Origin of the sequence: Kitasatospora sp. MBT66, assembly GCF_000710405.2 — a bacterium.
GTDB classification, from domain to species: domain Bacteria; phylum Actinomycetota; class Actinomycetes; order Streptomycetales; family Streptomycetaceae; genus Kitasatospora; species Kitasatospora purpeofusca.
The window spans coordinates 771438-814171 of sequence record NZ_JAIY01000010.1 but is presented as its reverse complement, the minus strand read 5'-3'; the positions used below and the strand labels follow the sequence as shown (position 1 = coordinate 814171).

The following is a 42734-nucleotide window of genomic DNA, read 5'->3' as shown; positions in this document are numbered from 1 at the left end:
AGCCGCGTGCGCACGGTGCTACTTGCGGTAGATCGCCTCGACGTCGGCCGCGTAGTCCTTCAGCACGACGTTGCGCTTGAGCTTGAGCGAGGGCGTCAGATGGCCGCTCTCCTCGGAGAAGACGGTGTCGAGCAGCCGGAACTTCTTCACCGCCTCGGCCTGCGAGACCGCCGCGTTGCCGTCGTCCACCGCCTGCTGGAGCGCGGCCAGCAGGTCCGGGTCCTCGCGCAGGTCGGCCACCGTGGCGTCGGCGGGCTTGCCGTTGAGCTGCTTCCAGTTCGGGAAGAAGTCCTCGTCGACGGTGATCAGACAGGCCACGAAGGGCTTGCGGTCGCCGACCACCATGACCTCGCCGACCAGGGCGTGCGCCCGGATCCGGTCCTCGATCACGGCCGGGGCGACGTTCTTGCCACCCGCGGTGACGATGATCTCCTTCTTGCGGCCGGTGATGGTCAGATAGCCCTCGTCGTCCAGCGAGCCGATGTCCCCGGTGGCGATCCAGCCGTCCTTCAGGGTGTCTGCGGTGGCCTGCGGGTTGTTCCAGTAGCCGGTGAAGACGTGCGGCCCCTTGAAGAACACCTCGCCGTCCTCGGCGATCCGGACGGCGGCGCCGGGGACCGGCTGGCCGACCGTGCCGATCTTCGGCTTGTCCCACGGGTTGAAGGCGGTGGCCGCGCAGGTCTCGGTCAGGCCGTAGCCCTCCAGCACGGTGAAGCCGATGCCCCGGTAGAAGTGCCCGAGCCGCTCGCCCAGCGGCGCGCCGCCGGAGATCGCGTGGGTGGCCCGGCCGCCGAGCGCGGCCCGCAGCTTGCTGTAGACCAGCTTGTCGAAGACGGCGTGCTTGAGCTTGAGCAGCAGGCCCGCGCCGCCCGCGTCCAGCGCCCGGCTGTAGGCGATCGCGGTGTCGGCGGCCTTGTCGAAGATCTTGCCCTTGCCGTCCGCCTGCGCCTTGGCCCGGGCGGTGTTGTACACCTTCTCGAAGACCCGGGGCACACCCAGGATCAGGGTCGGCCGGAAGGCGGCCAGTTCGGCGGTGACGTCCCGGATGTCGGAGACGTGGCCGAGCTTGATCGGGGCCATCGCCGGGGCGATCTCGGCGATCCGGGCGAGCACGTGGGCCAGCGGCAGGAACAGCAGGACGGAGCTCTCGCCGGTGCGGAACAGCGGGGCCAGGCGCTCCACCACGTTGCCGCACTCGGCCATGAAGTTGCCGTGGGTCAGCTGACAGCCCTTGGGGCGGCCGGTGGTGCCCGAGGTGTACACGATGGTGGCGATCGCGTCGGCGTCGGCCACCGAGCGGCGCTCGTCGACGGTGGCGTCGGTGACCTCGCGGCCCGACTCCGCCAGCGCGGCGAGCGCCGGGCCCTCGATCTGCCAGGTGTGCCGCAGCTCCGGCAGCCGCTCCCGGACCTCCGCGACCACCGCGGTGTGGGTGTCGGTCTCGGTGAACACCGCGACCGCCCCGGAGTCACCGAGGATCCACTCGACCTGCTCGGCGGAGGAGGTCTCGTACACCGGCACCGTGATCGCGCCGGCGGTCCAGATCGCGAAGTCCAGCAGCGTCCACTCGTACCGGGTGCGGGACATGACGCCCACCCGGTCGCCCGGCTCGACACCGGCGGCGATCAGGCCCTTCGCGGCCGCCCGCACCTCGACCTGGAACTGGGCGGCGGTCAACTCCTGCCACTGGCCGTCCACCTTGCGGCTGAGCACCGCGACATCGGGGTGCCGCTCGGCGTTCTGGTGCACGAGGTCGGAGAGGTTACCGCCGCTCGGTACCTGGTAGAGGGCCGGAAGGCTGAAGTCGAGCAAGACTGCTCCTCGTTCGCGACGCTGCGGGACGGCAGGACGTTACTGCCCGGTAGGCAGCTTCGACCAGGGGGGTCGGCTCCGGTGTTCGAAGTGTCACACCTTGACCCGTCCGACCAGGTCGGGACCGGGTCGTTCGAATGGCACCCTACGGCAGCCCGGAGGTGACCGGCCGGTAGCCGTCGGCCACGGACCGTACGCCCCTGCGGCGGGGCGCACCCGGGCGCTCCGGGGCGTACCGAGGGACCGCCCTGATCGCGGGGCGCGATAGCCTGCTCCGGGCGCACCCGGCCGAGCAGGCTCGGCCGGACCAGCACGGGACGACGCGGAGGGCCATTCCATGGCGGAGCACACCAGGTCGAGCATCACCATCGACGCGACCCCGGCGACGGTCATGGCCGTGATCGCCGACTTCGCCGCCTACCCGGCCTGGACCGGCGAGGTCAAGGAGATCGAGGTCCTGGAGACGGCGGAGGACGGCCGCGCCGCCCAGGTCCGGCTGGTCCTCGACGCCGGCGCGATCCGCGACGAGCACGTCCTCGCCTACACCTGGGACGGCGACCGCGAGTGCGCCTGGACCCTGGTGCGCAGCCAGATGCTCCGCTCGCTCGACGGCTCCTACACCCTGGCCCCGCTCGGCGCCGACCGCACCGAGGTCACCTACCAGCTCGCGGTGGACGTCAAGATCCCGATGCTGGGCATGATCAAGCGCAAGGCCGAGAAGGTCATCATCGACCGGGCCCTGGCCGGCCTGAAGAAGCGGGTCGAGGACACCGCCGCCGGCACGGCGCTCTGAGACCCGGCGGCGCGGAGGAACAGGGGCGGTACGGCATGACGGCGACACGCACCATCCTGGTCAGCGGCGACCCGGCGGCGCCCGAGGTGGCCGCCGCCACCGCCCTGCACGCCGCCCGGCAGGGCCGGCGCACCCTGCTCCTCGCGGCCGACGACCCGCACCGCACCCTGGACGCCGTGCTCGGCGTCCGGCTGGAGGCCGAGCCGGCCGGGTACGCGCCCGGCCTGGCCGTCGCCAGGACCGACGAGCAGGCCGCCTTCCGGCACGCGCTCGACGAGATCGGCGGTCGGCTCAAGCCCGCCCTCGACCTGCTCGGCGCCGACCCGCTCGACCCCGAGGAGCTCACCGCGCTCCCCGGCACCGCCCGGCTCGCCCTGCTCCGGGCGCTGCCCGCGGTAGAGGCCGAGGTCCTGGTGGTGCTCGCCCCGCCGCCCGCCGACCTCATCGCCACCCTCGCCCTGCCCGAGCAGCTGGAGCGCTACCTGGCCCGGCTCGTCCCCGAGCAGCGCCAGGCCGCCCGGGCCCTGCGGCCCCTGCTGGCCGGCCTCGCCGGGGTCCCGATGCCCGCCGACTGGCTGTACGAGACGCGCGCCAAGGCCGCCGGCGCGCTCGCCGAGGCCCGCGCCGCGATCACCGCGCCCGGAACCAGCGTCCGCCTGGTCACCGCCGCCGACACCCACCCCTTCGCCGAACTGCGGCGGATCCGGGCCGGCCTCGCCCTGCACGGCCACCGCCCGGACGCCGTGGTGGTGCACGGGGTGCTGCCCGACGCCGCCACCGACTCGCCCGACCCGTGGCTGGCCGCCCTCGCCGGGCGCCGCCGGGACGAGCTGACCGCGCTCGCCGCCACCCTGGACGGCATCCCGCTGCTCACCACCGGGCCCGCCGAGGCCACCCTGGAGGCCGTCGCCGACCGCCTCTACGGCACCGGGCCCGGCCCGGAGGCGCGGGCCGCCGGGCCGTGGACGGTCGAGGACCGGCGGGCCGCGGACGGCCTGCTGGTCTGGCGCCTGGAACTGCCGGGTGCCGCGCGGGAGGACCTGGACCTGGTCCGGCGCGGGGACGAGCTGGTGGTCGGCCTGGGCGCGCACCGCCGGGTGCTGGCCCTGCCGTCGGCGCTGCGGCGGTGCACGGTCGCCGGCGCGGGGCTGCAGGACGGGGTGCTGGCGATCCGCTTCGCCCCGGACCCGGCTCTCTGGCCCCGATAGTCGCCCGCTCGCCTCCGGGGCGCTTCTGTCCGGCGCCGACGGTCGTTGCTCCCTCGCTCTCCCCCAGCCTCCGGCCGGGGGTACCCCCATCGTCGCTCCCTCGCTCCCCCAGCCTTCGGCCGGGAGGTGCCCCCACCCTTTCGGCACCGGCGCGCCTCTTCGGCTCGGGGCGGGGGTCGCCCGCTCGCCCTCCTTCGTGGGCCTCGGGCGGGGGTCGCCCGCTCGCCTTCCGTGCAGGGGGCCCAACGGGGTCCGGTAGCGTCGGGGCGGGTGGCCGCGGGCGCGGGCACCGTTGTTGAGGAGGCGCGCGCGATGACCACCACCGACCGGAACGAGCCCACCGCCGAGCACCCGTTCGGGCCGGAACTGGGCCCGCTGGTGGACGAGGTGCGCCGGTTCGCCTCCGTCGTCGGCGAGAAGGCCCAGGAGGCGAGCGCCGAGACCCTGCTCTCGCTGGCCGGGCTGGCCGACCGGCTGCGCGAGAAGCAGCCCGAGGTGTACGACCACCTCGCCGCCGCCGGTACCGGCCTGGCCGCCGCCGGGGCCGAGCTGCTGGCCGCCTACCGGGCCGCCGTGGCGGGCCACGAGCACCGCTGGACCGCCGGGGAGCCGACCCGCACCGAACGGGTGGACCTCGACGACGCAGCTGAGGGACCGTCCGCCAAGCAGTGAACCCCTGATCCCCTCCGGGTCACGTCGTGGCTTCACCCTGTGATGCCACCGGTGAAAATGTACGACTTTTGAAGGGGCTCGGGCGGGTTGGGAGCGGATTGTCTTCGGTTAATGTATGCGACGGTGTGTACGGGGGCTTGGTTGGGCGGTACCGTTCCGTCCAGCGGGAACGAGTGAATAGCTGAGGGACACATGGCTCTGACCATCGGCGTCGACGTCGGCGGGACCAAGATCGCGGCAGGCGTGGTCGACGAGGCCGGCGAGATCCTGGCCCGGACCAGGGTGCCCACCCCGGCCGACCCGCAGTGGGCGGTCGACGCCATCGCGCAGGCCGTGCGCGAACTCAAGGAGCAGTACCCCGACGTGACCGCTGCGGGCATCGGAGCCCCCGGCTTCGTCGACCGCGAGCGCTCGACGGTGATCTTCGCCCCCAACATCGACTGGGAGGACGAGCCCCTGCGCGGCCGGGTCGAGGAGCTGACCGGCCTGCCCGCGGTGGTCGAGAACGACGCCAACTGCGCCGCCTGGGCCGAGTACCGCTTCGGCGCCGCGGCCGGTTACAGCGACATGGTGCTGATCACCGTCGGCACCGGCATCGGCGGCGGCCTCGTCCTGGACGGCCGGCTGCACCGCGGCCGGTTCGGCGTGGCCGGCGAGATCGGCCACCTCAACATGGTCCCGGACGGCCTGCCCTGCGGCTGCGGCGGCCGGGGCTGCTGGGAGCAGTACGGCTCCGGCCGCGCCCTGCGCCGGTACGGCCGGGAGCGCGCCGCCGAGGACTCCGTGCGCGGCAAGCGGATGCTGGAGCTCAACGACGGCGTCGCCGAGACCATCCGCGGCATCCACATCACCCAGGCCGCCGAGGAGGGCGACCCGCTCGCCCTGGAGTGCTACGCCGAGCTGGCCGACTGGCTGGGCCGGGGGATGGCCGACCTCGCGGCGCTCTTCGACCCGGCCGTCTTCGTGCTCGGCGGCGGCGTCTCCGACTCCGGCCGGCTGCTGCTCGACCCGGTCGCCAAGGCCTTCGAGCACTACCTGACCGGCGGGGTGCACCGCCCGCGCGCCGAGGTGGTGCTCGCCTCGACCGGTTCGGCCGCCGGCATCGCCGGCGCGGCCGACCTGGCCCGCACGGTCTGACCCGTCCCCCCGCACCGCCGACGGCGGCCCGGTCCCGCGCGGACCGGGCCGCCGTCGTTCCCGCTCCGTCGGGAAGTGTCGCTCCGCCGGGCGGTGTCGCGCCGTCGGCGGCCCCGGCGGTCCGGGCGGTAGCGTCGTCCGGGACGCCCAGGGGAGGACCGCCCATGACCGCCGCACCGGCCGAACTTCCGCCGCCCGCACCGGGCAGGATCCGGCTGCTCAGCTATAACGTCCGCTCCCTGCGGGACGACCGGCAGGCGCTCGCCCGGGTGATCCGGGCCTGCGAGCCGGACCTCGTCTGCGTACAGGAGTCGCCGCGCTACTGGCGCCCCGAGGGGCAGGCCGCCTGGCTCGCCCGGGCGACCGGCACCGTGGTGCTGAGCGGCGGCGGCCGGACCGCGGCCGGGCCGCTGCTGCTCGGCCGCCCCGGCGTCCGGCTGCTGGCCGTCCACGACCGGCTGCTGCCGAAGACCAGGGGGCTGCACGCGCGCGGCTTCGCGACCGCGCTGGTCGAGGTGGCCGACGCGGCGCCGTTCACCGTCACCAGCTGCCACCTCAGCCTGGACGCGGACGAGCGGCTGCGGCAGTTCGGACTGCTCGCCGGACAGCTGCGGTACGCCGGACCCGGCGTGATCGCCGGGGACTTCAACGAGCACCCGGACGGGCCCGGCTGGCGGTCGCTGGCCGAGCGGCTCCAGGACGGCTACACGGTGGCGCCCTGGGGCGGCGAGATGACCTCCGTGCCGGAGAACCCCTACCAGCGGCTCGACGCCGTCTTCGCCACCCCCGACATCGAGGTGCTGTCCTGCGGCGTCCCGCACGGACTGCCCGGCGTCACCGGGGCCGACCTGCTCGCCGCCACCGACCACCTGCCGGTCCTGGCCGTGCTCCGGCTGCCCGCACCGGGACCGGGCGCCGCCGGCCGGTGACACGGCCGCGCGGCGCGGCACACCCGCTCGGGTGCCGCGCCGCGCCGACGTACCGCCGGGGGAGTGCTAAGGGCAGCTGATGACGGTGTCACCCGCCGCCGCGGTGCAACTGTCGGTGCCGGAGCCACCGTTCAGGGTGTCGGTGCCGGGGCCGCCGTTGAGCGAGTCGTTGCCGATGCCACCGGTCAGACGGTCGTTGCCGAGGCCGCCGAGGAGCGTGTCGTTGCCGGACCCGCCGTCGACCGTGTCGTTGCCCGAGCCGGCGTAGACGGTGTCGTTGCCGCCGCCCGCGTTGACCGTGTCGTTGCCGCCGAGGGCGCAGATGACGTCGCTGCCGCCGGTGCCGAACAGGGTCTCGCCGTTGGCGGTACCGATGATCGTGCAGCCGTGGGCGTTGTTGACGCCGGTGTTCGTGGTGGCGGTGTTGTTGGCCGGGACGGGGTCGCTCTGGGTGGCGCCGACGGTGGCGGTGTCGGTGAGGGTGCCGGTGGCCCGGGGCTCGACGGTCACCGTGACGGTGGTGCTCGCGCCCGCCGCGAGGGTGCCGAGAGCGCAGTTGGCGCCGGTGGCGGTGGTGGTGCAGCTGCCCTGGCCCGGCGTGGCCGAGAGCACGGTGCCCGGGCCGGTGAGCGTGTCCGTGAGGGTGACGCCCGTGGCGCTCTGGCCGGTGCCGCGGTTGGTGACCGTCACGGTGTACGACGGGGTGTCGCCGATGCTGGTGGTGCTGGGAGCGCTCCGGGTGACGGCCAGGTCGACACCGGCCGGGGCGTTCACCGTGGTGGTGGCGGTGGCGGTGTTGTTGGCCGGGACGGGGTCGCTCTGGGTGGCGCCGACGGTGGCGGTGTCGGTGAGGCTGCCCGCGCCGCTGGTGCCGACCGTGACGGTGACGGTGGTGCTCGCGCCCGCCGCGAGGGTGCCGAGAGCGCAGTTGGCGCCGGTGGCGGTGGTGGTGCAGCTGCCCTGGCCCGGCGTGGCCGAGAGCACGGTGCCCGGGCCGGTGAGCGAGTCCGTGAGGGTCACCCCGGTGGCGGCCGCGGCGCTGTTGTTGGTGACCGTCACGGTGTACGGGGCCTGGCCGCCGGCGGTGACGGTGGCGGGGCCGGTCTTGGTGACCGAGAGGTCGACCCCGGCCGGCGTGCCGGCCGCGCCGTCGTAGCGGGCGAGGGCCGCGTCACCGTCGCTGAAGCCGGCCGCGAGGATCCGGCCGTCCGCCTGGACGGCGGTGCCCAGCGCCTGGTCGAAGCCCCCGCCGAAGTCGGTGGTGGTCCTGCCGTCGCCGCTGAAGCCGGTGTCGAGGGCGCCGCTCGGGGTGTAGCGGGCGAGCGCGAAGTCACTGGCGCCGCCCGACACCGTGGAGCCGACGGCGACGATCGAGCCGCCGGACTGCACCGCGACGCCGTAGGCGATCTCGCTGCCGCCGAAGTCGGTGGTGACCTTGCCGTCGGTGTCGAAACCGCCGTCGAGGTTGCCGGCGCTGTTGTAGCGGGCCAGCGCGAAATCGCTGCCGGTGTACCCGGCGGCGACGATCTTCCCATCGGGCTGCAGGGCCACCGCGTGGGCGAACTCGACGCCGCCGAACGTCGTGGCGACCTTGCCGTCGCTGCTGAAGCTCGTGTCGAGGGCGCCGCTCGCGGTGTACCGGGCGAGGGCGAAGTCGTAGTTGCCTCCGCCGCTGCCGGTGTACCCGGCGGCGACGATCCTCCCGTCGCTCTGCACCGCCACGGCGCGGGCCGCGTCGGCGCCGCCGTCGAAGTCGGTGGTGACCTTGCCGTCGGAGTCGAAGCCGCTGTCGAGGGTGCCGTCGGCATTGAGCCGGGCCAGCGCGAAGTCACCTCCCGTCAGACCCGCGACGACGATCCGCCCGTCACCCTGCACCGCCGCGCCGAACGCGTCGTCGGCGCCGCCGGTGCCGAAGTCGACGGTCACCTTGCCGCCGGTGCCGAAGCCGGTGTCCAGCGAGCCGTCGGTGTTGTACCGGGCCACCGAGAACCAGCCGACGCCGCCTTCGGGCACCTCGCTGCGCCCGACCGCCACGATCCTGCCGTCGGCCTGGAGGGCGAGGCCGCGGGCCTCGTCCGAGCCGCCGGCGAAGTCCGTCGTCACCTTGCCGCCGGTGCCGAAGCCGGTGTCCAGCGAGCCGTCGGTGTTGTACCGGGCGAGGGCGAAGTCGTCGCCGGCACCCGCGTAGCCGGCCACGACGATCCGGCCGTCCGCCTGGACGACGACACCGCGGGCTTCGTCGCCCCCGCCGCCGAAGTCGGTGGTCGTCCTCCCGCCGGTGCCGAAGGCCGGATCGAGGTCGCCGGGCGCGGCGAGCGCCGCCCCGGGGACCGCCAGTGCGAGCAGCAGGCCGGCGGCCACTGCCGCGCCCAGCCGACCGGATCCCGGCCAGGCGCCGGATCTCGGTCCGGACCCCCGCTCGGGCTTGGATTTGGACGTGGGCAAACGGTCCACTTCGAGTCTCCTCGTCGTCACGCCGACCAATGGTCCGGTGGTCCTCGTGCCGAGGTCCTCGCGGTGGCGGCGTCGCCTCACGGGTGCACCGCGCACCCGCCACCCCGGACCGGCCCCTTCGTGCACGACGGGCACCCGGTCCGGGGCGTCGGCACACAGCTTCGGGTCGCCCCCCGCGACGGCCCGGCAGGGCCGGGCGCCACTGCACCCACTGGCCGCCGAACTCCACCCCGAGGAGTGACCGCGGAACCGGTCCGGCACGCCGACGGCCTCCCGGGCGGTGCCCGGGAGGCCGTGCGACGGACGTCCGGGAGCGGCCCGGGCGAGGGAAGCGGAGGGGTCAGACGACGGCGCCGCCGTGCGGGTCCTCGGGCTCGTCCTCGTCGCGGTCCTTCATCCGGACCACCAGGGTGGCGAAACCGCCGAGGAAGGAGGCCACGCCGACCCAGGCCGGCCAGCCGGAGACCTCGCGCCAGACCACCGCGTCGAAGAGCAGCAGCGCCGGACCGCCGAGCACCGCCAGCCAGGCGAACTTGGCGGTGGTGTCGGCCTCGGGCAGCGGCGGCGGCTCCGGCGGGACGAAGTGGCCCTCGTCGGTCTCCTCGGACAGCTCGAAGTCGCGCGGCCCGGCGGAGCCGGCGGCCGGCATCACCGGACGGCCGGAGCGGGGGCGCGGCTGGGGCGCCAGGTCGGAGAGGTCGCCGGGATCGCCGGGGAGCCGGTCGGCGCCGGGGTCCTTGAAGCCCTTGAGCTCGTTGCGTGCCCGGAGGTTCTCGACCTCGGGCCAGTTGGGGTTGTTGAGGTCCACCGGGTCGTCGAACTGGGCGACCAGCGCGGCGAAGATCTCGTCCTGCTCGGCCTGGCTGCGCTCGGGCGCGCGCCGCGTCCGGGACGGCTCGGCCGCCCCGCCGCCGTCGCCCGCCACCGGGGCGTCACCGGAGCCGGAGCCCGAAGCCGTGCCCGAAGCCGTGCCCGAAGCGGAAACCGGACCCGAGCCGGAAACCGGACCCGAGGCCGTCCCCGAGCCGGACCCGGACGCGCCGGCCGTCGTGGCCTCGCCGCCCGTCGCCGGGGCCGCCGCGCCCCCGGCCGGGCCCCGGCCCGTCTGCTCGCCGTCGGCCCGCCCGGCGCCCGGCCGCGCGCCGCCCGTGGTCGCACCGTCCTCGCGGGGCGCGTCGTCCTCGCCGCCCGCCGTGCTGCTCTCGTGCACTTCCGGCCCTTCAGCCTTGGTGGTGGTCGGATTTCACCGGAGTGACGCCCGCCGCGTGCGCGGGAGCCAACCGTCGGATGAAGTCCTGGGCGGCCGCGAATATTTCCCCCGCGTCGTGGTCCAGCGTCGCGACGTGGTAGCTGCGCTGGCACAGCCGCTCCGTCACATCGGTCGAGGATATCCGGGCCAGCACCAGCTCGGAGTTGGCCGCGGAGACCACGTGGTCCTGCGGGCTGCGGAAGAGCAGCACCGGCTGGGTCACCCGGGGCAGCCGGGCCTGGACGTCCTTCCAGAGCCGGGCCAGCGACCAGGCGGCGTGCAGCGGGGTGCGGTCGTAGGCCAGCTCGTCCGCGCCGGGCCGGGCGATGTCGTTGGCGACGCCGGGCACGCTCGGCACCAGGTGCCGCAGCACCGGCAGAATGACACTCGCGGGGTTGTCCGACCGCACCGACGGGTTGACCAGCACCAGCCCGGCGATCCTCGGCCCGTGCACGGAGGCCAGTCGCAGCGCCAGCCCGCCGCCCATCGACAGCCCGAAGACGAAGACCCGCTCGCACTGCCCGGCCAGCGTGAGCAGTTCCCGCTCGACCTCGGCGTACCAGTCCTCCCAGCGGGTGAGCTGCATGTCCTGCCAGCGGGTGCCGTGGCCCGGCAGCACCGGCAGCCCGACCGTGTACCCGGCCCGGGCCAGGTCCTCGGCCCACGGCCGCAGCGACTGCGGGGAGCCGGTGAACCCGTGGCAGAGCAGGACGCCCACCGGCCCGCCCCGGTGGCGGTACGGTTCGGCGCCGGGCAGCAGCGACATGGCGGGCTCCTTCGCGGGCGAGGACGCTGGAGGGTGGCGCTGGAGGTGGCGCTGGTACGAGCGGTGCGCGCTGGACGTGCGGGAGCGCCCGGGGACCGGCCGGCACCGGAGGCTGCGGAATTCGCATCGTCCCACGTGCCCGCCCGCCCCGTACACCCCCGCCGGGCACCGGGCCGCCCCGCCCCCGGAACACCCCGCCGGGGCGGGGCGGGGCACGGGCGGACACCGAAGGGCATTAGGATCGACCGGTCCGCAATACAGGAGGCCCGGGTTGTTCTACCGACTGATGAAGATGATCGTCGCGCCACTGCTTCGGATCTTCTTCCGGCCGTGGATCGAGGGTGAGGAGAACATCCCCACCGAGGGTGCCGCGATCATCGCGAGCAACCACCTCTCGTTCTCGGACTCCTTCTTCTTCCCCGCGCTGATCAAGCGCCGGGTGACCTTCATCGCCAAGGCGGAGTACTTCACCACGCCGGGCATCAAGGGTCGCCTGACCGCCGCCTTCTTCAAGGGCGTCGGCCAGCTCCCGGTCGACCGCTCGGGCGTGCGCGGCGCCGGCGAGGCGGCGATCCGCTCGGCGATCGCCGTGCTGGACCGGGGCGAGCTGTTCGGCGTCTACCCGGAGGGCACCCGCTCGCCCGACGGCAAGCTCTACCGGGGCAAGGTCGGCGGCCTGGCCCGCGTCGCCCTGGCCACCGGCGCGCCGGTCATCCCGGTCGCGATGATCGACACCGAGAAGGTGCAGCCGCCCGGCCAGGTGATCCCGAACTTCGGCACCCGCCCGGGCATCCGGATCGGCCGCCCGCTGGACTTCTCCCGCTACCACGGCATGGAGAACGACCGCTTCATCCTCCGTTCGGTGACGGACGAGGTGATGTACGAGATCATGCGGCTGTCCGGCCAGGAGTACGTGGACATCTACGCGACCGCCGCCAAGCGGCAGCTGGCCGACGACAAGAAGAAGGCCGACGCCGAGCGCAAGGCCGTGCAGAAGGCCGAGCAGGCCGCCGCCAAGGCCGAGAAGGCCGAGGCGGAGAAGCTGGAGAAGGCCGAGCTGGAGAAGGCCGAGGCGGAGAAGGCCCAGCAGAAGAAGGCCGCGCAGGAGCAGCAGAAGGACACCGGGCCGGCCTGAGTCGGGGCGGACCCGGCGCCGGGGGAGGGCGACAGGGATGACGGACGGCGGCAGAGCCGGGGCGGCGCGCCCGGGCACGGTCGGCGCGGCGGTGGCGGCGGGCGGCATGTCCGTCGAACTGCCGCTCTGGCGGGCGATCTCCTCGTTCCGGGTGCTGGCCCTGGGCTACGCGCTGCTCCGCTACTTCGACTCCTACCTGGAGTTCCTGCACCCCGTCGCGGGCTGGATCTACCTCGGCGCGCTGACCCTCTGGACGCTCGCCTCCACCCGGGCCTTCTCCGGTCCGCAGCGCTGCACCTGGTACGTGCTCGCCACCGATCTCACGCTCGTCGTCACCGGCATCGTGATGAGCGGCATGGTCGACGAGCCCTCCCGGATCAGCCACGGCGCGCCGACCCTGCCCACCATCTGGGCGGCCGGCACCGTGCTCGGCTTCGCCGGCCGGGGCGGCTGGCGGTGGGCGGCGGCGGCCGGCTCGGTGATCGGGGTGGCCAACATCCTCGGCCACGGCGGCGCGACCGGCGACAACCTCCACAACATCGTGCTGCTCATGGTGGCCGGCTGCGCGATCGGCTATGTGATCGAACTGGCCCGGGCCAGTGAGGCGACGCTCACCCGGGCGCTCCAGGTCGAGGCGGCCACCCGGGAGCGGGAGCGGCTCTCCCGGGACATCCACGACGGGGTGCTGCAGGTGCTCGCGCTGGTCCAGCGCCGGGGTACCGAGCCCCCGGCCGGCGGGGCCGACCTCACCGAGCTGGGGCGGCTGGCCGGCGAGCAGGAACGCGCCCTGCGCGCGCTGATGAGCGGCGGACCGCTGCCCGAGCAGCGCGCGCCGGAGCAGCCGCAGGACCTCCGGGCCCTGCTCGCCCCGTACACCGACGAGCGGGTGACCGTCTCGGCCCCCGGCACCCCGGTGCTGCTGCCCGGGCGGACCGCCGGTGAGCTGGCCGCCGCCGTCGGCGCCGCGGTGGACAATGTGCGCCGGCACGCCGGGCCCGGGGCACGGGCCTGGATCCTGGTCGAGGACGAGCCGGAGGCCGTCACCGTCTCGGTCCGCGACGACGGTCCGGGCTTCGCGCCCGGGCGGCTCGGCGAGGCGGAGCGGGCCGGGCGGCTCGGCGTCTCCCAGTCGATCCGGGGCCGGCTGCTGGACCTCGGCGGCACCGCGGAGCTGTACTCGGCGCCCGGGGAGGGCGTCGAGGTGGAGCTCAGGGTCCCGCGCACCTCGTCCGGCGCCCCGGCCGGCCTCCTGTGACACCTCCCGCGAAAGGGTTCCGCGCATGACCACCGACCTGTCGACCGATCAGCAGGCGGCCGCCGCCCGTCCGGTGCGGGTGATGGTGGTGGACGACCACCCGATGTGGCGCGACGCCGTCTCCCGGGACCTCGCCGAGGCCGGGCTGGACGTGGTGGCCACCGCCGGGGACGGTGAGGAGGCCGTCCGCCGGGCCCGCGCCTGCTCCCCGCAGGTCGTGGTGCTCGACCTCAACCTGCCCGGCCTTTCCGGCGCCGAGGTCTGCCGCCAGGTGGTCGGGCACGACCCGTCGGTGCGGGTCCTGGTGCTGTCCGCGAGCGGCGAGCACGCGGACGTGCTGGAGGCGGTGAAGTCGGGTGCGACCGGCTACCTGGTCAAGTCGGCCGGGCGGGAGGAACTGCTCGACGCGGTGCGCCGCACCGCCGTCGGCGACGCGGTGTTCACCCCCGGCCTGGCCGGGCTGGTGCTCGGCGAGTTCCGCCGGCTGGCGGCCGAGCCGCCCGTCCCGGCCGCGCCGGTCGTCCCGCAGCTGACGGCCCGGGAGACCGAGGTGCTGCGGATGGTCGCCAAGGGGCTGTCGTACAAGCAGATCGCCGATCGGCTGGTGCTCTCCCACCGCACGGTGCAGAACCACGTCCAGAACACCCTGGGCAAGCTCCAGCTGCACAACCGGGTCGAGCTGGTCAGGTACGCGATCGAGCAGGGGCTGGACGACGCGGTGTGACGCCCGGGCGGGGTGTGCGGACAGACCACCCCGCCCGGGCGTCACCGGAATCGGCCCGGTGACGGCGGCTCAGCGCGGGACGCCGGCCACCGCTCCGCGCAGCAGCCCGGCGACGATCTCCACGCCGTCCCTGGTGAGCACCGACTCGGGGTGGAACTGCAGCCCGGCGAAGCCCGGCCCGCGCAGCGCGTGCACGTCCCCGGTCAGCGGGTCCCGGGCCACCTCGACGCCGGCGGCGGCCAGCCGGGCGGCGTCGGCGTCGGTGCAGCGCGCCGTGAAGGTGTTGTAGAAGCCGACGGTCCGCTGCTCGCCGAAGAGGTCCACGCTCTCCTGCGCGCCCTGGTACGGCACCGCCTTGCGGACCAGCGGCAGCCCGAGCGCGCCGGACAGCAGCTGGTGGCTGAGGCAGACGGCGAGCAGCGGGGCGGTGCGCCGGCCGGCCCGGACGGCGGCCAGCGCGTCGGTGACGATCGGGCGCAGTACGGCCATCTTGGGGTCGTCGGTGGCGGCCGGGTCGCCCGGGCCGGGGCCGAGCACCAGCGCGCCGGGGTGGGCGGCGACCCGCTCGCGCAGGCCCGGCTCGTCGAACCGGGCCACGGTGACCCGGTGGCCGAGCGAGGTCAGCAGGTGGCCGAGCATCGCGGTGAAGGTGTCCTCGCCGTCGACGACGAGGGTCTCCAGCTCCTCGGTGATCCGGGCCGGCTGCTGCATCCGCAGCCAGAACGGGGCGAGGCCGGCCCGGCGGGCGTCCAGCGCGGCCTGGACGCGGTGGTGGTCGGCGAGTCGCGGGCTGTTCCGGCCGGCCGTCCGGGCGGGCGCCGGGCGGGCGCCGATCGCGGTGAGCACCCCGGCGGCCTTGGCGTGGGTCTCGGCGACCTCGCCGTCCGGGTCGGAGTGGCGGACGAGGGTGGCGCCGACCCGGACGGCGAGCCGGCCGGTGGCCGGGTCGATGTCGGCGGTGCGGATGCAGATCGGGGAGTCCAGCAGCTGGCCGCCGCTGGCCGAGCGGCCGATCAGGGCGAGCGCGCCGGAGTAGTAGCCGCGGCCGCCGCGCTCGTACCGCTTGATCACCCGGGTGGCGTTCTGCACCGGGCTGCCGGTGACGGTGGCGGCGAACATGGTCTCCTTCAGCACCTCGCGGACGTCCAGCGAGGTGCGGCCGCGCAGCTCGTACTCGGTGTGCGCGAGGTGGGACATCTCCTTGAGCCGGGGGCCGAGCACCTGGCCGCCGAGGTCGCCGACGGTGCACATCATCTTGAGTTCCTCGTCGACCACCATGGTCAGCTCCTCCAACTCCTTGGGGTCGTGGAGGAAGGAGATCAGCGAGTCCAGGTCGGAGCCGGCCGCGGGATAGCGGTAGGTGCCGGAGATCGGGTTCATCACGACCGTCCCGCCGCTCTGCCGGACGTGCACCTCGGGGGAGGCGCCGACGAGCACCCGGTCGCCGGTGTGCACCAGGAAGGTCCAGTAGGCGCCGCGCTCCTGGTCCAGCAGCCGCCGGAACAGGGTGAGGGCGAGCGCGGGCGAGAAGTCCTCGAGCGTCGCGGTGAAGTCGCGGCGGATGACGAAGTTGGCGCCCTCGCCGCGGCCGATCTCGTCCTCGATCACCCGGCGGACGATCTCCGCGTACTCGGCGTCGTCGATGTCGAAGCCGCCGTCGGTCAGGGCGACCGGGAGCTGCGGCAGCGCGGCCGTGACCTCGGCCAGCGGCAGGGCGTACTGCTCGGTGACGGAGAGAGCCTGCAGCGGGGTGTCGTCGTCGTGCGCCTCGAAGCCGCGCTCGCGGATCTGCCGGTAGGGGACCAGTGCCAGCAGGTCGTGCACGGGGCCGTCGGCGGGGACGCCGTGGCGGACCGGCAGGTCGGCCAGCCGGTCGTGGCTGCCGACGGTGCCGAGCAGGATCTCGACGGTGTCCGGGGCGGTGCGGGGCGTGCGGCGGTGCAGCAGGGCGAAGGCCGGCGCGTCGGCGGCGGTGAGGCGGGCGAGCAGGTCGGCGGCACTGGTCACGGTGGCGGCGTTCCTTCCGGGATGGCTTCTGCGGCGGGGTGGGGTTTCCGCTCCGGGAGGCTGCCGACCGGCTGGTGGAACGCCGACGGCCGCCCCGGGGGGCGGCCGTCGTGTGCGTCTAGGAACGCGCTGACTGTGGGCCACCCGGAGGGTCGGCCCACCACCAGGATCGGGTGTGCGGCGTGTTCACGGGACCGAGCCTAGCGGATCCCCGGACGGCCGTGAGGCCCGTCACCCGATTGTCCGCAAGGTGTCTCATCCCTCGGGCGGTGGTCACAATTCGGTTGCCGCACCCCGTAGCCTTGACCGCGTGACCGTGACGAATCCCCACACCTGGCAAACCCTGCCCGCGGCGCAGCAGCCCGAATGGCCGGACCAAGAGGCTCTGCGCAAGACCCTTGCGGACCTCGCCTCGTATCCGCCGCTCGTCTTCGCCGGCGAGTGCGACCAGCTGCGCGCCCGACTCGGAGCCGTGGCCCGTGGAGAGGCGTTCCTGCTGCAGGGCGGCGACTGCGCCGAGGCCTTCGACGGCGTCTCGGCGGAGCACATCCGCAACAAGCTCAAGACCCTGCTGCAGATGGCGGCCGTGCTCACCTACGCGGCCTCCGTGCCGGTGGTGAAGGTCGGCCGGATCGCTGGCCAGTACTCCAAGCCGCGCTCGAAGTCGACCGAGACCCGCGACGGCGTGACCCTGCCGGTCTACCGGGGCGACTCGGTGAACGGCTTCGAGTTCACCCCCGAGTCCCGGATCCCGGACCCGGAGCGGCTGAAGCGGATGTACAACGCGTCCGCCGCGACGCTCAACCTGGTGCGCGCCTTCACCACCGGTGGCTACGCGGACCTGCGCCAGGTGCACGCCTGGAACCAGGACTTCGTGCGCAACTCGCCGGCCGGTCAGCGCTACGAGCAGCTGGCCCGCGAGATCGACAACGCGCTGGCGTTCATGAACGCCTGCGGTGTCGCGCCGGAGGAGTTCCGGACGGTCGAGTTCTTCTCGTCCCACGAGGCGCTGGTCCTGGACTACGAGACCGCGCTGACCCGCGTGGACTCGCGCACCGGCGAGCTGTACGACGTCTCCGGCCACATGGTGTGGATCGGCGAGCGCACCCGTCAGCTGGACCACGCGCACATCGAGTTCGCCTCGAAGATCCGCAACCCGATCGGTGTGAAGCTCGGCCCGACCACCACGGTCGACGAGGCGCTCACCCTGATCGAGAAGCTGGACCCGGAGCGCGAGCCCGGCCGGCTCACCTTCATCACCCGGATGGGCGCGGGCAAGGTCCGCGACGCCCTGCCGACCCTGGTGGAGAAGGTCACCGCCTCGGGCGCGCAGCCGGTCTGGATCTGCGACCCGATGCACGGCAACACCTTCGAGGCGTCCAGCGGTCACAAGACCCGCCGCTTCGACGACGTGCTCGACGAGGTCAAGGGCTTCTTCGAGGTGCACCGGGCGCTCGGCACCCACCCGGGCGGCATCCACGTGGAGCTGACCGGCGACGATGTCACCGAGTGCGTCGGCGGCGGCGACGAGGTGCTGGTCGACGACCTGCACCAGCGCTACGAGACGGCCTGCGACCCGCGGCTCAACCGCAGCCAGTCGCTGGACCTGGCCTTCCTGGTCGCCGAGATGTACCGCGGCACCGTCTGAGAACGGCCCGAATGTGAGCGAAGCCTCTCCGGCCTGGGGTTTTCCCCGGCCGGAGAGGCTTTTGCGTGCCCGGATCGACGGGTAAGGTGAGGCTTAGTGAACTAAGGCAAGCCTTAGTCAAGATCCACTCGCTCAGCCCCCGGGAGAGACCGCGATGTACGTGTGCATGTGCCATGCGGTCACCGAGGACCAGGTGAAGCGGGCGATAGACGCGGGGGCCGACACCCCGCGCCGGATCGCCAAGGGCTGCAAGGCCGGCACCGACTGCGGATCCTGCGTCCGGCGCATCCAGGCCCTGCTCGGCGAGCACGGCGCCCGGCCCTGCCCGACCGCTCGGCTGGCCGCCAAGCTGGGTCTGGCCGATCCGGGTGCCGACTCCGAGGACTCCGAGCCGGTCCCGGCACCGGTACCCGTGGCAGCACTGCGCGTCGCCTGAGCCCCGGCCCGCGGGCCACGGCGCCCGGCCCCGGTCAGGACTCCGGCTGCTCGATCAGCTGCGCGAGGTAGAGCGCCTCCCCGAGCTTCTCCAGCAGTTCGAGCTGGGTGTCGAGGTAGTCGATGTGGTGCTCCTCGTCCTCCAGGATCGATTCGAAGATGTTCGCCGAAGTGACGTCGTTCTTGGCGCGCATCACCACGATCCCGCGCTTGAGCCGGTCGATCGCCTCGACCTCGACCTGCCGGTCCGCCTCGAACATCTCCTTGACCGTCTGGCCGATCCGGACGTGGAACAGCCGCTGGTAGTTGGGCAGGCCGTCGAGGAAGAGGATCCGGTCGGTGAGCACCTCGGCGTGCTTCATCTCGTCGAAGGACTCGTGCCGGGTGTACTTGGCGAGCTTCGTCCAGCCGAAGTTCTCCTGCATCTTGGCGTGCAGGAAGTACTGATTGATCGCGGTCAGCTCGGCGGTGAGCTGTTCGTTCAGGAACTCGATGACTTCGGTGTCGCCCTTCATGGCGCTGCCTTCCTGCTGCTCTGCGTGCGGGCTGCTGTGGGAGCTGGACGGGGCCGTTACCCTCCGGCTGCACGCATCCTGGCACCGGGGCGGGAAGAAATTCCAGTAAGTTCACACTCACTAGGACATGTGTCGGAATATCCGATTTGCCGGGTCTTGAGCCGTACGAGCGGGGCGTGCGAGGCGGTCAAGGGGCGCGCGCGGCCCGCCGCCCGCCGTCTGTCACCATGGATCCATGGGTCAGTCCGAACAAGAACCGTCGTCGCCGTCTGACCCCCGGCTCCCGCCGGGCCAGCGGGTCCAACGCGGCTGGCCCGCCCTGCACTACGGACCGGTGCCCCGGTTCAAGCCCCTGACCTGGGACCTCCAGGTGTTCGGTGCGACCGCCTCGGCCGAGAAGCACAGCTGGGACTTCGAGGGCTTCAACGCCCTGCCCCGCACCACCGTCCGGGCCGATCTGCACTGCGTCACCCGCTTCTCGGTGCTCGACAGCGACTGGACCGGGGTGTCCGCCGCACTGCTGCTCGACCTGGTACCCCCGGACCGGGATGTCACTCACGTCATGGTCTGGGCCGAGTACGGCTACAGCGCCAATCTGCGGCTCGCCGACTTCGCCGCCCCCGACACCCTGCTCGCCACCCACCGCAACGGCGAGACGATCACCGCCGAGCACGGCTTCCCGGTCCGACTGGTCGTCCCCCGGCTGTACGCCTGGAAGGGGCCCAAATGGGTCCGGGCGGTCGAGTACATGCGGGCCGACCGGCGCGGCTTCTGGGAGGAGCGCGGCTACCACAACCGGGCCGACCCGTGGCGCGAGCAGCGCTACTCCCACCAGGAGGAGCCGGGCGACGGCCCGCTCCGGTAGGGCGCGGGGCGCGCGCTCCCGGGCCGGGGCGGCTCCCGGAGGGGGAGACCGGGGCGGCTCCTAGAAGAACGGGAAGGTGACCGTCACCACGGTGCGCTGCGGCTTGCGCTCGCCGGCCGCCGGGGACTGACCGGTCACCTTGCCGGTGCCGAACAGGTTGACCCCGTTGCTCTGCATCGCGAACCCGGCCGCCTGGAGCGCCTTCTCCGCGGCCTCCTTGCTCATCCCGGTCACGTCCGGGACCGCCACCATGCCCTTGCTCACCACCAGCGCCACCGGAGTGTTCTCCGCCACCTGCTCCCCGGCGGCGGGCGAGCTGCTGATCACCGAGCCCTCCGGCACGGTGTCGCTGAACGTCGAGGTCACCGTGCCGGCCGCCAGCTGCACCCCGGCCAGCGCCGGGGCCGCCTGCGCGGACGGCTTGCCGACCAGGTCCGGCACGGCGATCCGCTTCGGCCCGCGCGAGACGGTCAGCGTCACGGTGTCGCTCTTCCGGGACCGGGTGCCGACCCCGGGGTCGGCCGCGACCACCTGGCCGGCCGGGACGGACTCGCTGTACACCTCGGTGATCCGCCCGTGCATGCCGGCGGCGTCGAGGATCCGCTCCGCCTCGGCCCGGTCCTTGCCGAGCACGCCCGGCACCGTGCCGTACACCGCGCCCGAGATCGCGTACGTCGCCCCGCCGACCAGCAGCACCAGGGCGGTGAGCACGGCCGCCCAGACCAGCGGCTTGCGCGGCAGCCGCCGGCGGGAGGACCCGGACCGCCGGGCCGAGCCGGACCGGCGGCCGCGGGGCGTCCGGTCCGGCGGCGGCTCGTCGTACGGGCGGGGTTCGGTGAGCAGCTGCTCCATGACGTCCGGCGGCACGTCCAGCACGCTGGTGCGCTCGACCGGGGCCGCCGGGGCCACCGGGGTGAGCACCGAGGTCGCCTCGCCGGTCGGGTACCGGGGGCTGGGGCGGGTGGAGGCGGGCGGCTCGGCGTCCAGCTGGGCAGGCGTGAGCCCGCGGCGGACCCGCTGGAGCGCGGCGAGCAGTTCCACCGCGTCGTACGGGCGGAGGTCGCGGTCGCGGGCGCAGGCCCCGGCCACTATCGCGTCCAGTTCGGGCACCACGCCGGGCACGGTCGCGGACGGCGGCGGGACGTCCTCGTGCAGATGGCGGTACATCACCTGGACCGGGTTCTCGCCGGTGTGCGGCCGGGTGCCGGTGAGCATCTCGTACAGCAGGATGCCGGCCGCGTAGACGTCCACCCGCCGGTCGGTCTCGGCGCCGGGGTGGATCTGTTCGGGCGCCAGGTAGGAGACGGTGCCGAGCACGGTGTCGGTGGTCGAGGTGCTGGAGGAGGCCGCGCCGTCGGCGGCGTTCAGCACCCGGACCAGGCCGAAGTCGGCGACCTTGACCAGGCCGTCGTCGTTGATCAGGACGTTCTCGGGCTTGACGTCGCGGTGCACCAGCCCGGCCCGGTGGGCGGCGCCGAGCGCGGCGAGCACCGGCTCCAGGATGTCCAGCGCGGCCCGGACGGAGAGCGCGCCGCGGTCGTTCAGCAGGTCGCGCAGGGTGCGGCCGGGAACGTACTCCATGGCGAGGAAGACATGGCCGCCGTCCGCGCCCTGGTCGAAGACATTGACCACGTTGGGGTGGGCGAGCCGGGCGACGGCCTTGGCCTCACGGATGAAGCGGGCGGTGAACGCGGCGTCCCCGGCCAGCGAGGGGTGCATCACCTTGAGCGCGACGACCCGGTCGAGCCGGGTGTCGGTGCCCCGGTACACGGTGGACATCCCACCGGCGGCGATCCGCCGCTCGACCCGGTACCGGCCGTCGAGCAGGGTACCGATCAGGGGGTCGCGCAAAGCCATGTCCACCCGGCGAGTCTAGGCCGTCGGGATCGGAGGGCCCCCGGAGACACCGCTCCGGGGGCCGCTCTGTGCCCGCTTCGTGACACCGGACGGACGTCGGACTCTCCTCAGAACGCGGGACGCTCACGGGTGTCGAGGTCGGCGCGGCCGGCCATCGCGGAGGAGGCCTCGGCGTGGAAGCGGCGCGGGATCCGGCCGGCCCGGTACGCGAGCCGGCCGGCCTCGGCGGCGTGCCGCATCGCGTCGGCCATCAGCACCGGGTCCTGGGCCCGGGTGACCGCGGAGGCCAGCATCACCGCGGCGCAGCCCAGCTCCATCGCCAGCGCGACGTCCGAGGCGGTGCCGGCGCCGGCGTCCAGGACCACCGGGACCCCGGCGCCCTCCACGATCAACTGGAAGTTGTGCGGGTTGCGGATGCCGAGTCCGGAGCCGATCGGCGAGCCCAGCGGCATGATCGCCGCGCAGCCGACGTCCTCCAGCTTGCGGGCCAGCACCGGGTCGTCGTTGGTGTACGGCAGCACCGTGAAGCCGTCGTCGACCAGGGTCTCGGCGGCGTCCAGCAGCTCGATCGGGTCCGGCAGCAGGGTCCGCTCGTCGGCGATCACCTCGAGCTTCACCCAGTCGGTGCCGAGCGCCTCGCGGGCCAGCCGGGCGGTCAGCACGGCCTCGCCGGCGGTGAAGCAGCCCGCCGTGTTGGGCAGCACCCGGATGCCGTTGCGGGTCAGGACGTCGAGCACCGAGCCCTGGGTGGCGGCGTCGACCCGGCGCATCGCCACCGTGGTCAGCTGGGTGCCGGACGCCTGGAGGGCCTGCTCCAGGATCTCCAGGCTGGGGGCGCCGCCGGTGCCCATGATCAGCCGGGAGGAGAAGGACTCCCCGGCGATGGCGAGAAGGTCGTCGGCCATCGGTCAGCCTCCCTGGACGGCGGTGAGGATTTCGATCCGGTCACCCGCGGACAGCGCGGTGAGCGGCCACCGGGTGCGCGGCACCACGGTCTCGTTGAGGGCGGCGGCGACCCCGGAGTGGGCCTCGCTGAGGGTCGCGACGACCTCGGCCAGGGTGGTCGAGGCGGGCACCTCGCGCGGCTCGCCGTTGACGCTCAGCCGGACGTTCGGGGGGGTGTCGCTGGTGCGGGGGCTCATGCCGGGACCTTCGTGAATCGGTGGGGGGAGAACGGGCGGGCGAGCTCCGGCAGGTCGCCGGTGGCCAGGTACTCGGCGAGGAGGTCGCCGGTGACGGGCGTCAGCAGCACGCCGTTGCGGTAGTGGCCGGTGGCGGCGACCAGGCCGGGCAGGGCGGTCGGGCCGAGTAGCGGCGCGTTGTCCGGCGAGCCGGGCCGCAGTCCGGCGCCGGTCTCCACCAGCGGCAGCTCGGTGATGCCGGGCACCAGCTCGTGCGCGTCGCGCAGCAGCTCGTAGACGCCGCCGGCGGTGACCGTGGTGTCGTGGCCCTGCTCCTCGGTGGTCGCGCCGATCACCAGCTCGCCGTCGGCACGCGGCACCAGGTAGATGTGGCCGCCGCGGACGACGGCGCGGACGTTGCGGGACAGGAACGGCCGGTAGGCCTCCGGCACCCGCAGCCGCAGCACCTGGCCCTTGACCGGGCGGATCGCGGGCAGCACGCCGGGCGGCAGGCCGGCCAGCAGGTGGCTGCGCGAGCCGGCCGCGAGCACGACCTGCCCGGCGCCGAGGACCGTGCCGTCGGCGAGCCGGACGCCGGTGGCCCGGTCGCCCTCGACCAGCAGTTCGGCGGCCTCGGCGCGGCGCAGCACCGCGCCGGCCCGTTCGCAGGCCCGGACCAGGGCGGCGGCCAGCCGGCGGCCGTCCACCTGGTGGTCGTCGGTGACGTGCAGTCCGCCGCGCACGCCGGGGGCGAGCATCGGCTCCAGCCGGCGGGCCTCGCGGCCGGTGAGCCACTGCGAGTCCAGGCCGAGCCGCCGGTGGAAGGCGTGCAGTTCGCGCAGTTCCTCGCGGTCGTCGGAGTCCAGGGCGACGGCGAGGGTGCCGCACTGCCGGTAGCCGGTGTCCAGGCCGCCGCTCGCCTCGGTCAGGTCGGCGGCGAAGGCCGCCCAGCGCTCGTTGGAGGCCATGCCGAGGTGGAGCAGGGGCTCCTCGCCGTACTGGAGTTCGGTGACCGGGGCGAGCATGCCGGCCGCGACCTGGGCGGCGCCGCCGCCGGGGGCCGGGTCGAGCACGGTGACCCCGAGGCCCCGCCGGGCCGCCTGCCAGGCGACCACGAGCCCGATGATCCCGCCGCCGACCACCAGCACCTCGGCGCGGTCGCCCGATGCCAAGCGTGTCAAAGTCGCTGCTCTCCCTTCGCCGGTATGACCCGGATCAGGTTCGGACGGTCGCGGGCCGTGCCAGCCCGCCTCTCAGCCCGGTCCGCCGGGCTCCCGTGATGGTGCCCCCACCTTAACTCCGGGGGGTCCGGCCGCTGAAGGTGCCCGTGAGGGCCCCGGCCCGGAGGCGGTCCTAGGTCCGAGGGCCTGCGACCGGGCTCAGTACAGTGACGGGCGTGGCTGAGCTGAGCGGTACGGGACAGACGGATCGGGTGGTCGTGGTCGGCGCCGGGCTGGCCGGGGCGCAGTGCGCCGCGGTGCTGCGGCGGGACGGCTGGGAGGGGCGGATCACGCTGGTCGGCGAGGAGCCGCACGCGCCCTACGACCGGCCGCCGCTCTCCAAGGACGTCCTGCTCGGCAAGACCGACAGCACCGCGCTCGACCTCGACTTCGGGCAGCTCGACGTCGAACTGCTCACCGGCCGCCGCGCCACCGGGCTCACCCCGGGCGGCCCCGGCGCGGCCGGCACGCTGCACACCGACGCCGGGGACGTCCGGTACGACGCGCTGCTGATCGCCACCGGCTCCGAACCGCGGGTCCTGCCCGGAGCGGAGCGGGCCCACCTGCTGCACACCCTGGACGACGCGCTGGCGCTGCGCGCCCTGCTCCGCCCCGGCCTGCGCCTGGTGCTGGTCGGGGCGGGCTGGATCGGTGCCGAGGTGGCCACCGCCGCCCGGGCGGCCGGCTGCGAGGTGACCGTGGTCGAGGCCGGTCCGGCGCCCGTCCCCGGCGCGCTGCCCACCGAGGTCGGCCGGGCGATGGCCGCCTGGTACGCCGAGGCCGGGATCGGGCTGCGCTGCGGCACCGGGGTGGCCGCCGTCGAACCGGGCGCGGTGCTGCTCGCCGACGGCTCGCGGCTGCCCGCGGACGAGGTCGTGGTCGGCATCGGCGCCCGCCCGGCCACCGGCTGGCTGGCCGGCACCGGCGTCGCGCTGGACGCGGCCGGCGCCGTCCTGGTGGACGAGCGGCTGCGCGCCACCGTGCCGGGCGTGCTCGCGGCCGGCGACTGCGTCGGCTACCCCTCGGCGCGCTCCGGCGCCCGGCTGACCGTCCAGCACTGGGATCACGCGCTGCAGTCCGGCGAGGCCGCCGCCGCCACCCTGCTCGGCACGGACGCGCCGCCGTACGACCCGGTGCAGTACTTCTGGTCGGAGCAGTTCGGGCGGATGGTGCAGTACGCCGGGCGGCACGGCGCGGAGGACGAGCTGCTCTGGCGCGGCTCGCCGGACGACGCCGACTGGTCGGTGCTGTGGCTGCGCGACGGCGTGCTGCGGGCGCTGCTCGCGGTGGACCGGCCGCGCGACCTGACCCAGGGCCGCCGGCTGGTCGAGCGCGGCGCCGTACTGGACCGGGCCCGGGCGGCCGACCCGGCCGTTCCGCTGAAGTCGGCGCTCGCCGGGTAGCCGCGGGGCGGCCGCCGGGAGGGCGATTGGTGCGCGGGGGGCTGCGGAGGTGGCAGTCTGGGGGGGTGAGTGAGATCGAAGCCAAGATTGAATCCCTGGTCCCCGCGTGGCTCTACCTGCCGGACATCTCCGAGCGGTGGGGTGTGGTGATCACCGAGGTCCGCAACATGGTCAAGAAGGGTGAGCTGATCGCCGTCCGCCGCGGCCCCAACAAGTCGCTGCAGGTCCCGGCGGCCTTCATCGACGAGACCGGCCTGGTGAAGCACCTGCTCGGCACGCTGACGGTGCTGCGCGACAGCGGCTTCAACGACGACGAGATCCTGGTGTGGATGTTCACCGAGGACCCGTCGCTGCCCGGCACCCCGATGCAGGCGCTCTGCGAGAACCGGGCCACCGAGGTCAAGCGCCGGGCCCAGGCGATGGCGTGGTGACGGACCGGCGCGACCGGCTCGCCGACGCCCGGCTGTACCTGTGCACCGACGCCCGGCGCGAGCAGGGCGACCTGGCGGAGTTCCTGGACGCCGCGCTGGCCGGCGGCGTGGACATCGTCCAGCTCCGGGACAAGGGCCTGGAGGCCAAGCAGGAGCTGGCCGCGCTGGAGGTCTTCGCCGACGCCTGCCGCCGGCACGGCAAGCTGCTCGCGGTCAACGACCGGGCCGATGTCGCCCACGCGGCCGGCCCCGACGTGCTGCACCTCGGGCAGGACGACCTGCCGGTGCCGGCCGCCCGCGCGATCCTCGGCGAGGACGTGCTGATCGGGCGCTCCTGCCACGCCGAGTCGGAGGTGGACGCGGCGGCCGTCGAGCCCGGCGTCGACTACTTCTGCACCGGTCCGGTCTGGCCGACCCCGACCAAGCCGGGCCGCTTCGCGCCGGGACTCGGCCTGGTCGAGTACGCGGCGAAGCTGTCCACCGGGCGGCCGTGGTTCGCGATCGGCGGGATCGACCTCGGCAACCTGGACGAGGTGCTGGCCGCCGGGGCCCACCGGGTGGTGGTCGTCCGGGCCATCACCGCGGCCGAGGACCCGGGCGCGGCGGCCGCCGAGTTCGCCCGGCGGCTGCGCGCCGTCTGACCCCGGGGCCCGTGGGCCCTTCCGAGGCCCTCGCGCTCTTCCGGGGCCGTCGTCGTCAGGCTCAGTACTTGCGGACGGTGGCGGCCTCGGCCAGTGCCAGCAGGGCCGTCCGGGCCTGCCCGTCCGCCAGCGGGGCCGCGTCCAGCGCCCCCAGCGACTGGCGCAGCAGCTCGTCGATCCGCCGCTCCACCCGCTCCGGGGCCCCGCTGCGGGCCACCAGCTCGCGCAGCCCGGCGACCTCGGCGGGCGTCAGGTCGGGTGCGCCCAGCCGCTCGTCCAGCCGGCGCGCCTCGTCGGCCGGCAGCCCCCGCATGGCGTGCGCGACCAGCAGCGTCCGCTTGCCCTCGCGCAGGTCGTCGCCGGCCGGCTTGCCGGTGACCGCCGGGTCGCCGAACACACCGAGCAGGTCGTCCCGCAGCTGGAACGCCTCGCCCAGCGGCAGGCCGAACGCCCCGTAGGCCTCCACCAGCCGGGGCTCGGCGCCCGCGAGCAGCGCGCCGACCTGGAGCGGCCGCTCGATCGTGTACTTGGCCGACTTGTAGTGCAGGACGGTCTGCGCCCGCTCCAGCGCGCCGCCGTCGGTGGAGTCCCCGGCGACCGGCTCCAGCACGTCCAGGTACTGGCCGACCATGACCTCGGTGCGCATCAGGTCGAACATCGGCTTGGCGGCCAGCACCGCCTCCGGGTCCAGGCCGGAGTTCAGGAACAGTTCGTCGCACCAGATCAGCAGCAGGTCGCCGAGCAGCACCGCGGCCGAGGCGCCGTACTGCTCGCGGTCGCCGCGCCACCCCCGGGCGCGGTGCAGCGCCTCGAAGCGGCGGTGCACGGAGGGCAGGCCGCGCCGGGTGTCGCTGCGGTCCATGAGGTCGTCGTGGACCAGCGCGCTGGCCTGAAGCAGCTCCAGCGCCGCCGCCGCCCGGGTGATCCCCTCGCCCCTCGCCGGGCCGCCGGCGCCGCGCCAGCCCCAGTAGCAGAAGGCCGGGCGGAGCCGCTTGCCGCCGTCCAGCAGGAAGTCCCGCAGCGCGTCGGTGACCGGGTCCAGCTGCGGGGAGACCTTGCTGAGCAGGGCCGACTGGCCGTCCATGAAGCCGACGAGGGCGGCGTTGACGCGCTCGCGCACGTCCTCCATGTCAATGGGGTTGGCCGGCCGCGGGCTGGACGAGGTCACGATGGGGCTCCGGAGGTAGCTGTGGTGCAGCAAGGGTATCCGGGGCGGAGGAGAACAGCCGTACGGGCGAGTTCCGGCCGGACGGGTGAAGCGCTGTTCACACGGGTGTCGCACCCGCCCCCGGTGCCGTCCGTCCGGGGTTCGCCCCCCGTCCATCCAATGTCTCAAAACATGGGACGGAGTTGTCCGTGCCCTTCCGCCGACGGCTAACCTGCCACCATGGCACTCGGTATCGCTTCGACCAGACCGGACCGCGCACAGACCGTCCGCGACCTGCTGGCGGCGGGCAAGCGGTCCTTCTCCTTCGAGTTCATGCCGCCCCGCACCGAGGTCGGCGAGCAGAAGCTCTGGGACGCCATCCGGCGGCTCGAACCGCTCGACCCCAACTTCGTCTGCATGACCTACGGCGCCGGCGGCTCCTCGCGGGAGCGCACGGTGAACATGGTCGGCCGGATCGCCACCGAGACCACGCTCACCCCGGTCGCCCACCTGACCGCCGTCGACCACTCGGTCGCGGAGCTGCGCAACATCATCGGCCAGTACGCCGACCAGGGGGTCCGCAACGTCCTCGCGGTGCGCGGCGACCCGCCCGGCGACCCGATGGGCGAGTGGGTCCGCCACCCGGAGGGCGTCACCTACGCCTACGAGCTGGTCGAGCTGATCAAGGGCATCGGCGACTTCTGCGTCGGCGTGGCGGCCTCGCCCAACATGCACCCGCGGTCGACCGACTGGGACGAGGACATCCGGCACTTCGTGGCGAAGATCCGCTCCGGGGCCGACTACGCCATCACCCAGATGTTCTTCGAGGTCGACGACTACCTGCGGCTGCGCGACCGGGTGACGGCCGCCGGCTGCGAGACGCCGATCATCCCGGAGATCATGCCGGTCACCAACGCCCGGCAGCTGGAGCGGTTCCCCCAGCTGAGCGGCGCGCCCTTCCCGGCCGAGCTGGAGGCCGGGCTGCGCGCGGTCATCGACGACCCGGTGGCGCTGCGCGAGATCGGGATGGAGCACGCCACCGCGATGTCCGAGCGGCTGCTCGCCGAGGGTGCCCCCGGCCTGCACTTCATCACCCTGAACCACTCCACCGCGACCCTGGAGATCTACCAGAACCTCGGTCTGCACCAGCGCTGAGCTGCGCGCTTCCCACCCTTCGGGACGCCCTTCCCGGTACGCCCGACGGGTGGGAACGCGATGCGGTACCCGGGCCGTTGAACGGGTACAGTCGCGGCACACGCGCGGCGGGCGCGGGCACGCGACTGGAGGTAGCGGGCGGGATGGGGATCGGGTACCTGCTGCTGTACGCCGCGTTGGCGGTGGTCGCGCTCTGGCTGGTGGCCGAGCTGCTGTTCCAGAACCGTGCCCCGCTGCACTGGCGCGGCCTCGCCCTGGTCGGCTTCCTCGCGGTGGCCGGCGGCATGGCGATGGGCTCGGTCCCGGTGATCGGCGGCGGCGCCGCGATGTTCGCGGTGGGCCAGACCTTCGTGACGCTCTCGGTGAAGCGCGGGTACGCGGCCGGCTGGTCGCTGCGCCGCGCGGACGGGAGCCTGCCCGGGCCGCTCGCCAAGGTGCCGCTGCTCGGCGCGCTCACCGGCGGCGGCGCGGTCGCCGCCGCGACCGTGGTCGCGGCGGAGCGGGTCGGCGAGGTCGGCGCCGTCGAGGAGGCCCGGCCGGCCGCGGACAGCGCGCCCCGGCTGCCGGAGGAGGTGCCCGTCGAGCAGACCGCCGCCTTCGAGATGCAGGAGCTGGCCGCCGACGGGGTCTACGCCGCCGCCTACTACGAGCAGCAGCAGACCGAGGTGCTCCATGCGGTCGAGACCGCCCAGGCGCTGTCGCAGCAGTCCCAGCAGCCCCAGCAGGACGCCTACGCGGAGGCCTACCAGGGCGGCTACGACCCGGCGCTGCAGCAGCTCCAGCAGCAGGCCGGCCAGTACGGCTACGACCAGCAGCAACAGCAGCAGTGGCAGGCCCAGCAGCAGCCGGTGTTCGGCTACGACCAGGGCTACGGCGGCTACCAGCAGCAGGACCCGTACGGCGGTTACCAGCAGCAGCCGGACCCCTACGCGGCCTACCAGCAGCCCCAGCCGCACGAGCAGCAGCACGATCCGCTGAACGACCCGCAGCACAGCGGCCAGTACGGCTACGACCAGCAGCAACAGCAGCAGTGGCAGGCCCAGCAGCAGCCCGACCAGCAGCACACCACCGGCATCCCGCAGCAGCCGCAGCCGCAGTACGACCAGTACGGCTACCAGCAGCAGCCCACCTGGCAGCAGCACCAGGGCTGAGCCCGGGCGGCCGGGCTCAGGCGGGGCTCAGGCGGGGCGCCGGGTGGGGCTCAGGCCGGGCCGATGAGGTTGGCCACGATGCAGGCGGACATGCCGACCCGGGCCAGCCCGCCGCCGGGGTGGGCGGCGCCGCCGGTGAGGTAGAGGCCGGGGTAGTCCTCGTTCGGAGCCTGGAGCAGGTCGCCGTCGAGGCCCGCCAGGGCCGGCGGCGGGACGGAGCCGAAGAAGGAGCCGGTCTCGCGCTCGGTGTGCTCGGGCGTGCGGACCACCCGCCAGAGCATCCGCTCGCGCAGCCCCAGACCCGCCGCGTCGACCTGGTCGAGCATCCGGTCGGCGAAGGCCTCCGGGACGCCGGGCATGCCCCAGTCGAGGTCCAGCGACGGAGTGGTCGCGGTCAGCACCACGGCCTCGTGCCCCGCCGGGTGCAGCGAGGGGTCGTCCGGCCGCAGCACCTGGACGGTCGGCCGGTCGCCCATCGGCGTTCCGGTGTCGAACAGCCCCGCCAGCTCGGTGGCCGGGTCGGGGGAGTGCACGACCGTGCGGTGCGGGGTGCCTTCCGGGCGTTCGCCGCGCAGCGCCAGCAGCACCACGACCCGCCCGGGCACGCAGTGCAGCCGGGAGGCCGATTCGGGCCAGTCGTCCGAGCTCTCGGCCGGGCCCATCCACTGGGTGTGCAGCACCCGCGCGTCGATCGAGGAGACCACCAGGTCGGCGTCGATCCGGTCGCCCTTGGTCTGCACACCGGTCACCCGGCCGTCCTCGACGACCACCCGGGCGACCGGCGTCCCGAACCGGAACTCCACCTTGCGCTGCTCGCAGCGGCGGAAGAAGGCGTCGGCCAGGGCGCGCAGGCCGCCCTCGACGTACCAGACGCCGAAGGACTGCTCCATGTACGGCAGCACGGTGGCCCCGGCGGGGGCGGTGCGCGGATCGAGGCCGAACCGCAGCGCGTGCTCGTGCAGCAGGGCGGTCAGCCCGGGGTGTCCGCCGAGCTCCTCCGCGGCGACGTCGGCGAGCGTCCACCGGCGCGGGGCGCGCCGCCGGCCGAACAGGCCGCGCCGGGCCGGGGCCGCGCCCGGCACCGGGTACGGGTCGGTGTGCAGCGGCGTGGGGTCGGCCGGCAGCGGCTCCTCCAGCAGCGGGCGGCGGGTGGCCTCCCAGACCGTGCGGCCGTGGTTGAGCACGGCGGCCCACCGCTCCCCGGTGCCGGGGCCGAAGGCCTCGTCCAGGGCCCGGACCACCCCGCCCCGGGAGGCGTTGGGGAGGGACACCGCGGTGCCGTCGGGGAAGAGGTGGCGGCTCTCCGGATCGACCGGGCGCAGCCGCACCAGCTCCTCCAGCGGCTCGCGCCCGGTCTTCAGCGCGAGGTCGCGGTAGACGGCGGGCAGGGTGAGCAGGCCGGGGCCGGTGTCGAAGGCGAAGCCGTCCCGCTCGTAGCGGCCGACCATGCCGCCGTAGGTGTCCCGTGCCTCGCAGACCGTCACCTTGTGTCCGAGGGTCGCCAGCCGCGAGGCCGCCGCGAGTCCGCTCATACCTGCGCCGATGATGACGATCCGTGCCATGGCTCGATCCTAGGTCCGGTAGGGAGCCTCCTCCGCCACCGGGCGTCCGGCGGCGGCGCGGGCGGTGCGGCGTTCGCGGCGGCGGGCGCGGAAGGCGCGGATCCGGTTGATCGCGAACCACACCAGCAGGATGCCGACCAGCAGCAGTACGGCGGAGATCGAGGCGGCCAGCCAGGGGTGGAAGATCGCCAGGGTGACCAGCCCGGCCACCGAGATGTCCTCGGCCAGCGAGACCACGATGTTGCTGGCCGGCTCCGGCGAGGTGTTCACCGCCATCCGCAGCGAGGCCTTCACCAGATGGCTGACCAGCGCCGTGGTGCCGCCCATCGCGCCCGCCGCGACCTCGCCCAGCGAGCCCGGGTCGGTGGTGGCGGCGGCGATCAGGGCGCCGACGGTGGCGCCGGCGATCGGGCGGATCACGGTGTGGACGGCGTCCCAGACGGTGTCCACGTAGGGGATCTTGTCGGCCACCGCCTCCAGCAGGAAGAGCACGGCGGCCGCGATCAGCACATCGGTGCGCTCCAGGGCCGGCGGCACCGAGTCGGCCCCGCCGAACCGGCCCAGCAGGCCGAGCAGCAGGACCACCGCGTACGCGTTGATCCCGCTCGCCAGTCCGCTGGTGAAGATCAGCGGGACGATCGTCATCGGTTCCCCGTCCGTTTCCTGCTCGCGACCCGGTCCGGTGTTCGGTCCGGCCTCGCCGTACCGTACCGGGACGCCGCCGCCGGGGCCCGCGGTTCCCGCCCCCGCCGGTCTGAGTACGGATACTCAGACCGGCGATTGAGTACCTGCACGGATGCCCCGCGACCTGCGAAGACGTCACAGTGGTGGCACCGGGACGGCGGCGCGTCGGGCGCCTGCGGCCCGAGGGGCGGACGATCGGCGTCCGGCGGTCACGGGGGACCGGCGGAAGCGCGTCGAGGGGGTGTCCGCCCCGGAGCCGGTCGGAGACCGCGCACCGCCGGCACGGGGCGGCGGAGCGGGTCAGGGGGGACCGGCACCTCCGGGGGGACCGGGAGTTCCGAAGCGCCGTCCGTGGGGGACGGCGCTTCGGCGACCGGCGGGGGCGACCGGACCGCTCCCGGGGCGAGTCGCCGCCGGACCGCACTGCCAGGAGGCCGAGTCGCCCCGGGCCTATGTGACAGCGGGCCTATGTGACAGCGGGCCGATTTGACAGCGGGCCGAATTGTCAGTGGTGCCGTTCACGATGGAGGAGCACGGACCACCCGGTCCGCGCGCTGCCTCGGAACGGGGGAGACCATGACCATCAGTCACCCTGAGCACGTCACCGCCCGCCTCCACTCCGCCGCCTACCGACCGGGGGCCGCGCCGCGCGCCTCCGCCCACCGTCCGGCCGCCGACACCGGGGCCGACCCGGTGCTGCGCCGCCTCGCCGCCCCGCCCGCCGCACTCGACCTGCTGGCCGAGGCCCACCGCACCCTCGACCGCGCCCGCTCCCTGCCGGACCCGCTGGAGCGGTACGCCGCCGCGCACCTCGCGGCGCTGCGCACGGTGGCGGCGGTGCTCGCCGTGCGCGGCCGCCCGGAGAAGAGCGAACGCCGCCGCCGGGCGATCCGCAGCGCCTGGGAGGTCCTGCCCGAGGTGGCGCCCGAGCTCGCCGAGTGGGCGCCGTACTTCGCCGCGGGCGCGCGCCGCAGGGCGGCCGCCGAGGCGGGCATCAAGGGGGCCGCCTCGGCCCGTGACGCCGACGACCTGATCCGCAACTCCGCCCTGTTCCTCCGGCTGGTCGAGCGCCTGCTCGGCCTGCGGGCCGCCCCGCCCGCCCCGCGGCTGCCGCTGGACGGCGCGGGCGGGGAGAACGGGGCGGACGCCGACACCCGGGAGGCCGGTTGACCGGGGGCGGGGCCGCTCGGAGCGGGGCGGGGGACAGGGGAGGGGGAGCGGTCGGTCTAAGGTTGGGGACAACCTGATCGACCCTGCACGTGCCAAGGAGCCTCGCCTTGTACCCGACGCGTCCCCGCAGCGCCCTGCGTACCGCCGTGGTGTGGGAGGTGGTGCGGGCCGCCCTGGAGAAGCGGGTGGCCGAGCTGGACCAGCCGGTCCTCGACGTGGTCGACACCGGTGGCGGCACCGGCAACTTCGCCGTGCCGGTGGCCCGGCTGGGCCACCGCGTCACCGTGGTCGACCCGAGTCCGGACGCGCTGTTCGCCCTGGAGCGCCGGGCCGCCGAGGCCGGCGTGACCGATCTGGTCCGCGCGGTCCAGGGCGACACCCAGACGCTCCCCGAGCTGGTTCCGCCGGGCACCGTCGACGCGGTGCTCTGCCACGGCGTGCTGGAGGTCGTGGACGACCCGGCGGAGGCGCTCGGCAGCCTGGCCGGCACCCTGCGCCGGGGCGGCTTCGTCAGCCTGCTGGCCGCCAACCGCAACGGCGCGGTGCTGGCCCGGGCGCTCGGCGGCCACTTCGCCGAGGCCCGCGCGGTGCTGGGCGCCGCCGACGGCCGCTGGGGCGAGCAGGACCCGATGCCGCGCCGCTTCACCGGTGAGGAACTGGACCGGCTGGCGGTCGGGGCCGGCCTGCGGGTCGAGTCGGTGCACGGCGTCCGGGTCTTCGCCGACCTCGTCCCGGGCGTCCTGGTGGACACCGAGCCCGGCGCGATGGAGGCGCTGCTGAAGCTGGAGGAGGCCGCCGCCGGGCAGCCGGCCTTCCACGCCGTGGCGACCCAGCTCCACCTGCTGGCCACCCTGGGCTGACCGGGCGGACCGCCGCCGTTCGCCGACGGAACTCCCACCGTTCGCCGACGGACCGACGGCGCGTCCCCCGCTCGTTTCCCCGCCTTCTCCTCGGGATCTCCCCAGGTCCGGACCGATTCCATCGGATCGGGCACTAGTCCGGCCGCCGCCGCGTTGAGTGTGGTGCGGCGAGGAGCCGCCGAAGTGGCCGGGCCCACGCGTGGTCGACCACTCCGTCGCGAGCCCGTGGACCGTATGATCTGGGTAAAGCCGGAAAGCATGACCGCCGGATGCTCGGGGCATATGGACGACACGGGCCCGGGCCCCCGCACAGGCGTCCGACCGCGTGTTCTGAAGGCTGATTGGACTTGCCACCCCGACCGGGGCGGCGGACCGGTCGCACCCGCGACCGACGAGTAGGAGGACTCCGTGCCGCTCTCGGAGCACGAGCAGCGACTGCTCGACCAGATGGAGCGAGCGCTGTACGCCGAAGATCCCAAATTCGCTACGGCGCTCGAGGGAACCGGTCTGCGCACCTACACCCGTCGACGGGTCTATCTCGCCGTCGGCGGCTTCGTGGTCGGTATCGGCCTGTTGATGGGCGGCATGGTCGTACCCAATCAGATCTGGGTCAGTGTGGTCGGCTTCCTGGTGATGCTCGGGTGCGCCGTCTTCGCCGTGACGGGCTGGCGCCGCGGTCCCGCCGGGCAGGCGCAGCAAGCCGGTCCGGCCGCCGCGCCGCGCCGCAAGGCGGGGATGATGGACCGGGTCGAGCAGCGCTGGCAGCGCCGGCGCGACGAGCAGACCGGTGGCGGATTCTGAGACCTGAGGTCCCTACCGCCGCCGGTACGGACGCGAAGAGGGCGGGCAGTCGACCGACTGCCCGCCCTCTTCGTATCCGCGTCCGGGGTCAGGACGCCGGGCCGCCGCGGCCGCCCCGGCCGGGGCGGCGGGCGGTCAGCCGGCGGACCGGCCCGGTGACCGCGCCGGCCACCCGGGCGAGCAGGCCGCCGACCGCGAGCCGGGCCGTCAGCAGGGCTTCCGAGATCCGCCACCGCAACTGCGCGGAGGAGGCCGGCAGCAGCAGGGCCCGGATCCGACCGCGCCGTCCGGCGTGCGCCCGCAGGCCTTCCCTGGCGGTCCTGACGTCGGCCGCGAGCGGGTCCCCGACCTCCGCGGAACGGGCGTAGAGCACCCGTTCGGTGGCCAGTGCCACCCGGCCGGCGGCCGCCGTCGCGCCTTCGTCCAGCTCGGCGGCCTCGGCGATCCGGCGGGCGGCGGCGCGCGGGGTGCGCGAGTCGTCCGGCGGGATGCCGAGGTCCCAGGCGGAGTCGATCAGTTCGTCCCAGGCGGCCAGCACCTGCGCGTCGGTGAGCGGGACCGCTCCCGGCCCGCCGGGGCGCCGCCGCCCGCTCCCGCCCAGCCGGCGCCGGCGCAGCCGGGCCCGCCAGACCATCGGGGTGAGCAGCAGGAGCAGCACCAGCGCGACCGCGGCCAGGCCGGTCAGGACCTTCCCGGAGAGCAGCCAGGACTCCTCGCCGGCGGCCCCGGCGCTCTCGGGCCGCTCACCGCAGTCCCCGGTCCGGCGCAGCTTCGCGTCGCAGTCCGGGTTGGCGGACGGCAGCTGGACCGGCGCGCTGGCCTGCGGCTCGACGGTCGGCTGGGTGGTCGGCTGGGTAGTCGGGGAGGAGACCGGGTCCGAGTAGTCGGGCTGGACGCCGCGGGTCGGGGTGGGCTCGAAGCGCAGCCAGCCGTAGCCCTCGAAGTACAGCTCGGGCCAGGCGTGGTACATCGCGTCGGTCACCGAGTAGACGTTGCTGCCCTTGGTGTTGCCGGGGGTGAAGCCGAGCGCGACCCGGGCCGGGACGCCCAGGATGCGGGCCATCACGGCCATGGTGGACGCGAAGTGGACGCAGAAGCCGCGGCGGCGCTCCAGGAAGTCCTTCATCGCGTCGCTGCCGCTGTCGGTCCTGGTGGTGGCGTCGTAGGTGAACTCGGGGCCGGTGAACCAGTCGCGCAGGGCGACCGCCTTGTCGTACCCGGTCTTCGCCTTCCCGGTGACCCGCAGGGCGGTGTCCCGGACCACCGGCGGCAGGTCGCGCGGCACCACGAGGTACTGGTCGCGGATCCGCTCGGGCGGGGTCGGCACGGTGCGCAGGACGGTCGCGGTCGGCCGGACGTCCAGGGCGTTGACGGTGTAGTTGAGGCCCTTGATCGCCTTCTCCCTGGCCGGCAGGAGGCTGGAGGTGACCGGGTCGAGCTGCCAGGCGGAGTTGTCGCGGAGGGTGACGCCGACCGCCGGGTAGGGCATCGGCAGCCAGGCGTCCTCCAGCTGGGAGCCGATCCGGACCTCGGCCTTCAGCTGCTCGGCCAGGTCGGCGCTGCGCAGCCCCTCGGGGGCGGGGAAGGTGCCGGCGAACGGCACCGTGGCGCCCGAGCTGCGCTTCCAGCCGACGCCGTCGAAGGCGTCCAGCGAACCGGTGCGCAGATAGGTGGAGTCGGCGGCCGGGCTGTCGGACTTGTAGCTGAACAGTTCGATGTTGCGCGGCTTGGGGATCGCGCCGGTCAGGGTGATCAGCGGGTCCAGGCTGCTGACCGCGCCGCCGGTGCTGGCACCGGTGCCGCTGCCGCTGTGCACCAGGCCGGAGTCCCAGCGCGGCAGGAACACCGGCAGCAGCAGGGCGAGCGCCAGCGCCAGGACGCCGACCTGCTGGCCGCTCCGGCCGAGCGTGCCGCTCCCTTCGCCGTCCCGCTCGGAGCCGCGGAAGATCCGGCCCCAGCGGGAGACCCGGTCCTGGCCCTCGGCGAAGAGCAGTACCAGGTAGCCGGCGGCGGCGGTGGCGAACCAGAGCCAGTTGCCGTCGTCCCCGGCCAGGCCGTTGCCGATCGAGTAGAGCGCGAGCAGCGGCAGCCCGGCCAGGGCCGAGCGACGGTAGGTGACCGCGACGGTGTCCACCACGACGGCGATCAGACCGACCGAGCCGACCAGGATGAGCCGCAGCCCGGGGCTGGGCGGGGCGGGGATGGCGTAGTCACGGACGTCGTGGAGCCCCTGGGAGAGGATCCGGCCGAGCAGCCGGACCGACTCGGGGCCGGGCACCAGGCCGCCGAAGACCGCGGCCGAGGAGGCGAAGCCGATCAGCAGCAGCAGGAACAGGGCCAGCAACTGGCCGGCCGGGACGGTCCACCGGTAGAACGGCGTGCGCCGCAGTCCGGCGCCGACCGCCGCGACGACCGCGACCACCAGGAAGGCGTGGGTGATCCAGCCCTTGGTGGTCAGCAGCGGGGTGAGGCAGAGCGCGGCCAGGGCGGTGGCCAGCGCCGAGTACACGGTCAGTTTGGCCCGGGTGGTCACGCGCCGGCCTCTTCTCGGTAGGGGGCGGACGACTCGGGCCGGTCGGCGGCGCGCCAGAGGTCGGGGAGGGAGTCGCCCGCGCGGACGGTCAGCACCGTCCAGCCGGCCTCGCGCAGCCGGCGGGCCCGGTCGCGGAACTCCTCGCCGCCGGTGTCGGGGGAGAGCAGGCGCAGGCCCGCCCAGGTGCCGGTGTCGAGCAGGAGGACGACGGCGCCGCCGGTGCGGCCGCGCAGCCGGGCGAGCCGGGCGGTCTGCTCCTCGTCGAGCTCGCCGAGGACGGCCACCAGCAGGCCCTCGCCGCCGGCCCGCAGCGGCTCCTCGGCGCGGGAGAGCCCGGCGCCGTCGGAGAGGTCGACCACCGCGAGCGCGTCCAGGATCACCCCGGAGGTGTCGGCGGCGTTGTGGCCGTTGTCCGCCTGGACCCCGGGGACGGCGTGGCCGGTGTCGGTGAGCAGGCGGGTCTGGTAGCCGCGCTCCAGCAGGTGGACGGAGACCGAGGCGGCGGCGGCGACCGCCCATTCGAAGGAGGAGGCGGGGCCGCTGCCCCGGTGGCCGGTCTCGCGGGTGTCCAGCAGGACGGTGGCGCGGGCCCTGCGGGGCTGCTCCTCGCGCCGGACCATCAGCTCGCCGTAGCGGGCGGTGGACTTCCAGTGCACCCGGCGCAGGTCGTCGCCGGAGCGGTACTCGCGCAGGATGACGTCGTCGTCGCCGGCCAGCGCGAGCGAGCGGGTGTGGCTCTCGCCCTGCCCGGCCCACTCGCCGGTGAGCCGCACGAACGGCAGCGGCAGTACCTGCGGGACGACGGTGAGCACGTCGGAGGCGGCGAAGGAACGGTTCAGCTCGCACATCCCGAACGGGTCGGAGAGCCGCAGTTGGAGCGGGCCGAGCGGGTAGCGGCCGCGCAGGTCGGAGCGGACCCGGTAGGAGACCTCGCGGTGGCCGCGCGGTTCGACCCGGTCCAGCACGAACCGGGGCCGGGGCCCGAGCACGTACGGGACCTTGTCCTCCAGCAGCAGCAGGCCGGTGGGCACCCGGGAGACGTTGTCCACCCGCAGGTGCACCCGGGCCTCCTGGCCGGCCACCGAGCGGTGCGGGCTGAGCCGGCGTCCGCTGGCGACCCGGTAGCGGGTGTTGGCCAGCAGCAGCGCGGCGGCCAGCGGCAGCGCGGCGAGCAGGACCCCCACGCGCAGCAGCGCGTCCTGGCCGAGCAGGTAGGAGCAGACCACCGCGGTCAGTCCGGCGGCGAGGAAGGAGCGCCCCCGGGTGGTGAGGCCGCGCAGGCCGGCGCGCAGGCCCGACGGTTCGTCGGACGGGCCCACCTCAGCCCCTCCGGACGGCCGGGCCGCCCTGCGGGCGCGGCAGCGGCAGACGGGCGACCAGGTCGGTGACGATCTGCTCGGAGGTGCGGCGGCTGAGCTGGGTCTCGGCGGTCGGCATCAGCCGGTGGGCGAGCACCGGCACGGCGAGGCGCTGGATGTCGTCCGGGGTGACGTAGTCGCGCCCGTCCAGGGCGGCGGCGGCGCGGGCGGCCCGGACCAGGTGCAGGGTGGCCCGGGGGGAGGCGCCGAGGCGCAGCTCGTGGCTGGTGCGGGTGGCGGCGACCAGGTCGACGGCGTAGCGGCGGACCGGGTCGGCGACGTGCACGGTGCGGACGAGGTCGATCAGCTTGAGGATGTCGGCGGCGTGGGCGACCGGCTGGAGGTCGTCCAGCGGGCTGGCGCCGGCGTGCACGTCGAGCATCGCGAACTCGGCCTCGGCGCTGGGGTAGCCCATCGAGATCCGGGCCATGAAGCGGTCCCGCTGGGCCTCCGGGAGGGGGTAGGTGCCCTCCATCTCCACCGGGTTCTGGGTGGCGACCACCATGAAGGGGGACGGCAGCTGGTAGCTGGTGCCGTCGATGGTGACCTGGCGCTCCTCCATCGACTCCAGCAGCGCGGACTGGGTCTTCGGCGAGGCGCGGTTGATCTCGTCGCCGACCACGATCTGGGCGAAGATCGCGCCGGGGCGGAACTCGAAGTCCCGCTGCTGCTGGTCGAAGATGTTGGTGCCGGTGACGTCCGAGGGCAGCAGGTCCGGGGTGAACTGGATCCGTCGCACGGTGCAGTCGACCGAGCGGGCGAGTGCCTTGGCCAGCATGGTCTTGCCGACGCCGGGCACGTCCTCCAGCAGCAGGTGGCCCTCGGCGAGCAGGACGGTCAGGGCGATCCGGACGGCCTCCGGCTTGCCCTCGATCACGCTCTCGATGTTGGCGCGGATCCGGTCGACGACGGCGGCGAGTTCCGGCAGACCGACGGGGCGGTGCTCCGCCGCCTCCCGGTCGCCTCCCGCACGACCGTTGAGATCGGCCTGATCGCTGTAGCTCGTCACCCGTACGCTCCCTGGCACACCAATGACCGGCTCCGTCCGAGCCCGGCCCCCACCCCATGCTGGACGCGGCCCCTCCGGTCGCGGTTCCGTGTCGGGGAGCCGGTGCCGGGGTACGGCCTGCGGCAGGCCTCCCCAGGTGGTTCGGGGTCAGACCGGCAGGCGCATTCTCCCCTGCGGGGCGGAGGAAGTCACCCTGTTCCTGTGCGCCCGCCTCCGGGAGGGCTGCCCGCGCGTCCCCCGGGTGCCGGGCCGGGGGGTGTCCGGCGGCCCGGACGCCGTCGGCCGGGCCGGTCGGACGGGCGGGGGTCAGTCGATCTCGCGCAGCAGACCGGTGTGGACGTCGAACACGAAGCCGCGCACGTCGTCGGTGTGCAGCAGGAACGGGGAGGTGCGGACCCGCTGCATGGACTGCCGGACGTCGCCGTCGAGGTCCACGAAGGACTCGACCGCCCACTGCGGGCGCTGGCCGACCTCCAGCTCCAGCTCGCGCCGGAAGTCCTCGGTGAGGCCGAGCAGGCCGCAGCCGGTGTGGTGGATCAGCGCGACCGAGCGGGTGCCGAGGGCGCGCTGACTGATGGTGAGGGAGCGGATGGTGTCGTCCGTGACCACGCCGCCCGCGTTGCGGATGACGTGGGCGTCGCCGAGTTCGAGGCCGAGGGCGGCGAACAGGTCGAGGCGGGCGTCCATGCAGGCCACCACGGCGATCTTCTGCACCGGGCGGGCGTCCATGCCGCCGTCCCGGAAGGTCACCGCGTAGTCGCGGTTGGAGGCGACGAAGCGGTCGATGATGGTCGGGGTGGCGGAATCGGCAGCGGCGGTCGGCGTGGGCCGGTCGGGGGTCACTGTCATGGTGAAGACGTTAGTGCGATTTACCCGGTCGTGGTGGGGCTGATTGCTACAGAGCGGGTGCCTGTGACCGAGGGCATGTCCACAACGCCGTCCGCCGGGGTGCGCGCCGTCCGTCCGGTCGCGCCCGGGTGGCTGGCATGTGCCACGAGCACCCTCGCGACCTGCGGTGATCCGTACCGCCGCCCGGGTGGTGCGCCGGAGCGGACCATTGACTGGAGGGGCGCGCGCGATAGAGTTGCGGCGCAGTGGAGCACACCCGCCGAGGCCCGTCAACCGGGCCTTTCCGGCCGTGCGCGACCGACGCGGCCCGCGGCCTCCACCCGCTCCCCGTACCACCTGGCGCACCTTCCCCGGCGCCGGGCGGGCACGGCCTTCCCCAGGAGCGGGCGGGGACCACGGGCCGCGCGGCCCGGCCCGTGCGACGGCTCCACCTCCCGGTGGGACAGAATGGGCGGGGCTCCCCGGACGTCGGGCGGCTTTCGCACCGAGGAAGGGCGCCACAGCGCATGAGCACCAACGATCCGGGTCCCAAGCACGTCCCGGTGATGCTGCAGCGGTGCATGGACGCCCTGGCCCCGGCGATCTCCCGGCCCGGAGCGGTGGTGGTGGACGCCACCCTCGGCCTCGGCGGCCACAGCGAGGCACTGCTCACCCAGTTCCCGGACGTCCGGCTGGTCGCGGTGGACCGCGACACCGCCGCGCTCAAGCTCTCCGGCGAGCGGCTGGCCCCCTTCGGCGACCGGGCCACCCTGGTGCACGCGGTCTACGACGAGATCCCCGAGGTGCTGGAGCGCCTGGACATCCCCAGGGTCGACGGCATCCTCTTCGACCTCGGCGTCTCCTCCATGCAGCTCGACGAGGCCGACCGCGGCTTCGCGTACGCGCAGGACGCGCCGCTGGACATGCGGATGGACCAGACCCGGGGGATCAGCGCGGCCGAGGTGCTCAACACCTACAGCCACGGCCAGCTGGCCCGGATCCTCAAGGTCTACGGCGAGGAGCGGTTCGCCGGGAAGATCGCCTCGGTCATCCTCCGCGAGCGCGAGAAGGAACCGTTCACCAACAGCGCGCGTCTGGTCGATCTGGTGCGCAACGCCATCCCGGCCGCCACCCGCCGCACCGGCGGCAACCCGGCCAAGCGGACCTTCCAGGCGCTGCGGATCGAGGTCAACGGCGAGCTGGAGGTCCTGGACCGGGCGATCCCCGGGGCGCTGGACGTGCTGGCGCTCGGCGGACGGATCGTGGTGATGTCCTACCAGTCGCTGGAGGACCGCCTGGTCAAGCAGTACCTGGCGGCGGGCGCGACCAGCACCGCGCCGCCGGGGCTCCCGTTCGTCCCCGAGGAGCACCAGCCCTGGCTGAAGCTCATCACCCGCGGTGCCGAGCAGGCCACCGAGGAGGAGATCGAGGAGAACCGGCGTGCCGCACCCGTGCGGCTGCGGGTGGCGGAGAGGATCAGGGACCGAAGCACCCGGGGCTGACCGGAACCGGGGCGGTCCGAAGGGCGGAGGAAGACGGTGGGGCCGGTGGCCGGAGGCGGGGCGGGGAGCCGGGTGCTCCCCGGGCAGGGCGGCAGGGCGCGGATCACCGTGCGCCCGGGCCGGTCGGTACGGGGGCGGACGCCGTTCGCGGTGCTGGTGGTGCTGCTGCTCGGGGCGGGGCTGCTCGGGCTGCTCGCCCTGAACACCGCGCTCAACGAGGGCTCCTTCGAGCTGTCGCGGCTGAACCGTCAGACCACCGTGCTGACCGACGAGCAGCAGGGGCTCCAGCACCAGATCGACCAGAACTCCGCGCCGGACGCGCTGTCGCGCCGGGCCGTGGAGCTGGGCATGGTGCCGGCCGGCGGGATGGCCTTCCTCGACCTGCCGAACGGCGGCGCGGTGGTCGGCACGCCGAAGCCGGCCCAGGACAGTCCGCCGGTGAAACGGTCCACCGTGGAACCGTGGCCCGGAAAGCAGCCCGCGCCGGGCCAGTCGACGCCCCAGCCGGCCGTCCAGCCGAGTGTCCAGCCCTCCCCGGCGGCGCCGGCCGCCACCGCGGCCCCGTCGGCCGTGCCGGGCGCCGGCGGCGACGTCACCGTGCAGGTCAACCCCGGTCCGGCCAGGCCGGCCCCGGCCGCGGGCGGAGGTGGCGCCCGATGAGCACACCCCGTCAGCCCTCCGGCGGCGGCGCCGGCGG

38 protein-coding genes and 1 riboswitch are annotated in these 42734 nt (G+C 74.5%); of the genes, 21 read left to right on the top strand and 17 right to left on the bottom strand.

What is annotated here, in order from left to right; translation table 11 throughout:
• Positions 1-18 precede the first annotated feature (18 nt).
• A complete protein-coding gene (locus tag BI06_RS28320) occupies positions 19-1812 on the bottom strand; it encodes a long-chain fatty acid--CoA ligase (RefSeq protein WP_030391493.1) in 1794 nt (597 codons plus the stop codon).
• A gap of 337 nt (positions 1813-2149) precedes the next feature.
• Here BI06_RS28320 and BI06_RS28315 point away from each other — a divergent pair, with 337 nt between their 5' ends.
• The 5 genes from BI06_RS28315 to BI06_RS28295 all read left to right on the top strand — a co-directional run bounded on the left by BI06_RS28315 (position 2150) and on the right by BI06_RS28295 (position 6551).
• The gene (locus BI06_RS28315) at positions 2150-2605 is read left to right on the top strand and encodes an SRPBCC family protein (protein ID WP_030391492.1); all 456 of its coding nucleotides are present in this window, start codon (positions 2150-2152) and stop codon (positions 2603-2605) included.
• Between the two features lie 35 nt (positions 2606-2640).
• Positions 2641-3813, top strand: a complete 1173-nt coding sequence (locus BI06_RS28310; RefSeq protein WP_043472399.1) for an ArsA family ATPase — start codon at positions 2641-2643, stop codon at positions 3811-3813.
• Positions 3814-4125: 312 nt separating this feature from the next.
• Positions 4126-4485 carry a DUF5304 family protein gene (locus BI06_RS28305; RefSeq protein WP_051742016.1) on the top strand — a complete coding sequence of 120 codons (360 nt, stop codon included), beginning with the start codon at positions 4126-4128 and terminating at the stop codon, positions 4483-4485.
• A gap of 192 nt (positions 4486-4677) precedes the next feature.
• On the top strand, positions 4678-5622 hold the full coding sequence (locus BI06_RS28300; protein ID WP_030391489.1) for an ROK family glucokinase: 945 nt from the start codon (positions 4678-4680) through the stop codon (positions 5620-5622).
• 164 nt (positions 5623-5786) lie between these two features.
• A complete protein-coding gene (locus tag BI06_RS28295; protein WP_051742013.1) occupies positions 5787-6551 on the top strand; it encodes an endonuclease/exonuclease/phosphatase family protein in 765 nt (254 codons plus the stop codon).
• A 66-nt stretch (positions 6552-6617) separates the two neighbouring features.
• On the opposite strand, the gene BI06_RS28290 is transcribed toward BI06_RS28295, so the two are convergent.
• From BI06_RS28290 to BI06_RS28280, 3 genes are all read right to left on the bottom strand, one after another.
• Positions 6618-8912, bottom strand: a complete 2295-nt coding sequence (locus BI06_RS28290) for a DUF11 domain-containing protein (RefSeq protein WP_051742011.1) — start codon at positions 8910-8912, stop codon at positions 6618-6620.
• 433 nt (positions 8913-9345) lie between these two features.
• Positions 9346-10215 carry a hypothetical protein gene (locus BI06_RS53875; protein WP_051742009.1) on the bottom strand — a complete coding sequence of 290 codons (870 nt, stop codon included), beginning with the start codon at positions 10213-10215 and terminating at the stop codon, positions 9346-9348.
• A 10-nt stretch (positions 10216-10225) separates the two neighbouring features.
• Positions 10226-11020, bottom strand: a complete 795-nt coding sequence (locus BI06_RS28280) for a carboxylesterase (RefSeq protein ID WP_037778630.1) — start codon at positions 11018-11020, stop codon at positions 10226-10228.
• Between the two features lie 286 nt (positions 11021-11306).
• Between BI06_RS28280 and BI06_RS28275 the strand changes: the two genes are divergently transcribed.
• The 3 genes from BI06_RS28275 to BI06_RS28265 are packed head-to-tail and all read left to right on the top strand — an operon-like array spanning position 11307 to position 14134.
• Complete coding sequence (locus tag BI06_RS28275; RefSeq protein WP_043473288.1) at positions 11307-12155, top strand: 1-acyl-sn-glycerol-3-phosphate acyltransferase; 849 nt, start codon at positions 11307-11309, stop codon at positions 12153-12155.
• Between the two features lie 37 nt (positions 12156-12192).
• Positions 12193-13410 carry a MacS family sensor histidine kinase gene (macS, locus tag BI06_RS28270; protein WP_369826237.1) on the top strand — a complete coding sequence of 406 codons (1218 nt, stop codon included), beginning with the start codon at positions 12193-12195 and terminating at the stop codon, positions 13408-13410.
• A gap of 25 nt (positions 13411-13435) precedes the next feature.
• Positions 13436-14134, top strand: coding sequence for a response regulator transcription factor (locus BI06_RS28265; protein WP_043472397.1), 699 nt, complete (start codon positions 13436-13438; stop codon positions 14132-14134).
• A 69-nt stretch (positions 14135-14203) separates the two neighbouring features.
• Here the strand turns inward: BI06_RS28265 and BI06_RS28260 are convergent, their stop codons facing one another.
• The gene (locus BI06_RS28260; protein ID WP_043472395.1) at positions 14204-16141 is read right to left on the bottom strand and encodes an anthranilate synthase family protein; all 1938 of its coding nucleotides are present in this window, start codon (positions 16139-16141) and stop codon (positions 14204-14206) included.
• 310 nt (positions 16142-16451) lie between these two features.
• Here BI06_RS28260 and BI06_RS28255 point away from each other — a divergent pair, with 310 nt between their 5' ends.
• Together BI06_RS28255 and BI06_RS28250 are read left to right on the top strand one after the other, a co-directional pair.
• On the top strand, positions 16452-17789 hold the full coding sequence (locus BI06_RS28255; protein ID WP_030391480.1) for a class II 3-deoxy-7-phosphoheptulonate synthase: 1338 nt from the start codon (positions 16452-16454) through the stop codon (positions 17787-17789).
• A gap of 154 nt (positions 17790-17943) precedes the next feature.
• Complete coding sequence (locus tag BI06_RS28250) at positions 17944-18225, top strand: bacterioferritin-associated ferredoxin (protein ID WP_051742008.1); 282 nt, start codon at positions 17944-17946, stop codon at positions 18223-18225.
• A 34-nt stretch (positions 18226-18259) separates the two neighbouring features.
• On the opposite strand, the gene bfr is transcribed toward BI06_RS28250, so the two are convergent.
• Positions 18260-18739 carry a bacterioferritin gene (bfr, locus tag BI06_RS28245; RefSeq protein ID WP_030391478.1) on the bottom strand — a complete coding sequence of 160 codons (480 nt, stop codon included), beginning with the start codon at positions 18737-18739 and terminating at the stop codon, positions 18260-18262.
• Positions 18740-18974: 235 nt separating this feature from the next.
• On the opposite strand from bfr, the gene BI06_RS28240 reads away from it, so the two are divergent.
• On the top strand, positions 18975-19604 hold the full coding sequence (locus tag BI06_RS28240; RefSeq protein ID WP_043472393.1) for a sulfite oxidase-like oxidoreductase: 630 nt from the start codon (positions 18975-18977) through the stop codon (positions 19602-19604).
• Positions 19605-19664: 60 nt separating this feature from the next.
• Here BI06_RS28240 and pknB read toward each other — a convergent pair whose 3' ends face one another.
• From pknB to thiO, 4 genes are all read right to left on the bottom strand, one after another.
• A complete protein-coding gene (gene pknB, locus BI06_RS28235; RefSeq protein WP_082558719.1) occupies positions 19665-21461 on the bottom strand; it encodes a Stk1 family PASTA domain-containing Ser/Thr kinase in 1797 nt (598 codons plus the stop codon).
• A gap of 107 nt (positions 21462-21568) precedes the next feature.
• Positions 21569-22366 carry a thiazole synthase gene (locus tag BI06_RS28230; RefSeq protein ID WP_043472391.1) on the bottom strand — a complete coding sequence of 266 codons (798 nt, stop codon included), beginning with the start codon at positions 22364-22366 and terminating at the stop codon, positions 21569-21571.
• 3 nt (positions 22367-22369) lie between these two features.
• Positions 22370-22603: a sulfur carrier protein ThiS gene (gene thiS, locus BI06_RS28225; RefSeq protein ID WP_030391474.1), complete on the bottom strand. Its 234-nt coding sequence runs from the start codon at positions 22601-22603 to the stop codon at positions 22370-22372.
• A complete protein-coding gene (gene thiO, locus BI06_RS28220) occupies positions 22600-23763 on the bottom strand; it encodes a glycine oxidase ThiO (protein ID WP_030391473.1) in 1164 nt (387 codons plus the stop codon). Before thiO ends, thiS begins: the two co-directional genes overlap by 4 nt.
• A riboswitch (TPP riboswitch) is annotated at positions 23758-23870 on the bottom strand. Its footprint overlaps the gene before it by 6 nt.
• A 108-nt stretch (positions 23871-23978) precedes the next feature.
• On the opposite strand from thiO, the gene BI06_RS28215 reads away from it, so the two are divergent.
• The 3 genes from BI06_RS28215 to thiE all read left to right on the top strand — a co-directional run bounded on the left by BI06_RS28215 (position 23979) and on the right by thiE (position 26277).
• Positions 23979-25205: an FAD-dependent oxidoreductase gene (locus BI06_RS28215; protein WP_051742003.1), complete on the top strand. Its 1227-nt coding sequence runs from the start codon at positions 23979-23981 to the stop codon at positions 25203-25205.
• Between the two features lie 65 nt (positions 25206-25270).
• The gene (locus tag BI06_RS28210) at positions 25271-25636 is read left to right on the top strand and encodes an Rv2175c family DNA-binding protein (protein WP_030391471.1); all 366 of its coding nucleotides are present in this window, start codon (positions 25271-25273) and stop codon (positions 25634-25636) included.
• The gene (thiE, locus tag BI06_RS28205) at positions 25630-26277 is read left to right on the top strand and encodes a thiamine phosphate synthase (protein ID WP_030391470.1); all 648 of its coding nucleotides are present in this window, start codon (positions 25630-25632) and stop codon (positions 26275-26277) included. Before BI06_RS28210 ends, thiE begins: the two co-directional genes overlap by 7 nt.
• 61 nt (positions 26278-26338) lie before the next feature.
• Here the strand turns inward: thiE and BI06_RS28200 are convergent, their stop codons facing one another.
• Positions 26339-27445 (bottom strand): polyprenyl synthetase family protein, encoded by a 1107-nt coding sequence (locus BI06_RS28200; protein WP_233290309.1) that lies wholly within the window; start codon positions 27443-27445, stop codon positions 26339-26341.
• 219 nt (positions 27446-27664) lie between these two features.
• On the opposite strand from BI06_RS28200, the gene metF reads away from it, so the two are divergent.
• Together metF and BI06_RS28190 are read left to right on the top strand one after the other, a co-directional pair.
• On the top strand, positions 27665-28579 hold the full coding sequence (gene metF / locus BI06_RS28195; RefSeq protein ID WP_030391468.1) for a methylenetetrahydrofolate reductase [NAD(P)H]: 915 nt from the start codon (positions 27665-27667) through the stop codon (positions 28577-28579).
• A gap of 143 nt (positions 28580-28722) precedes the next feature.
• Positions 28723-29730 carry a hypothetical protein gene (locus BI06_RS28190; RefSeq protein WP_043472389.1) on the top strand — a complete coding sequence of 336 codons (1008 nt, stop codon included), beginning with the start codon at positions 28723-28725 and terminating at the stop codon, positions 29728-29730.
• A 50-nt stretch (positions 29731-29780) separates the two neighbouring features.
• Here BI06_RS28190 and BI06_RS28185 read toward each other — a convergent pair whose 3' ends face one another.
• Together BI06_RS28185 and BI06_RS28180 are read right to left on the bottom strand one after the other, a co-directional pair.
• Entirely contained in the window at positions 29781-31292 is a 1512-nt protein-coding gene (locus tag BI06_RS28185; protein WP_043472387.1) for an NAD(P)/FAD-dependent oxidoreductase, read from the bottom strand.
• Between the two features lie 9 nt (positions 31293-31301).
• Positions 31302-31937, bottom strand: coding sequence for a DUF4126 domain-containing protein (locus BI06_RS28180; RefSeq protein WP_030391465.1), 636 nt, complete (start codon positions 31935-31937; stop codon positions 31302-31304).
• 615 nt (positions 31938-32552) lie between these two features.
• Here BI06_RS28180 and BI06_RS28175 point away from each other — a divergent pair.
• From BI06_RS28175 to BI06_RS28165, 3 genes are all read left to right on the top strand, one after another.
• Positions 32553-33146, top strand: coding sequence for an SAV_6107 family HEPN domain-containing protein (locus BI06_RS28175; RefSeq protein WP_051742002.1), 594 nt, complete (start codon positions 32553-32555; stop codon positions 33144-33146).
• Between the two features lie 107 nt (positions 33147-33253).
• Complete coding sequence (locus tag BI06_RS28170) at positions 33254-34006, top strand: methyltransferase domain-containing protein (protein ID WP_030391463.1); 753 nt, start codon at positions 33254-33256, stop codon at positions 34004-34006.
• Between the two features lie 408 nt (positions 34007-34414).
• Positions 34415-34807 carry a DUF3040 domain-containing protein gene (locus BI06_RS28165; protein WP_030391462.1) on the top strand — a complete coding sequence of 131 codons (393 nt, stop codon included), beginning with the start codon at positions 34415-34417 and terminating at the stop codon, positions 34805-34807.
• An 88-nt stretch (positions 34808-34895) separates the two neighbouring features.
• Here BI06_RS28165 and BI06_RS28160 read toward each other — a convergent pair whose 3' ends face one another.
• From BI06_RS28160 to BI06_RS28145, 4 genes are all read right to left on the bottom strand, one after another.
• Positions 34896-37340 (bottom strand): transglutaminase domain-containing protein, encoded by a 2445-nt coding sequence (locus BI06_RS28160; protein WP_043472381.1) that lies wholly within the window; start codon positions 37338-37340, stop codon positions 34896-34898.
• A complete protein-coding gene (locus BI06_RS28155; protein WP_043472379.1) occupies positions 37337-38659 on the bottom strand; it encodes a DUF58 domain-containing protein in 1323 nt (440 codons plus the stop codon). Before BI06_RS28155 ends, BI06_RS28160 begins: the two co-directional genes overlap by 4 nt.
• A gap of 1 nt (position 38660) precedes the next feature.
• Complete coding sequence (locus BI06_RS28150; protein WP_037778790.1) at positions 38661-39626, bottom strand: MoxR family ATPase; 966 nt, start codon at positions 39624-39626, stop codon at positions 38661-38663.
• A 387-nt stretch (positions 39627-40013) separates the two neighbouring features.
• On the bottom strand, positions 40014-40556 hold the full coding sequence (locus BI06_RS28145) for a carbonic anhydrase (RefSeq protein WP_030391458.1): 543 nt from the start codon (positions 40554-40556) through the stop codon (positions 40014-40016).
• A gap of 506 nt (positions 40557-41062) precedes the next feature.
• On the opposite strand from BI06_RS28145, the gene rsmH reads away from it, so the two are divergent.
• Together rsmH and BI06_RS28135 are read left to right on the top strand one after the other, a co-directional pair.
• On the top strand, positions 41063-42037 hold the full coding sequence (gene rsmH, locus BI06_RS28140) for a 16S rRNA (cytosine(1402)-N(4))-methyltransferase RsmH (protein ID WP_030391457.1): 975 nt from the start codon (positions 41063-41065) through the stop codon (positions 42035-42037).
• A gap of 45 nt (positions 42038-42082) precedes the next feature.
• On the top strand, positions 42083-42697 hold the full coding sequence (locus tag BI06_RS28135; protein ID WP_063795044.1) for a hypothetical protein: 615 nt from the start codon (positions 42083-42085) through the stop codon (positions 42695-42697).
• The last annotated feature ends 37 nt before the right edge of the window (positions 42698-42734 follow it).

Excerpts from the sequence above, each read along its gene's own strand:
- BI06_RS28315 (WP_030391492.1), top strand. The coding sequence starts at position 2,150 with ATGGCGGAGCACACCAGGTCGAGCATCACCATCGACGCGACCCCGGCG.
- BI06_RS28230 (WP_043472391.1), bottom strand. The coding sequence starts at position 22,366 with ATGGCCGACGACCTTCTCGCCATCGCCGGGGAGTCCTTCTCCTCCCGG.
- BI06_RS28185 (WP_043472387.1), bottom strand. The coding sequence starts at position 31,292 with ATGGCACGGATCGTCATCATCGGCGCAGGTATGAGCGGACTCGCGGCG.
- BI06_RS28175 (WP_051742002.1), top strand. The coding sequence starts at position 32,553 with ATGACCATCAGTCACCCTGAGCACGTCACCGCCCGCCTCCACTCCGCC.
- pknB (WP_082558719.1), bottom strand. The coding sequence starts at position 21,461 with ATGGCTTTGCGCGACCCCCTGATCGGTACCCTGCTCGACGGCCGGTAC.
- BI06_RS28310 (WP_043472399.1), top strand. The coding sequence starts at position 2,641 with ATGACGGCGACACGCACCATCCTGGTCAGCGGCGACCCGGCGGCGCCC.
- BI06_RS28190 (WP_043472389.1), top strand. The coding sequence starts at position 28,723 with ATGGGGATCGGGTACCTGCTGCTGTACGCCGCGTTGGCGGTGGTCGCG.
- BI06_RS28295 (WP_051742013.1), top strand. The coding sequence starts at position 5,787 with ATGACCGCCGCACCGGCCGAACTTCCGCCGCCCGCACCGGGCAGGATC.
- BI06_RS28300 (WP_030391489.1), top strand. The coding sequence starts at position 4,678 with ATGGCTCTGACCATCGGCGTCGACGTCGGCGGGACCAAGATCGCGGCA.
- thiS (WP_030391474.1), bottom strand. The coding sequence starts at position 22,603 with ATGAGCCCCCGCACCAGCGACACCCCCCCGAACGTCCGGCTGAGCGTC.
- BI06_RS28275 (WP_043473288.1), top strand. The coding sequence starts at position 11,307 with ATGAAGATGATCGTCGCGCCACTGCTTCGGATCTTCTTCCGGCCGTGG.
- macS (WP_369826237.1), top strand. The coding sequence starts at position 12,193 with ATGACGGACGGCGGCAGAGCCGGGGCGGCGCGCCCGGGCACGGTCGGC.
- BI06_RS28305 (WP_051742016.1), top strand. The coding sequence starts at position 4,126 with ATGACCACCACCGACCGGAACGAGCCCACCGCCGAGCACCCGTTCGGG.
- bfr (WP_030391478.1), bottom strand. The coding sequence starts at position 18,739 with ATGAAGGGCGACACCGAAGTCATCGAGTTCCTGAACGAACAGCTCACC.
- BI06_RS28250 (WP_051742008.1), top strand. The coding sequence starts at position 17,944 with ATGTACGTGTGCATGTGCCATGCGGTCACCGAGGACCAGGTGAAGCGG.
- rsmH (WP_030391457.1), top strand. The coding sequence starts at position 41,063 with ATGAGCACCAACGATCCGGGTCCCAAGCACGTCCCGGTGATGCTGCAG.
- BI06_RS28265 (WP_043472397.1), top strand. The coding sequence starts at position 13,436 with ATGACCACCGACCTGTCGACCGATCAGCAGGCGGCCGCCGCCCGTCCG.
- BI06_RS28280 (WP_037778630.1), bottom strand. The coding sequence starts at position 11,020 with ATGTCGCTGCTGCCCGGCGCCGAACCGTACCGCCACCGGGGCGGGCCG.
- BI06_RS28180 (WP_030391465.1), bottom strand. The coding sequence starts at position 31,937 with ATGACGATCGTCCCGCTGATCTTCACCAGCGGACTGGCGAGCGGGATC.
- BI06_RS28240 (WP_043472393.1), top strand. The coding sequence starts at position 18,975 with ATGGGTCAGTCCGAACAAGAACCGTCGTCGCCGTCTGACCCCCGGCTC.
- metF (WP_030391468.1), top strand. The coding sequence starts at position 27,665 with ATGGCACTCGGTATCGCTTCGACCAGACCGGACCGCGCACAGACCGTC.
- BI06_RS28145 (WP_030391458.1), bottom strand. The coding sequence starts at position 40,556 with ATGACAGTGACCCCCGACCGGCCCACGCCGACCGCCGCTGCCGATTCC.